At 67.4% G+C, this 46641-nt stretch carries 41 protein-coding genes (1 of these 41 cut by a window edge); 20 read left to right on the top strand and 21 right to left on the bottom strand.

Translation table 11 applies throughout. The annotated features are described in order from the left end of the window. The first annotated feature begins 320 nt into the window (after nt 1–320). The 10 genes from C998_RS0106920 (at nt 321) to pmbA (ending at nt 13269) form a co-directional block, all read left to right on the top strand. Nucleotides 321–1229 (top strand): LysR family transcriptional regulator, encoded by a 909-nt coding sequence (locus C998_RS0106920; protein ID WP_018870131.1) that lies wholly within the window; start codon nt 321–323, stop codon nt 1227–1229. A gap of 12 nt (nt 1230–1241) precedes the next feature. Beyond that, nucleotides 1242–1988, top strand: coding sequence for a type 1 glutamine amidotransferase (locus C998_RS0106915; RefSeq protein WP_018870130.1), 747 nt, complete (start codon nt 1242–1244; stop codon nt 1986–1988). Beyond that, nucleotides 1985–2509, top strand: a complete 525-nt coding sequence (locus tag C998_RS0106910) for a hypothetical protein (RefSeq protein ID WP_018870129.1) — start codon at nt 1985–1987, stop codon at nt 2507–2509. The genes C998_RS0106915 and C998_RS0106910 overlap by 4 nt, the downstream gene beginning before the upstream one ends. Next, complete coding sequence (locus C998_RS0106905) at nt 2506–3639, top strand: AI-2E family transporter (protein ID WP_018870128.1); 1134 nt, start codon at nt 2506–2508, stop codon at nt 3637–3639. The genes C998_RS0106910 and C998_RS0106905 overlap by 4 nt, the downstream gene beginning before the upstream one ends. A 46-nt stretch (nt 3640–3685) precedes the next feature. Further along, a complete protein-coding gene (gene rng, locus C998_RS0106900) occupies nt 3686–5149 on the top strand; it encodes a ribonuclease G (RefSeq protein ID WP_018870127.1) in 1464 nt (487 codons plus the stop codon). Between the two features lie 72 nt (nt 5150–5221). Then, nucleotides 5222–9064: a YhdP family protein gene (locus tag C998_RS0106895; protein ID WP_018870126.1), complete on the top strand. Its 3843-nt coding sequence runs from the start codon at nt 5222–5224 to the stop codon at nt 9062–9064. A 35-nt stretch (nt 9065–9099) separates the two neighbouring features. After that, nucleotides 9100–9930: a carbon-nitrogen hydrolase family protein gene (locus C998_RS0106890; protein WP_018870125.1), complete on the top strand. Its 831-nt coding sequence runs from the start codon at nt 9100–9102 to the stop codon at nt 9928–9930. Between the two features lie 109 nt (nt 9931–10039). Next, nucleotides 10040–11479 carry a metalloprotease TldD gene (gene tldD, locus C998_RS0106885; RefSeq protein WP_018870124.1) on the top strand — a complete coding sequence of 480 codons (1440 nt, stop codon included), beginning with the start codon at nt 10040–10042 and terminating at the stop codon, nt 11477–11479. A gap of 59 nt (nt 11480–11538) precedes the next feature. Further along, on the top strand, nt 11539–11799 hold the full coding sequence (locus tag C998_RS0106880; RefSeq protein ID WP_018870123.1) for a hypothetical protein: 261 nt from the start codon (nt 11539–11541) through the stop codon (nt 11797–11799). A gap of 96 nt (nt 11800–11895) precedes the next feature. After that, nucleotides 11896–13269: a metalloprotease PmbA gene (pmbA, locus tag C998_RS0106875; protein WP_018870122.1), complete on the top strand. Its 1374-nt coding sequence runs from the start codon at nt 11896–11898 to the stop codon at nt 13267–13269. On the opposite strand, the gene C998_RS0106870 is transcribed toward pmbA, so the two are convergent. Both C998_RS0106870 and C998_RS0106865 read right to left on the bottom strand, forming a co-directional pair. Next, nucleotides 13270–14193, bottom strand: coding sequence for a diguanylate cyclase (locus C998_RS0106870; RefSeq protein WP_018870121.1), 924 nt, complete (start codon nt 14191–14193; stop codon nt 13270–13272). Then, nucleotides 14190–19268 (bottom strand): PAS domain S-box protein, encoded by a 5079-nt coding sequence (locus C998_RS0106865; protein WP_196799380.1) that lies wholly within the window; start codon nt 19266–19268, stop codon nt 14190–14192. The genes C998_RS0106870 and C998_RS0106865 overlap by 4 nt, the downstream gene beginning before the upstream one ends. Before the next feature lie 214 nt (nt 19269–19482). Here C998_RS0106865 and C998_RS0106860 point away from each other — a divergent pair, with 214 nt between their 5' ends. After that, nucleotides 19483–20805, top strand: a complete 1323-nt coding sequence (locus C998_RS0106860) for a hypothetical protein (RefSeq protein WP_018870119.1) — start codon at nt 19483–19485, stop codon at nt 20803–20805. 51 nt (nt 20806–20856) lie between these two features. On the opposite strand, the gene C998_RS0106855 is transcribed toward C998_RS0106860, so the two are convergent. Genes C998_RS0106855 through purM form a run of 4 tightly spaced genes read right to left on the bottom strand, consistent with a single transcriptional unit; the run spans nt 20857 to nt 24833 of the window. Continuing rightward, nucleotides 20857–22263 carry an NAD(P)/FAD-dependent oxidoreductase gene (locus C998_RS0106855; protein WP_018870118.1) on the bottom strand — a complete coding sequence of 469 codons (1407 nt, stop codon included), beginning with the start codon at nt 22261–22263 and terminating at the stop codon, nt 20857–20859. Between the two features lie 8 nt (nt 22264–22271). Beyond that, complete coding sequence (locus C998_RS0106850) at nt 22272–23111, bottom strand: DUF3108 domain-containing protein (protein WP_019589237.1); 840 nt, start codon at nt 23109–23111, stop codon at nt 22272–22274. Continuing rightward, entirely contained in the window at nt 23089–23766 is a 678-nt protein-coding gene (gene purN / locus C998_RS0106845; RefSeq protein ID WP_018870116.1) for a phosphoribosylglycinamide formyltransferase, read from the bottom strand. Before purN ends, C998_RS0106850 begins: the two co-directional genes overlap by 23 nt. A gap of 5 nt (nt 23767–23771) precedes the next feature. Further along, entirely contained in the window at nt 23772–24833 is a 1062-nt protein-coding gene (purM, locus tag C998_RS0106840) for a phosphoribosylformylglycinamidine cyclo-ligase (protein ID WP_018870115.1), read from the bottom strand. Between the two features lie 180 nt (nt 24834–25013). On the opposite strand from purM, the gene C998_RS0106835 reads away from it, so the two are divergent. From C998_RS0106835 to hda, 3 genes are read left to right on the top strand one after another with little or no spacing between them, the layout of a single operon-like run. After that, the gene (locus C998_RS0106835) at nt 25014–26063 is read left to right on the top strand and encodes a DUF2066 domain-containing protein (protein ID WP_018870114.1); all 1050 of its coding nucleotides are present in this window, start codon (nt 25014–25016) and stop codon (nt 26061–26063) included. A gap of 16 nt (nt 26064–26079) precedes the next feature. Continuing rightward, nucleotides 26080–27195, top strand: coding sequence for an AI-2E family transporter (locus C998_RS0106830; protein ID WP_018870113.1), 1116 nt, complete (start codon nt 26080–26082; stop codon nt 27193–27195). Next, nucleotides 27192–27935 (top strand): DnaA regulatory inactivator Hda, encoded by a 744-nt coding sequence (gene hda, locus C998_RS0106825; protein WP_018870112.1) that lies wholly within the window; start codon nt 27192–27194, stop codon nt 27933–27935. Before C998_RS0106830 ends, hda begins: the two co-directional genes overlap by 4 nt. On the opposite strand, the gene C998_RS0106820 is transcribed toward hda, so the two are convergent. From C998_RS0106820 to arsC, 3 genes are read right to left on the bottom strand one after another with little or no spacing between them, the layout of a single operon-like run. Next, entirely contained in the window at nt 27908–28288 is a 381-nt protein-coding gene (locus tag C998_RS0106820; protein ID WP_018870111.1) for a DUF2069 domain-containing protein, read from the bottom strand. The genes hda and C998_RS0106820 overlap by 28 nt on opposite strands. Beyond that, on the bottom strand, nt 28285–28911 hold the full coding sequence (wrbA, locus tag C998_RS0106815; RefSeq protein ID WP_018870110.1) for an NAD(P)H:quinone oxidoreductase: 627 nt from the start codon (nt 28909–28911) through the stop codon (nt 28285–28287). The genes C998_RS0106820 and wrbA overlap by 4 nt, the downstream gene beginning before the upstream one ends. Further along, entirely contained in the window at nt 28908–29270 is a 363-nt protein-coding gene (gene arsC / locus C998_RS0106810; protein WP_018870109.1) for an arsenate reductase (glutaredoxin), read from the bottom strand. The genes wrbA and arsC overlap by 4 nt, the downstream gene beginning before the upstream one ends. Nucleotides 29271–29296: 26 nt before the next feature. On the opposite strand from arsC, the gene C998_RS0106805 reads away from it, so the two are divergent. The 4 genes from C998_RS0106805 to C998_RS0106790 all read left to right on the top strand — a co-directional run bounded on the left by C998_RS0106805 (nt 29297) and on the right by C998_RS0106790 (nt 31345). Continuing rightward, nucleotides 29297–29587: an acylphosphatase gene (locus tag C998_RS0106805; RefSeq protein ID WP_018870108.1), complete on the top strand. Its 291-nt coding sequence runs from the start codon at nt 29297–29299 to the stop codon at nt 29585–29587. Nucleotides 29588–29659: 72 nt separating this feature from the next. Continuing rightward, nucleotides 29660–30286: a TetR/AcrR family transcriptional regulator gene (locus C998_RS0106800; protein WP_018870107.1), complete on the top strand. Its 627-nt coding sequence runs from the start codon at nt 29660–29662 to the stop codon at nt 30284–30286. Nucleotides 30287–30288: 2 nt separating this feature from the next. Then, nucleotides 30289–30795 (top strand): DsrE family protein, encoded by a 507-nt coding sequence (locus C998_RS0106795; protein ID WP_026279510.1) that lies wholly within the window; start codon nt 30289–30291, stop codon nt 30793–30795. Between the two features lie 43 nt (nt 30796–30838). Continuing rightward, on the top strand, nt 30839–31345 hold the full coding sequence (locus tag C998_RS0106790) for a DsrE family protein (RefSeq protein ID WP_018870105.1): 507 nt from the start codon (nt 30839–30841) through the stop codon (nt 31343–31345). A 97-nt stretch (nt 31346–31442) separates the two neighbouring features. Here C998_RS0106790 and C998_RS0106785 read toward each other — a convergent pair whose 3' ends face one another. The 6 genes from C998_RS0106785 to pyk all read right to left on the bottom strand — a co-directional run bounded on the left by C998_RS0106785 (nt 31443) and on the right by pyk (nt 38439). Further along, nucleotides 31443–32210, bottom strand: a complete 768-nt coding sequence (locus tag C998_RS0106785) for an ABC transporter permease (protein WP_018870104.1) — start codon at nt 32208–32210, stop codon at nt 31443–31445. Then, on the bottom strand, nt 32207–33187 hold the full coding sequence (locus C998_RS0106780) for a daunorubicin resistance protein DrrA family ABC transporter ATP-binding protein (protein ID WP_018870103.1): 981 nt from the start codon (nt 33185–33187) through the stop codon (nt 32207–32209). The genes C998_RS0106785 and C998_RS0106780 overlap by 4 nt, the downstream gene beginning before the upstream one ends. 22 nt (nt 33188–33209) lie before the next feature. Continuing rightward, complete coding sequence (locus C998_RS0106775; protein ID WP_018870102.1) at nt 33210–33506, bottom strand: DUF3817 domain-containing protein; 297 nt, start codon at nt 33504–33506, stop codon at nt 33210–33212. A gap of 72 nt (nt 33507–33578) precedes the next feature. After that, nucleotides 33579–34448 carry a universal stress protein gene (locus tag C998_RS0106770; protein WP_018870101.1) on the bottom strand — a complete coding sequence of 290 codons (870 nt, stop codon included), beginning with the start codon at nt 34446–34448 and terminating at the stop codon, nt 33579–33581. Beyond that, nucleotides 34441–36894 carry a Lon protease family protein gene (locus C998_RS0106765; protein ID WP_018870100.1) on the bottom strand — a complete coding sequence of 818 codons (2454 nt, stop codon included), beginning with the start codon at nt 36892–36894 and terminating at the stop codon, nt 34441–34443. Before C998_RS0106765 ends, C998_RS0106770 begins: the two co-directional genes overlap by 8 nt. A gap of 102 nt (nt 36895–36996) precedes the next feature. Next, a complete protein-coding gene (gene pyk / locus C998_RS0106760; protein WP_018870099.1) occupies nt 36997–38439 on the bottom strand; it encodes a pyruvate kinase in 1443 nt (480 codons plus the stop codon). Between the two features lie 226 nt (nt 38440–38665). Between pyk and C998_RS0106755 the strand changes: the two genes are divergently transcribed. After that, complete coding sequence (locus C998_RS0106755) at nt 38666–39178, top strand: DsbC family protein (RefSeq protein ID WP_018870098.1); 513 nt, start codon at nt 38666–38668, stop codon at nt 39176–39178. A 39-nt stretch (nt 39179–39217) separates the two neighbouring features. Here the strand turns inward: C998_RS0106755 and C998_RS14455 are convergent, their stop codons facing one another. The 6 genes from C998_RS14455 to modA all read right to left on the bottom strand — a co-directional run bounded on the left by C998_RS14455 (nt 39218) and on the right by modA (nt 46332). Continuing rightward, the gene (locus tag C998_RS14455) at nt 39218–39541 is read right to left on the bottom strand and encodes a type II toxin-antitoxin system RelE/ParE family toxin (protein WP_081617420.1); all 324 of its coding nucleotides are present in this window, start codon (nt 39539–39541) and stop codon (nt 39218–39220) included. Between the two features lie 656 nt (nt 39542–40197). After that, nucleotides 40198–41919 carry an RNA-directed DNA polymerase gene (locus C998_RS14450; protein WP_196799379.1) on the bottom strand — a complete coding sequence of 574 codons (1722 nt, stop codon included), beginning with the start codon at nt 41917–41919 and terminating at the stop codon, nt 40198–40200. 427 nt (nt 41920–42346) lie between these two features. Next, complete coding sequence (gene drt3a / locus C998_RS14810; RefSeq protein ID WP_156001269.1) at nt 42347–43573, bottom strand: antiviral reverse transcriptase Drt3a; 1227 nt, start codon at nt 43571–43573, stop codon at nt 42347–42349. A 156-nt stretch (nt 43574–43729) separates the two neighbouring features. After that, nucleotides 43730–44836, bottom strand: a complete 1107-nt coding sequence (modC, locus tag C998_RS0106750; RefSeq protein ID WP_026279509.1) for a molybdenum ABC transporter ATP-binding protein — start codon at nt 44834–44836, stop codon at nt 43730–43732. Next, nucleotides 44833–45525 (bottom strand): molybdate ABC transporter permease subunit, encoded by a 693-nt coding sequence (modB, locus tag C998_RS0106745; protein WP_018870096.1) that lies wholly within the window; start codon nt 45523–45525, stop codon nt 44833–44835. The genes modC and modB overlap by 4 nt, the downstream gene beginning before the upstream one ends. Before the next feature lie 6 nt (nt 45526–45531). Next, nucleotides 45532–46332 carry a molybdate ABC transporter substrate-binding protein gene (modA, locus tag C998_RS0106740; protein WP_026279508.1) on the bottom strand — a complete coding sequence of 267 codons (801 nt, stop codon included), beginning with the start codon at nt 46330–46332 and terminating at the stop codon, nt 45532–45534. A 301-nt stretch (nt 46333–46633) separates the two neighbouring features. Between modA and C998_RS0106735 the strand changes: the two genes are divergently transcribed. Then, nucleotides 46634–46641 carry the 5' portion of a rhodanese-like domain-containing protein gene (locus C998_RS0106735; protein WP_018870094.1) on the top strand. It continues 427 nt past the right edge of the window, so 8 of the gene's 435 nt are visible here — the first part of the coding sequence; its start codon is at nt 46634–46636; its stop codon lies beyond the right edge, outside the window.

The raw sequence follows: 46641 nt of genomic DNA, 5'->3' as shown, positions 1-46641 counted from the left end.
GAACAAGGCGCGGCGACCGCCGTGCAGTCATTCTGCACAAGGGAGCCGCAACGCCGTGCGCGCGCAAAAGCGGCCGAGCCCCTGCATTCAATAAATTGTGGGGGTTGGCACCCCGGGTTCCCCGATCCTGCGTTGCGGCCCTTGCCGGTAGAACCACTACCGGCTGCGCACCGCGCCTTGTCTCGCGGAACCCGGGGTGCCAACGCGAGCGTGTACATGGATCAGTGTTTCCCAAGCGGGATCCCTCGCCGGCATGTGCCGCGCGGGCAGTGGCACTGGTAGCATGCCGGTTTCCGGCGCGACAGGGGTGAACGGGGCCGATGGCCGATCGACGCTTGCAGGTGTTTCTGACGGTGGCGCGGCAGCTGTCCTTTACCCGCGCCGCGGAGATCCTCCACATGACCCAGCCGGCGGTCACCTTTCAGGTCCGCCAGCTGGAAGAGCAGCTGGACGCGCGGCTGTTCGATCGCAACCACAACCGGGTGGCCCTGACCGAAGCCGGGGAACTGGTGCGGCGTTACGCCGAGCGGATCTTCGATACCTACGGCGAGATGGAGGCCGCCCTGCGCGAGCTGAAGGGGGCCGCCGGGGCCCTGGTGATCGGCGCCAGCACCACGGTGGCCGAATACATGCTGCCGTCGCTGCTGGGGGCGTTCCGCCGTGCGCATCCGGAGATCGGCATCCGCCTGCGGGTGGGCAACACCGGCATGGTGGTGGGCATGGTCGAGGAAGGCAGCGTGGACCTGGGTATCGTCGAGGCGCCGGTGACCCATCGCAGCCTGGAGGTGCAGGCCTGTTTCAGTGACCGTCTGCAGCTGGTCGTACCGCCCGACCATCCGCTCGCCGGACACGACAGTGTCGGGGTGGAGGCCTTCATCGACGCCCCATTCATATGCCGTGAGGAGGGTTCCGGGACCCGCGAGGTCATCATGGAGTACCTTGGGCAGGCCGGGTACGACCGCAACGCCCTGCGCGGCTGCATGGAACTGGGCAGCCCCGAGGCCATCAAGGGGGCCGTGGCCGCCGGTATGGGGGTCTCGGTGCTGTCCGAGGCCGTGGTGGCCAAGGAACTGGCCCTGGGCGAACTGGCGGCGATCCCGCTCGATCCCGCGCTGGAACGGCCCATCTCGCTGGTCCATGCGCGACAGAAATTCCGGGTGCCGACGCTGGAGGTGCTCAAGCAGTTCCTGCAGGACTACTGCCGGCCCGGCCCCGACATGCCCAAATAAGGACAAAGTGCGATGAAGAACTACTGCGTAGTACAGCACACCTATTCCGAGTTCCTGGCCCTGATCGAGGCTCAGCTCGAAAAGCGCGACATCGGATTCTCCTACTACCGCCCCTTCGTCGGGCAGGACCTGCCCGGGTCGGCGGCCCAGTTCGACGGCCTGTGGCTGCTGGGCGGGGCCTGGCCCACGGCGGACCGCGAGAACAACCCGCAGGTCCCGGACGAACTGTCCCTGATCGACATCTTCCGCCGCTCGCAGCGCCCGGTGGTCGGTCTTGGCATGGGCGGACTGCTGGTGGCCGAGCAGGCCGGAGGTACGGCCAGCGAGGAGCCGCCCTACGTGGCGCGCTTCACCACCGCCCACAAGACCGCGGCCGGCGAGGGTGACCCGGTGGCCGAGGCGGTGGACGGCCACCGCGTGCTGCAGCTGCACCACGGCTCGGTGGAGCTGCCCGAAGGGCTGGAACCGATCATGGTGGATGACGATGGCCAGTGGCTGATGGTGCGGCCCGACGAGCTGACCTATGGCATGCTGTTCCGTCCGGAGGCCAAACCCGGGATGCTCGAGGATATCCTGATGGAGGGCGACCACAATCCGCCGCCGAACATGGGCGAACTGCTCGGCGAGGCGCGCATGGAATGGAACCAGATGCAGCAGGTCACCGACGAACTGCTCGTTGCTCTGGTCAAGCAGCTGTCGCTGATGCAGGAGCGGCGCAAGATGCCCGTGTTCAGTCTGCAGATCGAGGGTGATGGATGATCCCGCCGAAGGGCTCGACGGGCGCCGGCCTGCCCGGGGACCTCGGGCAGGTCCTGGCCGGAGGCCAGGGTGGGCGGCGGCGTGATGCGACCACCGAGGCGATCGCCGAGGTGGCCGCGCGCCTGTCCGAGGCGGATCGGGCGAGCCTGCTGAAGTTCGCGCGTTTTCTCGAGGCCCAGGGTGACGGTGCCGGTGATGGTGCCGGGGCGGGCGAGGAGGGCGTTGACCCTGCCGCTGCCTCCGAACCCGCCGGCGTGCCGGAACCCGAGCCCATCCCGCGGCCGGAGGGCGAGTCGGTGATCAAGGCGATGCGTCGACTGACCGCCACCTACTACATGCTGGATCGCGGCAAGCTGCTCAACGAGGCCTCTTCGCTGATGGCCCAGCACGTGATGCAGGGTCGCGAGGCCGACGAGGTCATCGACGAACTGGAAGAGGTATTCTGGTCGCACTATCAGGCCAGGGTGCAGGCCGAGGACCCGCATCGCGGCGGCAACAACAAGGACAGCCCGACGTCATGATCGACATGCTCCGCCAGTGGTACCGGCGGCACTTCACGGATCCGCAGGTGGTGATCCTGGCCATGCTGTTGCTGGTCGGGCTGCTGATCATCGTGTTCGCCGGGCGCATCCTGGCGCCGCTGCTGGCCAGCGTGATCATTGCCTACCTGCTGGAGGGAGCGGTATCCAAGCTGCAGCGTCTGCATGTGCCGCGCATCATCGCGGTGGTGCTGGTGCTGCTGGGCGCGTTGCTGGCGACCGTGGCCGCGCTGTTCAGCGTGGTGCCGCTGATGTCGCAGCAGGTGACCCAGCTGGTGCGAGAACTGCCGGGCATGATCTCCGAGGGGCAGAAACTGCTGCTGCAGCTGCCGGAGCGCTACCCCCAGCTGATCACCGACGAGCAGGTGTTCGAGCTGATGGGCGCGATCCGCGCCGAGGCCACCCAGCTGGGACAGCAGGTGGTGACGTTCTCGCTGGCCTCCGCGCGCCATCTGGTGGATGTGGTGATCTACCTGATCGTGGTCCCGCTGATGGTGTTCTTCATGCTCAAGGACCGCGACCAGATCCTCGGCTGGATCCGGGGGTTCATGCCGCGCGACACGCATCTGGCCAGCGAGGTCTGGGGCGAGGTGAACGTGAAGATCGCCAGCTACGTGCGCGGCAAGTTCATCGAGATCCTGATCGTCTGGGTGGTCAGCTTCGCCACCTTCAACTGGTTCCAGCTGGAATACGCGGTGCTGCTGTCGTTCATGGTCGGCATCTCCGTGATCATCCCCTACATCGGTGCCGCGGTCGTGACCATCCCCGTGGCGGCGGTGGCATATTTCCAGTTCGGCCTCAGTTCCGAGTTCGCCTGGGTGCTGGTGGCCTATGGCGTGATCCAGTTCCTCGACGGCAACGTGCTGGTGCCGCTGCTGTTCTCCGAGGTGGTCAACCTGCATCCGGTGGCAATCATCGCCTCGGTGTTCATCTTCGGCGGGATCTGGGGCCTGTGGGGCGTGTTCTTCGCCATCCCGCTGGCCACCCTGGTGCATGCGGTGATCAAGTCCTGGCCGCGGTCCCTGCCACCCGGATCGCCGCCGGGCGATCCGCCGCCGTCCGACGGGGACGCGGATCCTGCCGCAGCGACCCCCGCGCGCGACTCCGCCTGAGGCGGAGCCGCGTTCCTTTTTCGTACACGCCGACCAAAGATCCCGCATGACCGGAACCGAACTGCTGATGAACGTCACGCCCCAGGAGAGCCGTGTAGCCCTGGTCGAGAACGGCGTGCTGACCGAACTGCACATCGAGCGCGCGCGTCAGCGGGGCATCGTCGGCAACATCTACAAGGGGCGCGTGGTGCGCGTGCTGCCGGGGATGGATGCCGCGTTCGTCGAGATCGGTCGCGACCGCACCGCCTTTCTGCATGCCTCGGACGTCATCTCGCGCAACGAGGACGAGGGGCGGGGAAGCGAAGGGATCCGCGATCTGCTGCACGAAGGGCAGGAGCTGCTGGTGCAGGTGACCAAGGACCCGATGGGTTCCAAGGGCGCGCGCCTGACGACCTACATCACCGTGCCGGCCCGTCACCTGGTGTTGATGCCCAACCAGAACAACGTCGGGGTCAGCACGCGGATCGAGGACGATGCCATGCGTGCCCGCCTGCGCGAACAGGTGGAGGCCCTGCGCGACGAGCTGGCCCCGCAGCACGGCTTCATTGTGCGCACCGCAGCGGAGCTGGCGGACCACGAGGCCCTCCGCACCGATACCGCGTTCCTGAAGAAGATCTGGGACAGCCTGCAGGAAGCCGCGCGCAGCGCGCCGGCCGGGACCGAGGTGTACGCCGACCTGCCGCTGGTGCAGCGCATCCTGCGTGACATGGTCGGGGTGGATCTGGAACGGGTCCGCATCGACTCGCGCGAGACCTACCAGAAGATCGTCGATTTCTCCCGGCGCTATCTGCCGGAGCTGACCGAACGCATCGAGCACTACCCCGGCGAGCGGCCGATCTTCGATCTGTTCAACATCGACGAGGAGATCCAGCGCGCGCTGGAGCGCAAGGTCGAGCTGAAATCCGGCGGCTACCTGATCTTCGACCAGACCGAAGCGATGACCACGGTGGACATCAACACCGGCGGCTTCGTCGGCCACCGCAAGCTTGAGGAGACCATCTTCAAGACCAACCTGGAGGCGGCCCAGGCCATCGGTCGCCAGCTGCGCCTGCGCAATCTCGGCGGGATCATCATCATCGATTTCATCGACATGCAGGATGACGAGCACAAGCGCCAGGTGATCCGCGCGCTGGAGAAGGCCCTGGAACGCGACCACGTGAAGACCCAGATCTGCGACGTGTCGCCGCTGGGGCTGGTGGAGATGACCCGCAAGCGCACCCGCGACAGCCTTGAACACCAGTTGTGTGAGCCCTGTCCCACCTGTGGTGGCCGGGGCTATCTCAAGACGGCCGAAACCGTGTGTTACGAACTGTTTCGCGAGATCCTGCGGGAGGTGCGCCAGTACGATGCCCGCGAGCTGCGGGTGCTGGCCTCGCAGAGCGTGATCGACCTGCTGCTGGACGAGGAGTCGGCGAGCCTGGCGGAGCTGCAGAGCTTCGTCGGCATCCCCATCCGTTTCCAGGTCGAAACCCTCTATACCCAGGAGCAGTTCGACGTGGTGTTTGTCTGAGGGAGGTCGTCCAGCGTGAATGCAGCGGAGCGAACCGGGTACGCCCGGAACAGGCTGCGCACGATCGCTCGGGTGCTGGTGCCTGCGCTGCTGGTCGTGATCCTGCTGCTGATGCTCGTGCTGCTGGGCCTGCGGCTGTTCCTGCCGCACTGGGACGGGTTGCACGAACGCCTGGAAACGGCCGCTTCCGAAACCTCCGGCATGCAGGTGCGGGCCGAGTCGGTGGAGCTGGGCTGGCGCGGCTGGACCCCCGAGCTGGTGGTGCGCGGGGTGCAGATGGTCGACGGCGATGCCGAGCCCCTGGAGGTCGAACGGGTCGGGGCCACCCTGGATCCGGTGGCGTCGTTGCGCGCGTGGGCGCCCCGCCTGCGGCTGCAGGTCATCGGCATGGAGGCCCGTCTGGTCCGCCAGGCGGACGGGCGGGTCACCTTCCATGGCCACACCATGGGTACCGGCGAGGGCGCGGTGCTGGAACATGCGCTGGAGGCCTGGCCGGAGTTCGATGGCGAGGCGATCTCGCTGGTGTGGGACGATCGTGTTGCCGGTATTACGTCGGCCGCCCGGCTGGAACGTCTGAGTTTTCGCAGCGCCGCGGATGGCGACGGTCTGCTGCGGCTGGCGGGCGCCCTGGACCCGGAGGCCGCCGGAAGCTTCGAACTGGGCGTGCGGATCCCGGCGTCCGCCGCCCGCGATGCCCGGTTCTTCCTCGAGGGCCAGAGCCTGGAGATCGCTCACTGGGCACCCTGGCTGGCGTATCTCGGCCTGCCGGCGATCGACGGCACCAGCGGGGCGCGGATCTGGGGTGACCTGGAAGACGGTCGCCTCACCCGCCTGCGCGGATTCCATACCACCCGGCTGAACGGCGACGAGGACGCGCGCGAGCGCGAACTCGGACACCGCTTCGACTGGCACGTGGACGATGCCTGGCACCGCTCCGCCTGGACCGGCACGCGGCCCGGCTCCGGCGACCTGCGCATGCGCTATCGCCTGGAGACGGGGGCGCACGGCGCCGTGGTGGACCGACTGGAGCTGGCCGCGCGCGGGCTGGATGCCGAGGTCTATGCCCCGTTCAAGCCCCTGCTGGATCATGCGGCGCCCGCCCTGGCGGACCCTGTGGCGCGCCTGCGTCCGCGCGGCCGCCTGGCGGAGGGCACGCTGGTGGCGCGGCGCGACGACGACCGTCTGCGGATCCGCGAAGCGGAGCTCGATCTGCGCTCGTTCAGTCTGCGCACCGATGGCGACTGGCCGGGGGTGCGCGGCCTGGATCTGCGTGCATGGTGGGACGCGGAGACCGACGAGGCCGGCGCCACGTTCGATGGCGAACACCTGCGTGCGGAGTTCCCGCGCGTGCTGGGGGACGAGATCCTGTGGCTGGACCGCCTGCGCGGCGAGCTGCATGCACGACGGCATGCGCCGGACGACTGGACCGTGGCCGGGGAGGGGCTGGAGGTCCGGGCCGAGCAGGGGGCGGCTTCGCTGCGCGGAGAACTGCGCCTGGATGGTCACGAACAGGGGCCGCTGCTGGCCATGGCGATGGACATTCATCATGCCGACGGGGCCTACGCCGCTCGCTATCTGCCCGAGCGCTATCTCCCGGCGACCACTTATCAATGGCTGGCGCGCAGCATCGTCGACGGTCGGGGGACCGGCGGGGGCATGGCCTACCGGGGGCGCCCGCTCGAATTCCCGTTTGCGGACCACCAGGGGGTGTTCGATCTGTGGGCCGACATTGAGGACGGAGTGCTGGACTATCAGGAGGACTGGCCGCCGGCGGAGGAACTGGCGGGGCGTCTGTGGTTTCGCAACGAGGCCTTCCGCACCGAGGGTGCGCGGGGCCGTATCCTCGACACCCGCATCACGCGCGGCGATGTCACCGTGACTGACATGACCGGCGAGCCCGATCTCGAACTGGATGCGTCGGCCGACAGCAATGCGGCCGATCTGCTCGCATACCTGCGCCGGGCCGGGCTGGGCGACGAGCTGGCGGAGCTGCGCGACGGGGCCGAGGCCGCCGGCCCGGCGGGCCTGGACCTGCAGCTCCTGCTGCCGCTGGACAGCGATCGCATGGATGACCTGCGGGTGGCCGGGCGGCTGCGGCCGCAGGGGCTGGACCTGAACGTGCCGCAATGGCCGGTCGCACTGGACGGACTGCGCGGCGAGATCCGTTTCGATACCGCGGACCGGGTGCATGCCGAGGGGCTGGAGGCAGGGGTGCACGGCGAACGGGTGGCCCTGGACATCGACTGGCCGCTGGACGGCGAACGCGCCCGGCTGGGGCTGCGTGGTCCGCAGCCGCTCGAGCCCTGGCTGGAGGGGATCCCGGAACTGGCGGCCCATGCCAGTGGCCGCGCCCACTGGGACGCGGAACTGAGCCTGGGGGGCGGGATGGACGGGATGCGCCTGGATCTGCGTTCGGATCTGCAGGGCGTGGCCATCGACTGGCCCGACCCGCTGGGCAAGGTGGAGGATCAGCGACGCGATCTGACCGTCTCGCTGCCGCTGGACAACCGGCGGCCGGCGGTGGGGGAGCTGAGTCTGGGCGATGTCCTGCACGCGCGGCTGCGCCTGCTGCCGCAGGACGAACAGCGGCCGGCGCTGCAGGCGCTGGCGCTGGGCCTGGGGCGAGCCGCCGGCGATCCGCCCGGCCTGCCCTCGCAGGGCGCCGTGGTCGAAGGGCATTTTGCCGAGCTCGACGCGGAGGCCTGGGCGCGGGCCCTGCAGGCGGCGCCCTGGACGGGCAACGTGCAGGTGGCCGGCCCCGGCACCGACGCCCCGGAGGAAGCGGTCACCGGCGTGCCGCTGAATCGCGTGGTCCTGCGTGTGGACGAGGCCCTGCACTGGGATGACCTGAGTGTGCCCGCGACCCGACTGCGCGCGGTACGCGACCCCGGTGGCTGGCAGGTGGAAAGTCGCTCCGACTGGCTCGCGGGGACCCTGGGCTGGCGCCACGGCCCGAGCGACCGGCGGGATCACCTGCAGCTGGAGCTGGAACAGGTGCACCTGCCCGAGCTGGAACCGGGCGGACCGGACGCCGATTCGCCCCCCGAAGAGACTCCGGCAGCGGAGGGGGTGAGCGATCCGCGCAACTGGCCGTCGGTGCGGCTTGCCCTCGACAGTCTGCGTCTGGGCGATTACCGTTTTGCCGACATCCGTGGTGACCTGATCCCCGATACCGACGGTCTGGCCCTGCGGGACCTGGTGCTGCGCAGTCCCGAGCCCGGAATCCGTGCGGCCGGCCGCGGCGGCTGGCATGTGGATGCCGGGGGGCGAGGCCGGAGTCGCCTGGAGCTCGATCTGGAGGGCGATGACTGGGGGCAGGGGCTGGATTCCAGCGGGCTGACCCGCGCCCTGCGTGGCGGCGAGGGGACCGCCGAGGTGCAGCTGGAATGGCCCGGCGCTCTGTTCCGGCCGAGCCTGGCGCGCCTGCAGGGAACCATGGAACTGACCCTGAGCGATGGCGAGCTCGCCGATGTCGAGCCCGGCGCCGGGCGGCTGCTGGGTCTGGTGAGCCTCGACCTGCTGCCGCAGCGGCTGCGTCTGGACTTCCGCGACCTGTTCGTCGAGGGCCTGGCCTTCAGCGAACTGCAGGGCAATGCCCGGCTGGCGGATGGCGTGCTGCATGTGCCGGAGCTCGGTCTGGAGACCGCCTCCGCGGCGATCCGGGTGCGGGGTGACACCAACCTCGTGGCACGCGAATACGACCAGGAAATCGTGGTCGTACCGCGACTGCGTACGGCACTGCCGATCGCGGGGGCCCTGCTGGGCGGCCCGGTAACCGGAGCCGCAGTGCTGCTGCTCGAACGCGTGCTGGGTATCGGCGATCAAATGGAAGAGGCGGCCCGGGTGGAGTATCGCGTGACCGGGCCGTGGGAGCGGCCGCGGGTGGAAACCCGGGTGGAACCGGCAGAGGACTGAACACTGATGAATCGAAATCCCGACAAGGAGCGCGCATGACACCGGTGGCCGCCATTCAGATGGCATCCGGGACCCAGCCGCAGGCCAATCTGGCGGATGCCCGCCGGCGCATGGCCGAGGCGGCGGAGCAGGGCGCCCGCGTGCTGGTGCTGCCGGAGAACTTTGCCTTCATGGGGATGCAGGAGACCGATGTCCTCGACATCGCCGAGGCCCCCGACGGTCAGGGCCCGCTGCAGCGTTTCCTGGCCGAACAGTCGCGCGCCCTGGGGGTCTGGATCGTCGGGGGCACGCTGCCGCTGCGGGCCCCGGACGGCAGGCGCGTGCGCTCGGCGTGCCTGGTCTGTGACGATCGCGGCGAGGTGGTGGCGCGCTACGACAAGATCCACCTGTTCGACGTGCACCTGCCCGACAACAACGAGGCCTACACCGAGTCGCGGGTGTATCAGCCCGGCGACGAGGTGGTGACCGTGGACACCCCGGCGGGGCGTCTGGGGCTGGCGATCTGCTACGACCTGCGCTTCCCCGAGCTGTTCCGTGCGCTGCTGGACCAGGGTGCGGAATGGGTCGCGCTGCCGTCGGCGTTCACCGCGCAGACCGGCCAGGCCCACTGGGAGGTGCTGCTGCGGGCCCGCGCAGTGGAAAACCAGATGTACGTGGTGGCCGCGGCCCAGGGCGGTTTCCACGTGAACGGTCGCGAGACCTGGGGCCACAGTGCGGTGATCGACCCCTGGGGCCGCGTACTGGGGGAGCTGGGGCGCAACCCCGGGGTGCTGCTGGGGGAGATCGACGGCCGCGAGGTGGAACGCATGCGGACCGTGTTCCCGACCGTCTCGCATCGGCGTCTGGGCTGTGCCATTCCGGAGTGAGCCTGCCGGAGCGCGTGCGGGGTGCGAGAGCCCCCGCGGCTCGCGGGCTTGAAAGCGTTGCCCGGGCCCCAAGCATCATACTGACGAAAACGACCCAATCGAGGGATGCATGATCGACAACCTGGCCCGACAGACCCTGCTGGATCCCGCCGGTCTCGGCGAGTCCGAACTCTCCCGCCTGGTCGGAACGACCTTCGGCCAGGGCATCGACGGCGGTGACTGCTATTTCCAGTTCGCCTGCCAGGAGGGCTGGTCGCTGGAGGACGGGATCGTCAAGTCGGCGAGCTTCAACATCGAGCGCGGCGCCGGCATTCGCGTAGTGCGCGGCGAACAGACGGGCTTCGCGTATTCCGACGATCTCGCGATGCCCGCCCTGCTGGAGGCGGCGGGCACCGCGCGCAGCATCGCCCGAGCGGGCCAGAGCGGCGGCATGGCGGTGCAGGGGCGCACGCCCTCGCGCGAGCTTTACGTGCCCGACAACCCCATCGACTCCCTGGACGAGCAGGAGAAGATCGACCTGCTCAAGGAGGTTGACGCCGAGGCCCGCGCCGCCGATCCGCGCGTGACCCAGGTGATGTGCTCGCTGGCCGGCTCGCGCGAGGTGGTGATGGTGCTCAACGCGCGCGGCGAGCTGACCACCGACGTGCGCCCGCTGGTGCGTCTGAACGTCCAGGTAATCGTCGAGCAGGGCGGACGCCGCGAATCGGGCAGCTCCGGCGGCGGCGGCCGCTTCGGTTATCGCCAGTTGATCGAGAACGGTCAGGCCGCTGCGCATGCGCGCGAGGCGGTGCGTCAGGCGCTGGTGAACCTCGAGGCGGTGGATGCCCCGGCCGGCAGCATGAAAGTGGTCCTCGGTCCGGGCTGGCCCGGCGTGCTGCTGCACGAGGCGATCGGCCACGGCCTGGAAGGCGACTTCAACCGCAAGGGCACCTCCGCCTTCGCCGGACGCATTGGCGAACGGGTCGCGGCCGAGGGCATCACCATCGTCGACGACGGCACGCTGGCCGGGCGCCGCGGCTCGCTCAATGTCGATGACGAGGGCAATCCGACCGAGGAAACCGTGCTGATCGAGGACGGCATCCTGCGCGGCTACATGCAGGACGAGCTCAACGCGCGCCTGAGCGGCACGCAGACCACCGGCAACGGTCGGCGCGAGTCCTACGCCCATCTGCCCATGCCGCGCATGACCAACACCTACATGCTGGGCGGTTCCGCCGATCCCGAGGAGATCATCGGTTCGGTGGAAGACGGCCTGTATGCGGTCAATTTCGGCGGCGGTCAGGTGGACATCACCTCCGGGAAGTTTGTGTTTTCGGCTTCGGAGGCCTATCTCATAGAGAACGGAAAGGTGACGCGGCCGGTGAAGGGTGCGACCCTGATCGGTAACGGTCCGGATGTCCTGACCCGCGTGTCGATGGTCGGCAACGACATGCAGCTCGACCCCGGCGTGGGTACCTGCGGCAAGGAGGGGCAGGGCGTGCCGGTGGGCGTGGGCCAGCCCACGCTGCGCATCGACGGCATGACCGTCGGGGGCACCCAGGCAGCATGACCCGGCAGCGTCCGGGGCGTCACCGGACCGGATCTGGCGAGCAAGAAAAGGAGAGCCGCATGAATACCGATTTTCTGGAACAGGAACGCTCCCTCCCGGAAGGCCACGGCCACGACAAGGTGGTGCAGTGGCACGTGTTCCGGGCCCGCGACAAGGCCGAGGAATTCGCCCGCCACGTCAATCTGGGCGAGGGCCAGGAGCTGATCGGCGGCTGGACCCGCGACAGCGTGGGCATGCTGTACTGGGTCGGCGTGCACGTGGATGACCTCGAACGCTGGGGCAACGTGGGCGCGGTCCACAAGCACGGCGCGCGCGTCTAGTCCGTCCTCGACACGGGGTCCGTGCCCGCCCCTGGTGGGGCGGGTGCGGACCCGTGGTTTTTTGTCTCCCCCATCGAACAACCGACCGGAATCCGCATGAGTCAACGTCCCGCAGTCGAGACCCCCGAAGCCGCCGCCCAGGCGCTGTCGCACAGCCCCGAATCCCTGCGCGCCCGCGTGCAGCAGGCGCTGGAGGAGGCAAAGAAGCAGGGGGCCACCGATGCCCAGGTGGTCGTCAGCCACAGCGTGGGTCTGGACCTGGGGGTGCGCAAGGGCGAGATCGAGACCCTGGAGCACGAACGCGACCAGAACCTGTCGCTGATCGCGCATTTCGGCCAGTCCAAGGGCGCGGCATCGACCACCGATTTCAGCGAGCAGGCCCTGCTCGACACCGTCGAGGCGGCCTGCCGCATCGCCCGCTATACCGAGCCGGATCCGTATGCCGGCATGCCGTCGATCGCCTTCAAGGCAGTGGACTGGGAAGATCTGGACCTGGATCACCCCTGGGAGCTGTCCATCGCGCAGGCCACCGAGCTGGCGCAGCGCACCGAACAGGCCGGGTTCGACGCCGAGTCGCGCATCGAGAACTCCGAAGGCGCCTCGGTGAATACCCGCCGCGCGATGGCGTTCCTCGGCGACACCCAGGGCTTCATGGGCGGCTATCGCAGCACCCGCCATTCGCTGTCCTGCGCCCTGGTGGCGCGCGGCGATGACGGCATGCAGCGCGATTATGCCTACAGCGTCAGCCGCCGCGCCGCCGATCTGGGCATCCCCGAGGACATCGGACGCGAGGCGGCGGAGCGCACCGTGCGCCGGCTGGGCGGGGAAAAGCTCTCCACCCGCAGCTGCCCGGTGCTGTTCGCCCCGGAGATGGCGCGCACCCTGATCGGCAGCTTCACCCGCGCGATCTCCGGCCCGGCCCAGTTCCGCGAGAGCTCGTTCCTGCTGAATGCCCTGGACGAACGCATCTTCCCCGAATGGATGCGCATCGAGGAGCGCCCGCTGACCCCGCGCGGGCTGGGCAGCGCGCCGTTCGACGGCGAGGGCGTGCAGACCCGCAACCGGCCGCTGGTGGACCGCGGCGTGCTGCGCAGCTACACCCTCGACAGCTACGCCGCCCGGCGCCTCGGCCGCGAGACCACCGGCAACGCCGGCGGCGCGCGCAACGTGACGGTGCGTCCGGGGACGCTGGACGCCCCGGGCATGCTGCGCGAGATGGGCACCGGACTGCTGGTGACCGAGCTGATCGGTCAGGGCGTGAATCCGGTGACCGGCGACTACTCGCGCGGCGCGGCCGGGTTCTGGGTGGAAAACGGCGAGATCGTCCATCCGGTGGAGGAGATCACCATCGCCGGCAACCTAAAGGACATGTTCCGCGCCATCGTCGCCACCGGTTCCGACGTCGACTATCGCGGGAACATCCGCACCGGCTCCATCCTGATCGAGTCGATGACCGTCGCCGGGGAATAATCAGCCCCCGCAGCAGCGGTTGCGTCCGGCTTTCTTGGCCTGGTACAGAGCGTCGTCCGCCCGCGCGAGCACCGACTGCGCGTCGGCTCCGGGTTCTCCGACGGGGTCGAGGGTCGCGGCCCCCAGGCTCACGGTCACCACCGGGCTCGCAGCGGAATATCCATGCGGAAAGGCCAGCTCCTCAACCGCGTTTCTCAGTTTCTCGGTGACCTCCAGCGCACCGGATGTCGGCGTCCCGGGGAGCATGGCCACGAATTCCTCGCCGCCATAACGGCACAGGGTGTCCCCGGGCCGGTTCAGCGTCCGCGCAAGTGTTTCAGCGACTTTCTGCAGGCAGCGATCCCCGGCCCCGTGCCCGTAATGGTCGTTGAAGGCCTTGAAGTGGTCGATGTCGAGCATGATCAGTGACAGGGGTTCCCCGTCGCGCTGACTGCGGCGGGTCTCCCGGTCCAGGTGCTCGTCGAAATAGCGACGATTGGGAACGCCGGTGAGGCCGTCGAGCATTGCGTACTGTTCCAGCAGGTCGGTCCTGCGCTTGAGTTTCACGTGCGTGTTGACTCGGGCGCGGACGATCGCCGGGCTGAACGGCCGGGCGATGTAGTCCACGGCGCCCAGGTTCAGTCCGTGCTCTTCGTCGCGCGCGTCGTCGAGTGCCGAGACGAAGATGACGGCGATGTTGCTGGTGTGCGGGTCTTCCTTCAGGCGTCGACAGACCTCGTAGCCGTCGATGCCGGGCATCTGGATGTCCAGCAGGATCAGGTCGGGGCGCTCCGGGGCACCCTCTGCGGCCAGCGCCAGGGCCTTCTCGCCGTTGTTCGCAACCCGAATGCGGTAATCGTCCTTCAGAAGGTGTCCCAGCGCCTGGATGTTGGTCGGTTCGTCGTCGACCAGCAGCAGGGTCGGCTTCGGTTCATCGTGGTTCATGTAATGTTTCCTTGATCAGGCCCCTGTCCGGGTGTCAGCTCGTCGAGGGTTTGCAGGGCCTCATCGAATGCCATGCGTTGTACCTGCGCTTCCAGTCTCTCGCAGTCCAGACCGCGACCCCGCAGCCATGCCAGGGCCTCGCGCAGGGTTTCCTCTTCGATCAGTTCGCTGGCTTCCAGTTGCTGGCGCAGGGTGGCGACCGCGTGCACTGAACCAGCCGCATTGTCTTGTGCAATGTCGGGAAGGTTTGCGAGCGATTGTGAGGCTTCCCGGAATGCGGTTTCCAGACGATGTATGAGCCCGGCGGACACGGGGTCGCCGTCCTTGATCAGGCGGTCGATCTGTTCGGCCAGGGACTGCAGGGTCGTGGCGGCGAGGGTTCCGGCGACCCCCTTCAGGTTGTGTGCGAGCCGGTGCGCGTCGTCGTCCCGCGAGGCGTGCAGGTGGCCGATCAGCGGCTCGTAATCAGAGACCAGTCGGTCCCTGAAGTTGTGCAGCTGTCGGGAGTAAAGGGCCGCATCGCCGCCGAAATGCCGCAGGCCCCTTGCCGGGTCGAAGCCCGGCAGCGTGGCGGGAAGAGCGGGGGTGGAAGAGTCTTCCTCTTCTTTGCCGGGCGTGGGCTCCGTTGTGGAGGCGTCGAGATGGCTCGCGAGTGCGGCGTAGAGTTCGGTGCTGTCGACGGGTTTGCCGAGGTGTCCGTTGACCCCGGCATCCCGCGCGCGTTGGCGGTCTTCTTCCATGACTGCCGCCGAGAGGGCCAGAACGGGGCCCGTGTAGCCATCGGCCCGCAGGTTCCGGGTTGCATCGAAACCGTCCATTACGGGCATCTGCAGATCCATCAGTACCAGATCGGGCTTCTCCGCGCGCACGGCCTCGACCGCCTCGGCGCCGTTGTCGGCTGTGGTTACGCGGGCGCCGGTTTTTTCAAGAAGCTCCCTGCCTACTTCCTGGTTGATCTCGTTATCTTCCACCAGCAGCACACGATGGCCGCCCAGCTTCGGCACCCGGGCTGCCTGCGGAGCACGATCAGGGGGGCCGCCACCTTCTGCCCGCACCAGGGCATCGTAGAGTGATGAGGCGGTGATCGGCTTGGCCAGGTAGTCGGTGGTCAGCCCTTCAGGCAGGGTGATTTCATCCCGGGCGTAGGCGCTGACCATCAGGATCGGGGGCCGCGTCCGCTTCAGTTCGCCGCGCTGGCGCAGGCACTCGAGGGCTTCGCAGGTCTCGCTGCCATTCATGCCGCCCGGCATCATCCAGTCCATCAGGATGAAGTCGAACGGCTCGCCGCGGCGTTCCGCCGCCACCACCTGCTCGACGGCGGCCTCGCCACTGTCGGCCTCCTCGGTGAAGTAATGGCAGTGGTGCAGGAGTTCGCGCATGATCTTCCGGGCACTGGCCTGGTCGTCGACGATCAGCACCCGGCGGCCCGTGGTCTCGGGGCACTCGACAATCGCCTGTCGGTCCTGGCCCAGCGGCAGGGTCAGGTTGAAGGCGAAGGTGCTGCCCTCGTCGGGGACCGACTCCACCTCCAGTTTGCCGCCCATGGCCTCCACCAGGCGTCGGCTGATCACCAGCCCCAGGCCGGTGCCTCCGTACTTGCGGGTGGTAGAGGTGTCGGCCTGGCTGAAGGGGCGGAACAGCCGGGCGAGCTGCTCCTCGCTCATGCCAATACCGGTGTCGCGTACAAAAAAGCGCAGGGTGGCCTGGCCATCCGTCACCGGCCCGGTCGCGCGGATCCCGAGCTCCACCGTCCCGCCGCGCTCGGTGAACTTGGTCGCATTGGCGAGCAGGTTGCCGAGCACCTGAGACAGGCGCAGGTCGTCGCCAACCAGGGCGCGCGGCAGGTCGGGCTGGACGTCGTAGAGCAGTTCCAGTCCCCCGGCGTGGGCCTTCTCGCCGAACAGCGTCGCCATCTGCTCGACCACCTCGTCGAGTCTGAAGTCGCGCGCTTCCAGCTCCAGCTGGCCGGCCTCGATCTTGGAGAAGTCGAGGATGTCGTTGATGAGGCCGAGCAGCATCCGCGAGGATTGCTGGATCTTGTGCACCTGATCGCGCTGCTTCGCGTCCAGCTCGGTCTGTTCCAGCAGCTGGCTCAGGCCGATGACCGCGTTCATCGGCGTGCGGATCTCGTGGCTCATGTTGGCCAGGAACTCGCTCTTGGCGCGGCTGGCCCGCTCCGCCTGCTCGCGTGCCTGCTCGGACTGCTGCTGGGCCTGCTTGATCTCGGTGAGGTCGTCGTAGACCGCGACGATCTCGCCGGAGGAGAGGCGGAAGATCCGGTTCTCGCGCCAGCCGGCGATGCGGTTATCGTGGTACTGGGAGATCGGCAGTTGTTCCGGTTCCCCGGTCCGGGCCACCCACTGTAAGGCCTGCAACAGCCCCATCTCGCGGACACCGGGGAAGCATTCGGTGAGCCGATGTCCGATGACCGCGTCGCGGGTGGTCCGGTCCATCTGTGCCGCTGCCGGGTTGTAGTCGATGAACACGAAGTCCTCGCCGTCGTCCACCGGGCGGTAGACCGCCACCCCGCTGCCGGTCTGCTCGAATATGCCGGCGAAGCGCTCCCTGGATTCGCGCAGGGCCTGTTCCGCATTCCGGCGGTCGGTGACGTCGCGGATCAGACAGGCGAAACGTCCGGGCTCCGGCTGGAAGGCCGTGGTGGAAAAGTACCGCCCAAGCTCGGCGGCATAATCCTCGATGGTGCAGTTCTCCCCGGTCAGTGCGACGCGTCCGAAGTTTTCGATCCAGTGTGATTCGACCCCGGGAAGGATTTCGCGCACACGCCGGCCGACCGTCGTTTCGGCTTTCAGTCCGGTGAGTTGCTCGAATGCGGGGTTGACCGCGAGATAACGGTAATCCACCGGGTTCCCGTCGTCGTCGCAGATGATCTCGTGCAGAGCGAAGCCGTCCTGCAGCTCGCGGAACAGGACCTCGTACTGTTCTTGCGCATGCTGCTGTTCTTCCAGCAGGCGGATCTTGTTCCGGGCCAGTTCGACCAGACCGGCAACCGAGGCGAGAAAACCGAGTTGCTGCTCGTCCGGTTCCGGCTGACGGTCCAGCCAGTTGAGGACCAGCAGATGGAAACCGCTCTGGCGAAAACCGAACGGATACCACAGCAGGGTTCCGATACCCATTTCGTCGTGCAGGATGCCGGTCGCGCCGTCCGCAACCAGGCTCGGGTGGGGCGCGTCTGCATGACTGTTCATCCAGCCCTGGCGGTTACGCATCTCGCGCAAGCCGTTGCCGAATACTGCCAGCGGGTAGGTGCCGATCGACGGCGTGATGGCAGGCCGTTCGGGATTGAGCCATTCCTCCCGGCCGGTGACCAGCTCGCGTTCGAAATCGATGTCGTAGACCAGCGCCCGGTCGGCACCCAGGGCCTCGCCCAGACTGCGGCAGGTGGTCTCCAGGATCGCCCCGACATCGTCCTCCGCGGCAATGGTATGGGCGATGGCGTCCACGGCCGTCCGGTGCCGACGCGTTGTCGACTCGATCTCGGCGGCGCGGGCCTCGGCCTGCTTCTGTTCGGTGATGTCGAGGATGAAACCGTCCAGCCAGGCGACCCCGCCCTGTTCGTCACGCACGGCGATGCCCCGTTCCTGGGCCCAGCGAATGGAGCCGTCGCGATGCCGGATCCGGTACAGGGTCTCCCACGGCCGGTCGTCGGCGATCGCCTCCGCGATGGTCTGCGCGACCCGGTCGGCATCGTCGGGGTGGATCAGCTGTGCGTACGAGACGACGGTGTTATTGATCAGCTCCGCTGCGTCATAACCCGTCAGCGGGTCGGCCGCCCGGCTCATGAAGAGCATGGTCCAGGCGTCATCGTACAGGCAGCGGAAGGTGATCCCGGGGATGTTCTCCACCAGCGAGGCAAACTGGTTGCGTGCATCTTCCAGTTCCTGGCGGGTCCGTTCGATATCGGAGATGTCCTGGATGATCGACCAGATCACCTCGCGCCCGTCCGGCGTCGTGGTCCTGAAGCCGTGGAGCAGGACCGGATAGCGTGAACCGTCCTTGCGGATGTACTCCTTCTGGAACGGCCCGTAGCGGCCGGTGCGCTGCATCGATTCGAGCATGGCCTGTTCGTCGGCCATGTATTCTTCGGGAGTAACCTCGAAGTAACTCAGCTGCAGGAATTCTTCGCGCGTATAGCCGGCGGGCTCATTAATGGCGGCATTGAAATCGAGGAATTCACCGGTGGCGAAGTCGTTCATGGCGATGCCGACCGGCGAGAGCTCGAACAGGCCACGGAATTTCGCTTCCTCGGCGGCGAGCCGCTGGCGGTTGGCCTCCTCCTCGCTGATGTCGCGGTTGACGCCCACGACCCGCATGGCCCGGCCGGCACTGTCCCGGATGACCTGGGCCTGACCGTGCAGGGTGCGTATGGTCCCGTCATCGGCGCGGCGAATGGTGATCCGGAGGTCGAATGGTGCGTCGGATTCAACGGCGGCCCGGAAGGCGGCCACAGCCGTATCCCGGGAATCCGGGGTCAGTGTCCCGGCCCAGTCCTCGAAGGCATTCCCGAACTCGGCGGGGTCGATGCCGTAGAGGCGGAACATGCCGTCGTCCCATTCCAGGTGGCCGCTGGCCATGTCGTAGTCCCAGATCCCCAGGCCGGCCGACTCCGTGGCCAGGGCCAGGCGCTCGCGGCTGCGCTCCAGCGCCCGACCGTCCTCCTTCACCCGGGAGATGTCGCGGAAGACCGCGAGGAACAGGGGCTTCTCCTCCTGTGTCAGCAGCACCACCGAGACCCGTACGTCGATGATCCGGCCGTCCTTGCGGCGGTGTCGGGTCTCGAAGTCATCCCGTCCCTGCACAAGGATCCGTTCGATGTGTTCGGCGATTTCTTCCGGGGTCTTCTGCGCGTCGAAATCGGTGATGCGCAGGCGATGGAACTCCTCGGCGGTGTAACCGAGCTGCTCGTGGGCCAGCCGGTTGAATTCGGTCGGCCGACTGGTTTCTGGATCGATCAGCACCGTGGCGTCGGGATACAGCTCGAACAGCGTGCGGAAACGCTCCTCGCCTGCGATCGGGGTCTGCGGAGCATCGCCGTCACCGATGGGGGGAGTCGTCATGCCCTGGTTCACGCGCCTGGCTGAGTGTGATGAAAGTCTCGCGCATTCCGGGGGCGGGTGCGAGAACCCGTTCGCAGCGGTCGGTTCCTCTCCGCTCATGGGGGGCGTCGGCGATACGGTTCCGGCAGTATGAACCGGCATCACCTGAAGGGAGGGGAGAAACATGCAGGATTCAACCCGGAGACAGCGCGGACCCGTACGGCACGCGGGGATCGTGGCCGCGTTCGTCGGGCTGGCGGCGGGGGGCGCGGTGGCCGCACCGCCGCAGGACATGGGCGAGGCTGCACGTGATTTCGTCGCAGCGGAAGGGTATTGCCGGGTCGAGAGCGGAGAGATACCGGAACTGTTGCGCGAGCGTCTGCCGCCCGAGCAGCGCGAATCGGTGCGGCCGTTCGAACGGGCCGGGCCGTGGACCGTGCCCATCCTGTTGCTGGAAGGCCTCGAGGGTCCGGCGGAACCGGCGCGTTACCGGATGCAGGCGGGCTTCGAGTGGATGGAGGGCAGTCCGCCCGGGCGGATGCGGGATCTGCATTTCGTGCAGATCGACCGTTTTGAACCTTCGGACGAGGAGGCCGGCGACGGTAACGACGGCGGGGCGTGGGACGGGGTCTCCTGGCGCATGGTGATGAGCCCGATCCAGGGGTTCCCGGGTCACGTGGTCGCGGCCTCGCGCCGGAGCCTGGACGCATCGGCCATCGAACAGGCCCGCTGCCTCGAGCAGGCCTGTACCGATCCCGAACCGCTGGGTGACCGGGTCACGCAGTGGCGTGACAACGGCGAGGAGCTGTGGGATTTCGTCCCGCCATCGCTGCCCTCAACGCCGGAAGGTGGTCCGGACCCGGCATTCCTGCTGGGGTCCCTGCTGGAGACCCGGCCGGGACAGCTGGAGGCCCGCGAGAGCGTCGGCTTCGCCGAGCCGTTCGCCGAAGCGGTGGTGGAGGTCGGGCTGGAGGAGCCGGGCGGCGTGGAGGTCCTGCTGCGCGACGGCGACCTGATGGACCACGAGCTGGAGGCGATCTGGCAGCGCCTGAGCGTCGGGCCGGACGCACAGGTCCGCACCGCCTGGGCGGTGGACCGGCGCCCGCCGCCGCCATGGCTGGAGGAAGATGACGCCCAGGATGCCACCCCGGATGACCCGGACGACGCCGGGAAGGACGCCCGGGATGCCGAGTACGGCAAGGGTGGCCAGCCCGCCGGTGCGCTGCAGGGTTCGTGGCGTGCGGCGCTGGTCGAGGGTGACGTGCCGCTGGCGTATTTCAGCGTGTTTCACGGCCGTGGCGAGACCCGCGCGCAGGGCGATTTCCTGATGGGCAATGCCCGCGGGCCCGGGCTGGACGGCGCCAGCGGTGATCTGGATTCGGTGGCGCTTGCCGCAGACGGGGACCGCGTGGAACTGGTGTGGAACCCGACCCCGGACCAGCAGGAGAGCTATCACCTGGAGCTCGAACGCATGGATGCGGACACCTGGGAGGGCCGCTTCCATGCGGCGCGCTATCCGCACGAACATGCGGTGCGGATGACGCGGCGCGGGGATTGAGACAGGCGGCCGGCGACGAGCGCCGGCCGGCGACGAGCGCCGGCCGGCGGGTCACAGGTCGAAGATCTCGGCCTTCAGGCCCCACTTGGAGGCCAGGGTCTCGGTGGCGTTGAGGAACTCCTCGGCGCGGGCCGGGTGGTTCCACTGGCCCCTGGCGATCCAGTTGAGCGCGGTGTCGCGATCGGGGGCCAGCGACAGGATGTGGATCAGCTCGCCGGCGTCACCGCCGATGACCTCCCCGCCCAGCAGGCCGCCGGTGTCCATGTCGCCGATCAGGCGGACGAAGCCCTCGGGCTCGTCCTGCCCCAGGGCGCGTGGCGAGGTCTCGAACGCGGCGAAGCCGACCGCGGGTTCCAGCTCTTCGTCCTCGGCATCGTCCTCGTCCATGCCCAGGCGCGCCATCTCCACCGCCGAATAGATGGCGATCGGCACGTAGCGTTCGTCCTGCTCGCGGGTGTTGCCGGTCTGGATGTTCTCCACCGCGATGGTGGCATCGGCCAGCGCGTGGTTGGCGGTCTGCCATTCGCTGGCGACGTCGCCGATGGCATAGATGTGGTCGACGTCGGTCTGCAGCGTGGCGCGCCGCTGCACGAAACCGCGCGCGTCCGTCTGCACGCCGACGCCTTCCAGGTTCAGGTCCGCGGTATGCGGCGTGCGGCCGGTACCCAGCAGGACCCAGTCGACCTCGTGGCGCCCGCCGTCCTGATCGGTGATGACGACGCCGTTATCGGTGGTCTCCACGCTCTCGTAGCCCTTCACCCGGATCGGCTCGACGCCGTTCTCACCCAGCTTGTCCTTCAGCGTCGACAGGGCCTGGGGGCTGAACTTCTGGCCGTTCAGGGGTTTCGAGCGGGTCAGCCAGGTCACTTCCTTGCCAAGCATGGAGAAGATGAAGGCGAATTCGGTGGCCACCACGCCGGAGCCGATGATCGCCACCCGGCGGCCCTGCGGCGGACGCTCGTCGAACAGCATGTCGGTGGTGATCACCCGCCCGGGGACGGCCTCGAACGGGGCGGGTACGGTGGCGGTGGCGCCGGTGGCGATGATGGTGTGCTTCGCCTCCAGGGTCTCGCTGCCGTCGGCGCCCGTGACCTCCAGGGTACTGGCGTCGCGAAAGCGGGCGGTGCCCTCGCGGTACTGGATCTTCAGGTGCTTCATGTATTCCAGGTAGGAGTCGCGCACCGAGGTCACGACCTCCTTCTGGTGGTCCCAGGCCGGATCCATCTCCGCGCTCAGCGAGCCCCGGATGCCGCGGCCCTCGAAGTGGCGCTGGGCAGCCACGGTGCGCGCGGTGTGGTACCAGTCCTTCTTGGGCACGCAGCCGCGGTTGAGGCAGCAGCCGCCCCAGGTGTCCTTCTCGATGATGACGACGGAGAGTCCGCGCAGGGCGCCGAGGACGGCGGCGCGATAACCGCCGGGGCCGCTGCCGATGATGGCCAGGTCGAAGGTTTCGCTCATGGATGTGCTCACGGATTGGGGTCTTCGGTCAGGTCGATGATGGGTTCGTGCCATTCCAGCGCGGTCAGTTCGAGTTCGAACACGCGCCCCCCGGCCTCGTAGTCGAAGCGCACGGGGATGTGGTTCAGGTCCGGGGCGAACCAGGCGGCGAGTTCGACATCGCCGTTGTCGCTGCGGCGGACCACGCGCACGGTGTCCAGCGAGCCGATGCCGGAGTCCACGGTCTCCTCGCCGTCGCGGCGGAATTCGTATTCGCGCAGGCGGTCGCGCTCCAGGGTGCGGATGCGGACGGTGTCGCCGGTGACGCCCAGTTCGCCGGTTTCCAGCTGCTGCATCATCATGTACAACGAGCCAAGGAAGTCGAGGGTGCCTTCGGGCACGTCGAGCGTGAACCGCTCGCTGTCGATGTGGCCGATGGCCTGCTGTTCCTCGTGGTCCAGGCGGGTTTCGACTTTGCGCTCGTCGCGCGGGGTGACCTGGTGGGAGCGCGACGAGATCAGGTGCAGGCCGGAACCATTGGTGTTCAGCAGCGATTCGCGGCTGAGTTCGAAACGCCCGAGTACGCGCAGGAATCCGGTCACGTGGGCATCCATCGCCATCCGCGTGCGGAGGTCTTCGTGGTTGAGGCTCATGGAGGCATTCAGCGTGCTGGCCATGGCCGTGGCTTCGAAGCTGGCGGTGAACGGCGGGATCCGCGACGCGTCCGCCGGGTCCGCGTTGCTGTCGGCGGCAGGGGCGGCGGTCGGGAACGCCGTTGCGAGGATCGCGGCCAGCGCCAGGACGAGACCGGTCAGCAACCGCGCCGTGAAACGCCGTCGGGCGGCGTCAGGACGATTCACCTGGGGCATGGGAAGTCACCTCGTGATCGAGCTGCAGGGGCGCCTCCAGCGGGGCGCCATCGTACCGGATCGTGGGTTCCGACCACTGAATCCGCCCTGAACACACCAGCCCGGCTGCTGCGGGGTAGAGGCGGTGCTCGGCCTGCTGCACGCGCGCACTCAGGGAGGCTTCGGTGTCGTCGGCCAGAACCGGGACCCGTGCCTGCATGATAACCGGTCCCCCGTCCAGTTCCGGCGTGACGAAGTGCACGCTGGCGCCGTGTTCGGTCTCGCCGTCAGCCAGGGCGCGGGCATGGGTGTCCAGTCCGCGGTACTTCGGCAACAGCGACGGGTGAATGTTCAGCAACCGTCCGGTAAAGCGTTCCACGAATCCCGGGGTCAGGATGCGCATGAACCCGGCCAGCAGGACCAGGTCCGGCTCGAACGCCTCGATGGCCTCGGCCAGCGCCGCATCGAACGGTTCGCGCCCTTCGTAGTCGCGGTGGTTGAGGACCTGCTCCGGGATGCCGCGGGCGCGCGCGAACTCGAGCCCGCCGGCCTCGGGGCGGTTGCTGATCACGCCGACCACGCGGGCGTTGATCTCGCCGCGTTCACAGGCGTCGATCAGGGCCTTGAGGTTGCTGCCGCGCCCGGAGATCAGCACGACCAGGCGTTGCGGGGCCATGCCTGTCATCCCGCGGTGTACACCACGCCGGGTTCGTGTTCCGCGCACTCGGCGACCACGCCGATCGGCCAGGCCGGGACGCCGGCGGCGGCCAGTTCCGAAGACACCGCCTCCACGCTGGCCTCCGGCAGGATCAGCGTCATGCCGATGCCGCAGTTGAAGGTCAGCAGCATCTCCTCGTCGGCGATGCCGCCCTGTTGCTGCAGCCAGCGGAACACCGCCGGCCACTGCCAGGCGTTCGTGTCGATGCGCGCATGCAGGGTCTCCGAGAGCAGCACGCGCGGCAGGTTCTCGGTCAGGCCGCCGCCGGTGATGTGGGCCGCTGCGTGCACCGGGTGGCGTGCCATGACCTCCAGCAGCGGCCGGGCATAGATGCGGGTGGGCGCCATCAGGGCCGCGCCCAGGGTCTCGCCGTCGCCGCCGGGCAGCGGCGCGTCGAGGTCCGCCTGCACGTGTTCCAGGACCCGCCGGATCAGCGAGTAGCCGTTGGAATGCGGACCGCTGGACGCCAGCCCGAGGATCACGTCGCCCGCGGCCACCTGGCTGCCGTCCAGCAGCTGATCCTTCTCCGCGATGCCGACCGCGAAGCCGGCGACGTCGTAGTCCTCGCCCTGGTACATGCCGGGCATCTCGGCGGTTTCGCCGCCGATCAGCGCGCAGCCGGCCTGCTCGCAGCCCTCGGCGATGCCGGTGATGACATCGCCGGCGATGTCGATGTCGAGGTGGCCGGTGGCGTAATAGTCGAGAAAGAACAGCGGCTCGGCGCGCTGAACGATGATGTCGTTCACGCACATCGCCACCAGATCGATGCCGATCGAGTCGTGACGATCGGTCTGCTGGGCAAGGCGCAGCTTGGTGCCGACCCCGTCGGTGCCGGACACCAGCACCGGCTGGCGGTAGCGATCCACGGGCAGTTCGAACAGCGCGCCGAAACCGCCCAGGCCCGCCAGGACCTCGGGGCGCAGGGTGCGCTGCGCGTGCGGCTTGATGCGTTCGACGAGTTCCGACCCGGCGGCGATGTCGACGCCGGCCTCGCGATAGGTCAGACCGGAAGAGGATTCGGACATGGGCAACGTTCCCGGAAAAGGGCCTTCTGGCGGGCCGCGACGCTGCCCGCGGGCAGGCGCGCATTGAACCCGGGCATGTTAGCCGCCCGTGCCGGGGCGTGCAAAGCGCGGGCGGCGCGCCGGCGGCGGGCGCTGTGCTATGTTGAGCGGCGTGTTGCCTGCCTGCTGCCCGTGAGTCCCATGCCTGCCGTGTCGCGTTCCATTTCCGCTGTCGCCCTGTTCCTGTCCCTGTGGCTGATCGCTTTGCTGCCACAGGCCGCGGGGGCGGGGACGCTGGTCGTTCAGAGCGATGCGGAAGAGCGCGAAGCGGCGCTGGCGGAAGGGCTCCACGCGGCGCTGGTGCGGGTGGCGGGGCTGGATTCCGACGCGGTGCGGGCGCTCGCCGACGAGCTGCGCGAGACCCCGGACGATGACGAACTGCCGGCGGCGCTGGAGCGCCAGCAGGCGCGCGACGCGGGCGGCTATCGCCTGGAGTTCGACCGGACTGCCCTGCGCCGGTCGCTGCGCGACGCCGCCGTTCCGATGATCGTCGGCTCGCGTCCGTCCCTGCTGGTGTGGGCGGTGGAGGAGGCCGACGGCCGGCGTGACCTGCTGGGCACCGCGTCCGTCGGGGAGGACTCCGGCGTGCTGGCCGCACTGGAGACCCTGGCCGGCGAGCGGGACATGCCGCTGCTGTTGCCGCTGGGGGATCTGCAGGACCGGCGCGAGGCGCGCATCAGCGACATCGTCGGACGCGTGACCGAACCGCTGTTCGAGGCCGCTCGGCGCTACGGTCCGGACGGCCTGATCCTGCTGCACCTGCGACCGGCGGAAGGCGAGACCCGCGCGCGGGCCCTGCTGGTGCACCGGGACCGCGAATACCGTGCCGAGGCCACCGGCGCGGATGCCCCGGCGGCCGCGCGTCGGGCGACCGCCACGGCGCTGGACCGGATGGGCGCTGACCTGGCGCGGGTGCCGGACGACCCCGAGTGGATCACGGTGGGCTTTACCGGGGTGGCGGGTTTCGACGGTTTTCGCCAGTTGCGTGCCCGGCTGGGCGGCATGGAGGCGATCGAACGCGTGCAGCTGGACTCGCTGGGCGGGGCCGCCCTGACCCTGCGGTTGCGCACCGGTCTGGATGCCGAGGCCCTGGACGAAGTGCTGCAGGACGCGGGTTTCCCCGCGGCCGGGGAGGAGGAACGGGAAGAGGCCGGGCTCCCCGACGCCGCACTGTGGCTGGGTGTGCGTTGATCCGGGGGAGGATCCGATGAGCGCAGAAACCCTGCCCCCCGGTGGCCCGGCCCCGGGGAACGTATCCGCCGCCACCGTGGCCGCGCTGCTGGGGCTGCTGGTCGTGGCCGGCGCGCTGTATCTGCTGGCACCCATTCTCATGCCGTTTCTGGTCGCGCTGCTGGTGGGCTACCTGTTCAACCCGCTGGTGACCCGCCTGGGGGTGCGCCTGAACACCTCGCGTACGGTGGCCACGCTGGTCATCTTCCTGCTGGTGATGCTGCTGCTGGCGGCGGTGGTGCTGATCCTGATTCCGCTGGTTGCCGCCCAGCTGGAGCGGTTGTTCCTGTTCCTGCCGGAGATCATGGCGTGGTTCGACCAGCAGGCACGGCCATGGCTGGAGCGGCATTTCGGCGACGGCATTCCGGTGCTGGATCCGCAGGCGGTGCAGGACATGGTGGCGCGCCACTGGCAGGAGGCGGGCGGCTTGGCCGGCGGCGCGCTGCACTGGATCGGCAGTTCCACCACCGCGCTGGTGATGGGCGTGCTCAACCTGGTGCTGATCCCGGTGGTGAGCTTCTATCTGCTGCGCGACTGGCCGCGCCTGATCGACGGCCTGCATGACCTGCTGCCGCTGGGCTGGCGGCCCCCGGTGGAGACCTTCGCGCGCGAATCCGACGAAGTGCTGGGTGCGTTCCTGCGCGGGCAGCTGCTGGTGATGGTTTCGCTGGGCCTGTTCTATGCGGTGGCCCTGTCGCTGGTGGGCGTGGAGCTGGGGCTGGCCATCGGCGTGATCGCGGGTGTGGTGAGTTTCATCCCGTATGTGGGCGTGATCGTTGGTATTACCCTGGCCAGCGCTGCAGTGCTGTTCGCCGGCGACGGCTGGGTCCTGCTGCTGGTGGTGTGGGCGATCTTCGCGGTGGCGCAGGTCCTCGAATCGGTCTGGCTGACGCCGTGGCTGGTGGGGGACCGCACCGGGCTGCACCCGGTGGCGGTGATCTTCGCCGTGCTGGCCGGGGGGCAGCTGTTCGGGTTCGTGGGGGTGCTGCTGGCCCTGCCGGTGGCGGCGGTGCTGGCCGTTGCGGTGCGCCACGCGCTGGCGCATTATCGCGCGCTCAATCAGCCCGCCCCCGGAGGGGATGCCGACCCGTGACCCGAGATCCCGCCAGCGCCGACACCGACGTGGCCCAGCTCCCGCTGGACCTGCGGCTGCGCGATGCCTCGCGCTTTGCGGAATACCACGCCGAGGCCAACCGGATCGCGCGCGACACCGTGGAGAGCCTGGGGCGCAACGCCGGGCTGAGTCAGCCGCAGGTCTATCTGCACGGGCCGGGCGCGACCGGCAAGACCCATCTGCTGCAGGCCGCCTGCCACGTGGCGCACGAGCGCGGCGACCGGGCCGCCTACCTGCCGCTGGCCGAACTGGCCACGGCGCCGCCCGCGGCGGTGCTGGACGGGCTGGAGCGTTCAGGGCTGGTGGCGCTGGATGACCTCGCGGCGGTGGTCGGCTCGCCGGCCTGGGACGAGGCGCTGTTCGGCCTGCTCAACCGTCTGCGCGATGCCGGTTGTCGGGTGTTGCTGGCGGCGCCGGAACCGCCGGACGGCATGGGCGCCACCCTGCCGGATCTGAGCTCCCGTCTGGGCTGGGGGCCGGTATTCCGCCTGGAGCCCCCGGAGGAAGAGGACCTCCGGCGCATCCTGGTGGACCGCGCCCGGCGGCGCGGCCTGGAGATGCCGGATGCGGTCGCCAACTACGTACTGCGCCACCAGCGGCGGGACGTGGCCGCGCTGCTGGTCCTGCTGGAACGCCTCGATCTGGCGGCGCTGGCCGAACAGCGCCGCCTGACCATCCCCTTCGTGCGCGATCAGCTGGCGCGTTCGGCCGCCGACTGAGCCGCGCGGGCGCGGCGCGCGTCAAGCTTCACGAACAGCAGGCAGCCGGCGAACCAGGCCAGGCTGAAGCCCGTGACCAGCGCACCGTAGAGACGGTCGCTGGCGACCGATGCCAGTGTGATCCCGAGGGTGATGTAGGCCAGCGCCAGCAGGCTGGCCCAGGCATGGGTGTAGCGGCGCGCATGCAGGATCCCGCGCAGCGGGAACAGCAGCGGCACCAGCAGGATGGCCAGCGCGAGGGCGCGCGGCAGGGCCTCCGGCGGCTGCAGCCAGCCGGTGAACGCCAGCAGGGTGGCGAACAGGCCGAACCACCCGATCAGGGTCATCCAGCGGAACAGGGCCACGAGGTTCATGCCTTGCCGCCTCCCTGGCCCTCTGCGGCCTGCAGCCGCTGCGCCAGCCGTCCCACGCGTTCGCCCAGCGCGCCGGCGATGCGCTGTTCCTCGCGCGAGACCGGCGCCTCGCCGCGTTCTCCGGCCACGTGGCTGGCGCCGTAGGGCGTGCCGCCGGTGGTGGTCGCGGAGAGCTCCGGCACGGTGTACGGCACGCCGGCCCACAGCATGCCCTGATGGATCAGCGGCAGGGCCATGGTCAGCAGGGTGGTCTCCTGGCCGCCGTGCTGGCTGGCGGTGCTGGTGAACACCCCGAACGGGCGATCCACCAGGCCACCGCTGGCCCACAGCCCGCTGGTGCCGTCGAGGAAGTGTTTCAGCGGCGCGGCCATGTTGCCGAAGCGGGTCGGCGAGCCCAGCACCAGCCCGGCGCATTCTTCCAGATCGCGGGTCTCGGCCCACGGCGGGCCGCTGTCGGGCACCGCCGGGATGTCGCCCGGGGTGCCGGTGGTCACCGTCGGGACCGTGCGCACCCGGGCGGTGGCCCCGGACTGCTCCACGCCGGTGGCCACGTGGCGAGCCAGTTCGGCAGTGGCCCCGTAGCGGCTGTAGTACAGCACCAGGACTTCCACGGCGGCGCTCATGGCAGGATCTCCAGGATCTGTTCGGGCGGCCGGCCGATGCGGGCGGCGTCGCCGTGGACGAGGATCGGGCGCTCGATCAGTTTCGGGTGTTCGACCATGGTCCGGATCAGCGCCTCGTCGTCCAGCTCGGCGTCCTTCAGGCCCAGTTCGCGGTATTCGGCCTCGCCGGTGCGCAGGACATCCCGCGGGCCCAGGCCCAGGCGGGCGAGGATTGCACGCAGGGTGTCGGCATCCGGCGGGGTCTTCAGGTATTCGACGATCTCCGGCTCGATGTCGCGTTCACGCAGCAGGGCCAGCGCGGCGCGGGACTTGCTGCAGCGCGGGTTGTGGTACAGCGTAGGGCGTGGCGATTCGGACATGCACGGACTCCGGAGGTGAAGGATTCATGACTGAAGCCAATGATAACCGGGCCCGCCGCTGGCGTGTCAGCGGCCGGGTGCAGGGCGTGTTCTTCCGCGCCTCGACGCAGAAGCAGGCGCGCCCGCTGGGCCTGACCGGCCATGCCCGCAACCTCCCCGACGGCAGCGTGGAGGTGCTGGCGGTGGGCTCGCCCGAGGCCCTCGACCGGCTCGGGACGTGGCTGCGCGAAGGCCCCCGTCAGGCCCGGGTGGACGACCTGCAGGCCGAGGACGTTCCGATCCCGCAGCCGCCGCCGGAGCGCTTCACCACCGGCTGAGCCGGGGCAGGTCTTCCCCCAGATGCATTGCGGGTGTAGATTAGAACGAACGTTCGTTTTAGTGAGACGTCGATGACCGCCAGTCCCGGAAAGGCCGTACGCGGGGAGACCCTGCGCAAGCTGGTGCTGGACACCGCACTGGAGCGCTTCAGCACCGACGGCTATTTCAATACCTCCATCCACGACATCCGCCGCCAGGCCGGGGTGTCCATCGGTTCGATCTATCACCACTTCGGCAACAAGGAGGCCCTGGCCAAGGCGCTGTACGACGACCTGCTGCAGCGCATGGATGCCGGGCTGCAGCAGGTGATGGAGGAGAGTCAGGACTGCCGCACGCGCTGCGACGGGATCATCGCCTTTCTGTTCGAGACCACCGCACAGGCCCCGCAGACCATGCGCTTCGTGCTGGAGTCCCGCCACCGGGAGTTCCTGCCGGATGAACCGCCGGTGTGTTCGTCGCAGCCGTTCCAGCGCATGCGCGAATGCATCGAGCAGGGCATGGCGGCCGGCGAGCTGCGGCCGATGGAGGTGCCGGTGGCGGCCACCGTGGCCTTCGGTGGAGCCATCCGCCTGCTGCACCTGTACCTCGACGGCGTGCTGGACCGTCCCCTGTCCGACTTTTTGCCCGACATGCAGGAGGCGGCATGGCGGGCGATTGCGATGGATCCGCCTCGCAACACCACCCGGGAGAACGCATGATGATGAAAAGAATGGCCGTACTGCCGTTGCTGCTGGCGCTGGCCGCATGGCCAATGCTGGCGGTGTCCGCCGCCGAAGCCGGCGCCGAACCCACCGACGCGAAGGCGCTGGAGGGCGTCGAGACCGGGCGCGTGGTGTTCGATCTCAACAACAGCGACCCCGAGGGGCTGGCGCTGTACCTGATGGTGATCCGCGAGACCCACGAGGACTTCACCGACCAGGGCGTGGAGCCGGACATGATCCTCGCCTTCCGCGGGCTGGCGGTGACCATGGTCAGCGAGGACCGCGAGCGGTTCGAACTGACGCAGTTCGAGCATCTGGACGCGATCGAGGAGCACATCGCCGCGCTGCGCGAGAAGGGCGTGCGGATGGAGGCCTGTTCGGTGGCCACGCGCCTGTTTGGCGTGGAGAACCACGACCTTCTGCCGGGTATTGATCCCGTACGCAATACCTTCGTGTCGCTGACCGGGTATCAGGCGCAGGGCTATGCGGTGATCCCGATCTACTGACCCCGGGAAGAGAACCGGAAAACCACCAGGAGGAGGAAACTACATGAGAAAAACGATACTGAGCATCTTTTTCGCCTGCGTCCTGCCGCTCGGTCTGGCCGTGCCGGCGGTCGCCGACGACGAGGGCCTGGATAACCGCGAGGCGACCCAGGGCATCGAGACCATGCGGGCGGTCTACGACATGCGCAAGTCCGATCCGGACGTAATGCTGGCGTACCTGCGCGGCATCGCCACCAACCACGAGAACCTGCTCAAGGAGGGCGTGGAGCCCGACCTGCGCATGGTGTTCATCGCCGAGGCGGTCAAGTTCATCACCACCGATCCGGAGCCGGAGGTCGACATCGACCACGCGGAGACCCTGGAGGAGATCGCGAAGGCAGTGGACCGGCTGGATGAACTGGGCGTGCAGATGGAAGTCTGCTCGGCCGCCACCCGCGCCTACGGCGTGGACAACGACACCATCCTGGAGCCGATCAAGCCGGTTCGCAGCGGATTCATCGCGGTGATGGGCTACCAGAACCAGGGTTACGCGCTGGTGCCGGTCTACTGAACCCGCACACCCCATCACACGGGGCCTTTGGGCCGTTGCATCCGTGCAGCGGCCTTTTTTCTGTCCGGCCACCTGCGGGCGTAGCGCCCGCCGGGGCTCAGCCGCGCGCCAGCCGGCGGTTGAGCACCCACACCGACAACGGCGCGAACACCGCCGCGATCCCCGCCGCCCAGGCCAGCGATGCGAGCGCCGGGGCCGCGACCGCTCCGTCGGCGTTCATCAGCCCGCGCGCGGCGTCGGTCAGGAGCGATACCGGATTGGCCTGGACGAAGCCCTGCAGCCACGCGGGCATGGTCTCCACCGGGACAAACGCCGAGCTGACGAACGTGACCGGGAACAGCGCGGTGAAGCCGAACAGCTGCACGTGTTCCGGGTCGCGCGCGAGCACGCCGACCAGCACCATCACCCAGGAGAACGCCACCGCGAAGGTCAGCACCAGCAGTACCATGACCAGCAGATGGCCGAAGGAGGTGGCCAGGCGGAAGCCCAGCAGGTAGCCCACGATCAGCAGCAGGGCGATGCACAGCACCTGCTTCACTACGTCCGCGAGGATGCGGCCGGCCAGCGGCGCCCAGCGCGGGATGGGCAGGGCGCGGAAGCGGTCGAACACCCCGCGGGTCAGGTCGGTGTTGAGGCCGTGGCCGACATACACCGTGACGAACAGCATGTTCATCACGATCACGCCTGGCAGCACGAAGGCGAGGTAGTCATCCGGCGAGCCGGCGATGGCCCCGCCGAACACGAACAGGAACAGCACCAGGAACAGGATCGGCTGGATGGAGTAGTCCCCCAGCTCCCACGGATTGCGGCGCACCTGCACCAGGCTGCGCCAGGCCAGCGCGAGGGTCTGGTCGAGGGCGTTCATGCGGCATCCTCCCCGCTGTGCCCGGCGGAATCGGCCAGCGCGTCGGCGCTGCCGGTCTGCCCGGTGAGTGACAGGAATACGTCGTCCAGGCTGGCGCTGCGCAGGCCCAGCTCCGCGACCTCGATCCCGGCGGCATCCAGCTCGCGCAGCACCGCCGGCAGCAGCGAGGCCTCGGCCACCGGTGCGCTGACGGTCTCGCCTTCTACATGCGGTTCGCTGCCGGTGAGCGCGGCCACCTGGCGGGCGGCCGCATCGGCCTGGTCTGCCTGCGCCAGGCGCAGGAACAGCGTGCGCGTGCCGACCCGGGCCTTCAGCTCCGCGGCCGTGCCCTCGGCGATCACGCGGCCCTGATCCAGCACCACGATGGAATCGGCCAGCGCATCCGCCTCCTCGAGGTACTGAGTGGTCAGCAGCACCGTGGTGCCGGCGTCCTGCAGCCGGCGTACCCGCGCCCACAGGTCGCGGCGGGCACGTGGGTCCAGTCCGGTGGAAGGTTCGTCGAGGAACAGGATGCGCGGGCGGCCGACCAGGCTGGCGGCCAGATCCAGCCGCCGGCGCATCCCGCCGGAATAGGTCTGCACCGGGCGGTTCCCGGCCTCCTGCAGGGAGAAGTCGGCCAGCAGCTCGTCGGCGCGGGCTCGGGCGGCGGCGCGCTTCATGCCCAGCAGACGGGCGATCAGGATCAGGTTCTCGCGTCCGGTCAGCTTCTCGTCCACCGAGGCGTACTGGCCGGTCAGGCCGATGATCTCGCGCACCCGCGCCGCCTCGTCGACCACATCGAGGCCACCGACCCGCGCGCGACCGGCGGTGGGGGACAGCAGGGTCGCCAGCATGCGCACCGTGGTGGTCTTGCCGGCGCCGTTCGGGCCCAGCAGCCCGAGCACATGGCCGGCCGGGACCTGCAGGCTGACCCCGTCCACCGCACGGGTGCCGGCGAAATCCCGGACCAGGCCTTCCACCTCGATGGTGTTGTCCACGCTTGCCTCCGTTTGCGGACGGTCAGGCGTGCTGCAGCTCGCGCGTCAGCTCGCGTCGGATCATCCAGTCCACGTACAGGAACCCGAAGGGCACCACGCCCATTGCCAGGACCACCAGCCATTTGAACACCGACCAGCCGCGCAGGTGGCTGGCCACCACGGTGGCGGCCGCATAGATCAGAAACAGGATGCCATGGATCCAGCCGACCCAGGTGACCGCCATGTGCATGTCCGCATAGGTGCGCAGCGGCATGGCGACAAACAGCAGGGTGATCAGGGAGATGCCCTCGATCACGCTGATCGCGCGAAAGTATTTCATGGCCTTCCGGTATCGCTGGTGAAACGGTCGCGAAGGGTAGCACGCGAGCGTGTACATGGATCAGTGTTTCCCTTAGGGGGTGATGGTGACCGAGGGCTCGAGAGCGCCGAGCAGGGCGTCGCCCTGCGGGCCGGCCAGCAGCGGGCTCTCGCGGCCGAGCACCACTTCGGCCGCCGGCTGACGTTCCAGTGCGCGGAGCAGCTCGCGGGGAGCGCTCGAGCGCAGCGACTGAACCCGCACCGGAGGGTCGTCGGTCGCCGCCCATTCGCTCAGGGCCCGGTCCCGCTCCCGCACGGCGTCGGGGTCGTCCAGCGGGACGAGCAGCACGATCAGGGGGCGCCGTTGCTGGCGGGCCCGGGCGCGGGCGAAGGCGAGGGCTTCGTGCGCGGTCTCCGGGGCATCGGCCACCACCAGGACCGGGCTGTCGGGACGTGTCGGCCGGGTGCCGGTGAGGTGGACCCGTCCCGGGGCTTCATGGATCAGGCGGCGCGCGGTGGAGCCCAGGCGGTTGCCGGTCGCGGCCGACCAGCCGATCTTGCCCAGCACGAGGAAATCATCGGGGGTGGTCAGCGCGAGCACCTCGCGGTGCACCGAGCCGCGGCGGACCTCGAGCGAGCAGCGGATCTTTGCACGCGCGGCGGCCTGTTCGGCCGCACGGCGGAGGTGGGTGGCCCGGCGCCGCAGGCGGGTCTCCAGCGGCCCGGTTTCCAGCGGCCGCGGCTGCCCGGAGAGCGAACCGATCTCGCGGGTGAAGGGAAAGGCGGCGCTGCGCAGCAGATCGGCCTCCTCGACAAAGATCGCCTGCAGTTCGCCCTGCAGCGTGGAGGCCAGCGTCGCCGCGGCCTCGAGCGCGGCCTGGCTGGCGCGCGAGGCGTCGAGCAGGACCAGGATGCGCCCGGCCTCCGTCGACGGGGGCGGCTGCGTGCCCGCGGGGTCAGTCATCGTCCTCGTCCCGAGGAACGGGTTCGGCGTCCTCGGCGCCCGCGTCGTCGTGCCGGCGATGCCGCGCAAGGCGGGCGAAGGTCGCCAGCCGGTCGGCGACCGCGCGGTTGAAGCTCTCCGCCGGGAACTCGCCATCGGCGTCCGCTTCCCCCGGGGGCATGTCGGCGAGCAGGGCAACGGCGTCGTCCACCGTGCGCAGCGGGTACACGTGGAAGCGGCCGGCGGCCACGGCCTCGCGCACGTCGCGGCGCAGCATCAGGTGCTCGACGTTGCTGGCCGGGATGAGCACGCCGTGGCCGTTCATCTCGCCCGCTTCCCGACAGACATCGAAGAACCCCTCGATCTTTTCGTTGACCCCGCCGACGGCCTGGACCTCGCCGTGCTGGTTGACCGAGCCGGTCACCGCCAGCGCCTGCTTCAGCGGGATCCGCGCGATGGCCGACAGCAGGGCACAGATCTCGGCGACCGACGCGGAATCGCCCTCGATCCCGCCGTAGGACTGTTCGAAGGCGAGACTGGCCGACAGCGACAGCTCCGCATCCCCGGTGTAACGGCTGGCGAGAAAGCGTGAAAGGATCATCACGCTCTTGCTGTGGATCGGCCCGGCCAGTCTGGCCTCCCGCTCGATGTCGATGACCTGGCCCTTGCCCGGCCGCGCGGTCGCGGTGATGCGCATGGGGCGTCCGAACAGGTGGCTGCCCAGCTGCATCACGGACAGGCCATTGACCTGGGCCGTCTGCCTGCCTTCCGTGGCGATCATCACCGTGCCGCGGCGGATCTGCTCCAGGCTGCGCCGTTGCACGCGTGCCGAGCGCTCGATGCGTTCCTCGATCGCGCGTTCGATGTGGGCGGCGCCGATGGTTCCGGCCTCTGCCTGGCGCGCCCAGTGGTCGGCCTCCATCAGCAGGTCGCGCAGGGTGCGGTCATGGGCGGTGAGCCTGGTCTGGTCCCCGGCCAGACGGCTGGCGTGTTCGATGGTGCGGGCCACGGCGCCGCGGTCCAGCGGGCGCAGCTCGTCGCGCCGCGCCATGCTGGCGAGCATGCGCGCGTACAGGGCGTAACCGGCCTCGTCGCGCTCGAGGTCGTCCTCGAAGTCGGCCTCGACCTTGAACAGCTCGGCGAAGTCCGGGTCGTAATGCGACAGCAGGTAGTACAGCAGGCGGTCGCCCACCAGCACCACCTTGGGCGAGACCGGGACCGGTTCGGGTTCCAGGCTGACAGTGCTGACCAGGCCGTAGAGCCGCTCCAGCGACTCGATGCGGATCTCGCCGGAGAACAGCACGCGCTTCAGGCTGTCCCACGCCATCGGCTGCATCAGCACCCGCCGGGCGTCGAGGATCAGATAGCCGCCGCTGGCGTGGTGCAGCGCACCGGCGCGGATCAGCGAGAAGTCGGTGTACAGCGCGCCGTTGTGCACGTGGTGTTCAATCTGGCCGGTCAGATGCTGGTGATTGGGCAGGTCCTCGTAGATCACCGGCGCCCCTTCGGTTTCCGCATGGTCCACCAGCAGATTGGCGCGGAAACGGGCCAGCAGCGCTTCCGGGGGCGCGTGATCCTGCCCGCTCTGCCCATCCTGCCCGCCCTGTTCGTCGTGGCCGCCGCGGAAGGCCTCGGCGTGTTCCACCACGTGCCCGTGGATGGCGTCGAGCTGTTCCGCCACCCGCGGCAGGTGCGCCCACTTCTCCTTCAGTTCGCGGATCGGGCCGCCGAGGGTCAGCTGCACCATCTCCTCGTTCAGCGAGTGGACCTTCTCCCGCAGCTCCTTGCGCAGGCGGGGCACCTGCTGGATGGCCTGCTGCAGCTGTTTCTGCAGTTCCTCGGCCTTCTGCTCGATGCGCTCGCGTTCTTCCTCCGGCAGCTTTTCGTATTCCTCCGGGTCCAGGACCTCGCCGTCACGCACGGGCGCGAAGGTGAAGCCGCTGGGGGTGCTGACCAGCTCGATGTCGTGCTTGTTGGCCTCTTCCTGGACCTCGCGGACGCCTTCGTTCTGGCGTTCGGACATCTCCTCCTGCAGTTCCCGCAGCCGCCCCTGGTATTCGTCGCTCTCGAAGGCGGCGGGGATGCTGGTGCGCATCTCCTCGACCAGATTCTCGAGATCATCGCGCAGCTGACGTCCCTCGCCGGCCGGCAGGCGAATCGCGTGGGGGCGTTCCGGCCGGTCGAAGTTGAACATGTGGCACCAGTCCGGCGGAACCTCTTCGCTGGCCGCGCGACGGGCGAGAAAACGCCGCACCAGATCGTGCCGGTCGCTGCCCTCGGGGCCGAGCACGAACAGATTGAACCCCGCGCTGCGCATGCCCGCCCCGAATTCCAGCGCGCGCAGCAGCCGCTCCTGGCCGCAGGGGAGTTCCAGTTCTTCCAGCTCTTCGGTGGTGTCGAATTCGAGCTGCTCCGGCGGGCAGCGATGGTAGGTCCGTTCCGCGTCCAGGGGTTTCGGTCGGGTCATGCCAGCTCTCCTTGATCCGTACCCCGGACCATAGCCGGATACCTGCCCCGGCGACAAAGGCCTGCACCCCGGGGTTGCCGGGCCGCGCTCCCGCAGCCGGGATCAGCTCTGTGTGTGGACCGAGTCCAGTTCCAGCAGCTCCAGGCGGTGATTGCCCGAGGGGTGCGGCTCGGAGGGGCCCTGGACGAGCAGGGCCAGGCCTTCGTTGATGCCGTTCTCCGCGAGCCACTGGTGCGCGAAGTCGTTCCAGTCGCTGCGGTCCTCGGCCACGGCCTCCGGCCGGACACCGTAGGAAAACTGCAGGCCCTGAGCGGTTTCAGGGTGCGGCGTAAAGGCCGCGATCCAGCAGGGCAGGCCCAGGCCGGCGATGCGTCGGGCGGTGGCGCCGCTGAGCGTGGGTACCAGCGTGACCTGCGGTCGGCTTCGGTGCGCGGTGTGGAATACGCTGCGCGCGATCAGGTCGGCGGCGCGCTCCTGCCCGGGCAGGTCGGGTTCGTCGGGGTGGTCGGTGCCCGCGGCGGCGTCGCGTTCCGGTTCGATCGAACGGGCGATGGCCGCCAGCATCGCCACGGATTCCACCGGATAGCGCCCCATCGCGGACTCGCCGGAGAGCATCACGCAGTCGGTGCCGCCGAGGATGGCATTCGCCACGTCGGTGGCCTCGGCGCGCGTGGGCCGGCGTGAGTTCACCATCGACTCCAGCATCTGCGTGGCGGTGATCACCGGGCGGTTGTGCCGGTTGGCACGGCGAGTGATGCGGCGCTGGGCCAGCGCGATGCTCGCGATCGGGATCTCCACCCCCAGATCCCCGCGCGCCACCATGATGCCGTCGGCCGTCTCGAGGATGCTGTCGAGCTGCTCCAGCGCGTCGGCGCGCTCGATCTTCGCGATGATGAAGGGGTTGTAGCCCAGATCCTCCGCGGCCTTGCGCACCGCCAGGATGTCCTCGCCGTCGACCACGAAACTCTGGCTGACCGCGTCCACCCCGTGCTGCGCCGCAAACCGCAGCCATGCGTGATCGTCCAGCGTGAAGGCGCGGATGCCCAGATCGATGCCCGGCAGGTTCAGCCCCTTGCGCGAGCGCAGCTCCCCGCCGGTCTGCACGCGGCAGCTGACGTCGGGCCCGGCGACCGACTCCACCTCCAGCTCGATGTAGCCGTCGTTCAAAAACAGCGCATCGCCCGGCTGCACCGCCTCCGGCAACCCGGAGAACGACACGCTGACCCGCGAGGCGTCCCCGATGCACTCCCGGGTGGTCAGCGTGATGCCCTGACCCGGCTCCAGCTCGATCGGCTCCTCGGCCAGCTCGCCGATGCGCATCTTCGGCCCCGGCAGATCCCCGAGGATGGCCACACGGGTCCCGGTTTCCTGCGCCGCTTCGCGGATCCGCGCGATCAGGCCGGCGTGACAGGCGGGATCGCCATGCGAGAAGTTCAGCCGCACCACGTTCAGCCCGGCCTGCATCATCCGCCGCAGCGTCTCCGGTGAATCGGACGCCGGCCCGATGGTGGCCACGATCTTCGTCTTCTGTGCGGGAAACGGCATGACAGACCCTTGCTCGATCAATGCCATCGAGAGTAAACCGTCCGCGAAAGTCTGTCGCCACCGAGCCTGGCGGGCGTCCTCCATCCGGAACCCGGATACCTCTCAATGGTCCATGGGTATGTGTTTCGGGGCAGGGGATCGCCAGGCCGACAAACCACGGCTGTCAACATATCAAGCCGGAAGGGTGGTGCACGTGATACGGACGAACGGGATCTGCACATGGCCCATGGTCCTGGTGGCCGTGGCGCTTCTGGTGTTCGGCCTGAGCGGCAACGCGGCCGCCGGGGAACGGCAGGCCGAGATCGTGCAACTGGTGGAGGGCCTGGACGAGGACGAGCTCATCGTCTTTGAGCCGGAGGACCCCCGGTACACCGTGACGGTCTTTACCGACGTCAACTGCCCCTATTGCCGCGAGTTCCACCAGCAAATCGACGACTACCTCCTGTGGGACATCCGCATTCGCTATGCGGCGTTTCCCGTCATCGGCAACGCCTTCGAGCAGATGGAGGCGGTGTGGTGCAGTGACGACCGGCAGGATGCCATCACGCGGGCCAAGCTGGGCGGGACCGAAGTAAAGGCGGAAGGTTGCCCGAATCCCGTGGCCGATCATCTGGCCATCGCCCGGGAGCACCGTTTCCTGGGTACCCCCACCATCATCACCCCCAAGGGGCAGATCAGGTACGGCCTGGTCCCCGCTGCCGAACTCGCAGACATGCTGGAAGCCGAGGCGGCCCGGTAAGCAGCGTATTCTCCATGCGCTGGAGGCCCCCTCTGGTTCTTAGCGATATCGGTGGATGCCTGGACGCTGACCCGGCCGGAGGCAGCCACCTTGCCCGTCGCGCACCTGCTTGCCGGGCTTCGCGCCTGGTTGTTCGTTGGTCAGATGCCAGTTGCCGCTGACCCGGATGCTCCAGCGTCCCTTTGCAGTGCCCTTCAGTCGGTGCAGGTGGCACCCGGGAATATCCATGTCTTCGACCGTGGCCGCCGTATCCAGCGCTGCCAGCAGTATTCTCGGACGTCCTGCATGTCGAGGCTGTATCCCTGTCACGCTGCCTGACTCGTAGAAGCGGCGCAGTCCCTTGTGCCGAAACGACTCGATCATGTTCCTAGGGGTGGGTGTTGCGCAATACGCGACACCCGGGCCGAGTGGTCAAGACCCGCGTGAAGCCGCGACGGCTCAAAGCAGGTTCGTCCTTCAGTGTTGAGGAGGCCGTCGCGGAGGGTGGGGAGTGTCCCGTTGTCCAGCTCTCGACCGCACCACCAAACGGCGTCATCGCGAGGCGCGCAGCGCCGTGGCGATCTCGGTGGATGACCCGGTGCTGATCGAGGTGGTCGTCAGGGGTAGCGTGTGGAGTTGGCCACGGCCCCTGGCGGGACCTCGCCATCACGGGCCAGGGGGGCAGTGGAAGGCCGCTTGCCCCTGGAAACCTCTGACCGCCCTTTTCTGCCCGAGAATTGGCCGAATAAGACCCTATGAAGCCCTTCGGCCGGACACTGGCTCGTTGTTTTCAGCCTGTTATCAAGGTCCGGCCCAGTAATGGGCTCGCCTGTGTTGCTCGCACATCAAAGTTGGAAAGTGCTGAGACGATAGGCTGCTATGGTGTGTGTTCAACCAAGTCGTCGGGCGATCGCGAACTCGACGAGTATTAGCTGAACTTCCCATGCGACCCGCCAAGAGGCGAATGCCCAAGGGATAGGTTCCGGCCAAACCAGCCGTCGTGCAGCCTCCGCCCCAGCAACCGATATGGTACTAGAATCCTAATAGATCTGTCGAACTGCGCGGCGCCGTACTCTTCGCCATAGTCCCACCCGGCCTTCCCAGTCAACGAACCAAGGATGTTCCTCGAATTGGCGACAAATTTCGTCTTTCCCGGCGTTGGTCTTTATATACACCTTCGGTGCCTCAGCGGCATTCGTGAGTCTTTCGAGTAATAAATAGCGAGCGGTCCGTGGGATTCCTTTGCAACTCATTATATCTAGAGCGAGGTGCAATACGCCTGTATTAACAACCCCTTCCCGTTCTAGAAGCTCCCCAGCGCGGTTGCAGATCGCGATTCCGAACGGTATCTCTCCATTTCTTTTGTTAAAGTAAAACAAAAACCCGATCACGTTAAGATAATCTCTGGCGGTGAAGTAATTCGGATCGATCCCAAGGTATGAGAGTGTCTCATCAGGCTCCAAGCTAAATGGAGTAGGGAAATGGGACAGTGTTGCAAGTAGGTTAACGATAATAGGCGTGCTGTTGTCTGGCGGTCCGATGGTATCGCTACTGGCGTCCGTATTGAACTCTCTGTGAGGCTTTAGAGAGTTCAATACCTCAACCACACGATTGAAAATGCGTTCATGATGCCAAAGGATCGACGGATCGGAATCTTCCCCGTTGAGTATCTCTTGCCAACACAAGATTGCCGTAGAAAGCGCAATCCCTGTGCTATCTGTAGGGCGAATCGAGGCGAAGTATGCTGCTATATCTATATAAATCCATATCAAGCTTCTACGGATGCTAGCGGGAAGAGCGGGATGACCTTCCGCCAGCCTCAGGGCTCGCATGCGTATCACACCCGGGACACGCGCGGCCGCATTAGATAGGCCACCGCTTTGTGCGCAAGAAAGCCGAATGTCTTGAAGGAACTTACGTTGCCATCGGTGAAGCTCCTTGGTGGTGGACTCTATCGTGTCCGACTCTCCCTTGAGCGTCCCCTTCGCTGTGTCACAACGTGCTTGAATGAGTTCGTCTAGCGCCTGAACTGCCGCGCCGATGGTTCTCCCGATTGTCTGGGATTGAACCCCGTGCAAGTCGAGAAATGGACGCGAAAGAACGTTGGTTTTATGTTGGTTCAAACGTAGATTGTATTCGCTGAGCCTTGCCTCGATTATGCTAATCGCATGCTTGGCATCGGCGTCGGTTGAGCAGAACACGTAGTAGTTGTCTACGTACCTATAAATTAGGAAAGAAGGGCACGTTTCCGGCTCGACAGACATCTCGGATCTGTCGTCTAAATCGGAGAGGATGTTCAAGTCGATCTGTTGGAATATTATCTCAGCAAATATTCGGCTTATCTCAGGGCCAACGATAATGCCGTGGGTCTCGTTCCAGTTAGCGCGTTGCATTACATAGTCAAAATAGGGCCCAAAGGGCTGAACTCGACCGGACCTTTTATGCTGCCTTCCCTTTACAGGTTCTATATTCTCCTTGGTGTGTAATTTTCCACGTATGGCCCAAGCTATGGAATGTGTGTAGATGCTCGGGAAAGCTGCTTGAACGTCTAGGCTCGCGAGTATCGGATATTGTTCTTCGTTGGAAAGAAAACTCTTTGAGCCAAAGAATTTATATAGCCTACGGTAGCCGCGATAGAGAAAGAACTGGCGGGGTTGCATTTCCTCGGATGTCTCAACCAGCGAGCTTTTGGTATCCGAGTTATCCAGTTGAGGTTTTGGGCGTCTGTGTGTCACGGCGGTTTCTAGCTTTACTCGATCCACGCCGATTCCGCAGGGGGCTCGTAGTGTTAAGGGGGATCGTGAGGTTGCCTGTAAGATTCGATCAGATTCTTCATGAAGAAAAAACGCGAAGCGGATTTGGCTTTTACAGTGAGGAAGAGCGATATGTCTCGATTTGCCTTCAGATGTTCGTGAAATAAAATGCAAGGGGATTTCGTGCGTCCCTTGGATAGGGTCCATTAGTTTCGCTATGAAGCTGGCGAGCCACGCGGACTCGTTGGGGTGGTGGGTGGCTGTCCGTGCTTCCGTGAAGCGTTGACAGTTGGTTAGTGAAAGGCGCTGGAGATTGTGATGCAACCCGTAGTTGTCAAGGAAAAGAGGGAGTTCTTCCGGATGAGTGTCACTCCAGAGTGCACGGAGTGTGTCGGATCGCAAGAAGGCTCGCTCATCTTGGGTACGGAACTTGCGGTTATGTGCCATGCGACCAACCTTCAATCAGCCGGCGAGCGCGCGAGGGCGAGACTCTGTGGAACAGCCGTAGTTTATGACCCGCTGTGAATGATATCGAAAGCAACTGACGCCGTTGTTCCGGCGACAGGTGGGCACGGAGGCCTCGGGATAGTGGCGTTTTGGTTCCATATAGGATCGAGCGAAGGAATGCGTCGATAGAGGGTAAGGCTCCGGCGTCATAGCAGTCAGGGGTTAGGTGTGGGTAATTGTAGTAGATCCCCGTAAGCATGGCTTGCGATTTGACCCCGCGCCTGACGAGCGCGGTATTGGATGCGAGAAGTTTTAGGGAGTCTTTAAGGGTGGTGAAGTTTTGGTGCCTTTTGAACTCCATGAAGCACCGGATGATTTTAGACTTTATTCTTTTAGTTTTTGCCGGGCTTATATCGACCGAAACCGAGTGGTCTGATCTGCAACTAAATATGTAGCCTAAGTAGGTGAATGGCTCGCGCATCGGGCATTCGGTCTTGTTGACGTCTATGGCTCGGTGTTTTTCGGGGTTCTTGTTTATCTGTAGGTCACCAGGTACGCGGTCTAGTAACGTTTGCAGTGTTTCATTGATGGGGTGGCTGTATTTGTTTTTTGCGCGAATTATTATGATGTCGTCGACGAACCGGCCGTAGAAGTACGTTTCGTGGTCACGAAGAAAGTAGAGGTCAATGTCTTGCATTGCGTATTCGGTGAGCGCGGAGCTCATCCCGATGCCGCGAGCGATGCCTGGTATGCCGTTTGCGTCGCACGTTCGATTGTAACGAGAGAGTGACCGCTTTACGGGGCCGCTTGCCCGCAGTCGGCGATTGACTTGGTCTACGAGGGTGGGTCTGTCGAAGGATTCGAAAAAGGCGGATACGTCAAATCGATAGAGGGTCGCGGGTCCAAGCTCTCGTAGTGAGTAGATGAGTTGCCCGATTTGTTGGTGTCTAGGGGTTGTGGCTATTGTTAGTTCGTGTCGAAGTATTTGGGTGGTCGCAAAGTCGACAATCTTTTCGTGTGGGTTGGTAAGTTGCAATCCCGGCTTCTTATTGAATGATGCACGTTTGGCTTCGAACGGGCCTCGGTTTGGGTCGGTGGCGGATAAGGTATCTGCCTGATGTTTGGCGATCACCTCTTCAATTCTTCCGGATTTGTAGTGGTCGGAGGTGATCAGAGTGTCATGGATAGAACGTCGGATGAGTTGGGTCCAGTACATTGTGAGTCTCCGGCAAACGTTAAAAAAGTGTTGCGCGAAGGGTGGATCTTGGTGGTTTTGTGCGGATGGGTCAATTCAAGAAAGGGATGCGTGTGTTGGGTTAGGAATGTGGGTTCGTGTTGATGGGGTCTGTCGATGCGGTGGGCGTGGAACAAGCTAGTCGAGAAAGGCGACGGCTTTGACGAGGGCGTGGGCGCGGGTGCCGGGTTGGAGGCGCAGGCGTTCGGCGGAGAGGCGGGTGAGTTCGGCCATCAGGGTCTGGCCGTCGTGCTGGCGGCAGACGGCGAGGATGCGCGCGGGACCGTGGTGGCCGGGGGCCTCGTCGAGGGACTCGATGGTGACGGGGACGATGTTGAGGACGGAGACGTCGTCGGGCGCGGAGAGGGCGAGGGCAACGTCGCGGGCGTCGATGCGCAGGCGGGCCGGGCGCCCGGCGCCGTTGGTGGCGCCCGGGGTGGACGGTACGCGGTAGCGGGCCTCGGGCGGGCCGAAGGGGTGCAGGCCGTGTTCGTCGGGCGGGCCCAGTTCGCCCTGAAGGACGGAGACGGCGCCCTGTTCGCGGAACAGGGGGGAGTCGGCGCGGGCGAGCGCCTCGCGCAGGGGTTCCAGGCGTTCCAGGCGGCCCTGGTGCATGAAGGCGACGCGGTGGGCGAGGCGTTCGACCTCGTCCGGGGCGTGGGTGACGAGCAGGGTGGGGATGCCGGTCTCCTCGGACAGCCGCGCGAGGAAGGGCATGATCTCGCGCCGGGTCTGGGTGTCCAGGGCGTTCAGGGGTTCGTCGAGCAGCAGCAGGTCGGGGCTGGTGAGCAGGGCGCGGCCGAGGGCGACGCGCTGGCGCTGGCCGCCGGAGAGCTGGTCGGCGCGGCGCTCCAGGAGCTCGTCGATGCCGAGCAGGTCGGCGACCTCGTCCATGTGCAGGCGGCGCAGGGGCTCCGGTGTGCGCTTGTAGCCGTAGAGCAGGTTGCCGCGCACCGACAGGTGCGGCAGCAGGGTGGATTCCTGGAACACCAGGCCGACGCGGCGGCGGTGCAGCGGGACGAAGGTCTTGCCGGATTGCCAGGGGGTGGCGCCGAAGTGCACCTCGGCGCCGGGCGCGTGCTCCAGCCCCGCGATAATGCGCAGCAGTGTGGTCTTGCCGCAGCCGGAGCGGCCGAACAGGGCGGTGACGCCCTGCAGCGGGAAGGCGGTGTCCACGTCCAGGGTGAAGCCTGCGCGCTCCAGCCGCGCCTTGATCCGCAGGGTCTCGGTCATGGGGCCGGTCACGGGCGCACCGTGTCGAAGCGGCGGTTGATCGCGTAGACCACGAACAGCACCGCGAAGGCGAAGATCAGCAGGCCCAGCGACAGGCGGTGGGCGGCCTCGAAGTCCATGGCCTCGGCGTGGTCGTAGATCAGGATGGACAGCACCTGGGTCTCGCCGGGGATCGCGCCGCCCAGCATCAGGATCACGCCGAACTCGCCGAGGGTGTGGGCGAAGGCGAGGGTGGCGGCGACGATGAAGCCGCCGCGGGTCATCGGCAGGATGACGGTGAAGAAACGGTCGATGCGCCCGGCGCCCAGCGAGCCGGCGATCTCCACCGGGCGGCGGCCGAGGTTGGCGAAGGCCTGCTGCAGCGGCTGCACCGCGAACGGCAGGGAGTAGATCACCGAGGCGATCAGGATGCCCTGGAAGGTGAAGGCCAGGTGGTTCAGGCCCCAGTTCTCCAGCGTGCTGCCGACCGGGCCGGCCGGGCCCAGCAGGACCAATAGATAGAAGCCCAACACGGTGGGCGGCAGCACCAGCGGCAGGGCGACCAGCGCCTGCACCGCGGTGCGCAGCCCGCCGGGGGCACGGCCGTTGGCCAGCCACCAGGCGATGGGCGTGGCGATCACCAGCAGGATCAGCGTGGTGTAGAGCGCGAGCTTGAGGGTGACCTCGATCGCCATCCAGTCCGTGGGGCTCAGGTCGAACATGGGCGCTTACGGGGCGGCCGTGGCGGCTTCGGCGGAGCGGTTTTCGGCGAGGTCGTCGCCGGGCATCACGAAGCCGTAGCGGCGCATGATGTCGCGGGCGGTGTCGCCGTGCATGTAGTCGGCGAAGCGGCGCGCGGCCTCGTTGTGTTCGCCGCGTCGGGTGATGATGAAGCCCTGGGTCAGGGGTTCGTGCAGGGCGTCGTCGATCAGGTGGTGCGGGTGCTCGGCCAGGTCCGGGAACTCGGCCAGCGACAGGGCGATGACGCCGATCTCGGCACCGCCGGCCTGGACCATGCGCGCGGTCTGGGCGATGTTGTCGCCGTTGACGATCTTCGGCTGCAGCGCGTCCCAGACACCCGCGGACTTGAGCGCTTCCATCGCGCGCACGCCGTAGGGCGCGTGGGTGGGCGAGGCGATGGCGACGCGGCGGATGTCGTCGCGCGTCAGGTCTTCCAGTGTCATCGTGGAGGCATCCATGCGGTTGCTCCACAGCACGATGCGGCCGATGGCGTACACCTCCGGTTCGGTCAACGCATGGCCCTCGGCGCGCAGCTTCTGCGGGTAGGCGATATCGGCGGAGAAGAAGACGTCGTACGGCGCGCCGTTCATGATCTGCGTGGTCATGCGCCCGGAAGAGCCGTAGGTCACGCGCACCGCGTCGTCCGGGTGTTCGCGCTCGTATTCCTCGATGATCTCGTCCAGCGCGAAGCGCAGGTCGGAGGCGGCGGCGATGGTCAGCGGGTCGTTGGCGGCCACCAGGCCGGGCAGCAACAGGAACAGGGTCAGGAGCAGGGTGCGCAGGTGCATCATCGGGCGTCCTTTTCTTCCGGCCGAGTGCCCCGGGGGAACGCCTTGTCGGTTCGTTCTTTCCCGCACGGGGGTGCTCGTGCTTTTTGCACGGGATCGGGCCACGGGTGGAGGATCCGGGTGTCGGGTCGGCGGGGATTTTTGCATTCGCGTTATGTTTAATGAAACATAACGGGCTCGATGAACCCGGTCAAGCATCGGGCGGTCGGGCCCGGTGGCCGCAGGGGCCGGGGGACCGCCGGCCGGCCGTGCATTCCGGATCCGGGATGCCTCGATTCAGCGCCTTTTTGAAGGAGTGCGCATGAGTAA

It is taken from the genome of Thioalkalivibrio sp. ALgr3, assembly GCF_000377325.1.
GTDB lineage: Bacteria > Pseudomonadota > Gammaproteobacteria > Ectothiorhodospirales > Ectothiorhodospiraceae > Thioalkalivibrio.
This window is presented reverse-complemented; position numbering and strand designations above follow the sequence as displayed.

Coding starts and splice junctions, on each gene's coding strand:
- C998_RS0106820 (WP_018870111.1), bottom strand. CDS start 28,288: ATGAACCTCGTGGCCCTGTTCCGCTGGATGACCCTGATCGGGTGGTTC.
- C998_RS0106880 (WP_018870123.1), top strand. CDS start 11,539: ATGAATACCGATTTTCTGGAACAGGAACGCTCCCTCCCGGAAGGCCAC.
- C998_RS0106790 (WP_018870105.1), top strand. CDS start 30,839: ATGAGAAAAACGATACTGAGCATCTTTTTCGCCTGCGTCCTGCCGCTC.
- C998_RS0106890 (WP_018870125.1), top strand. CDS start 9,100: ATGACACCGGTGGCCGCCATTCAGATGGCATCCGGGACCCAGCCGCAG.
- rng (WP_018870127.1), top strand. CDS start 3,686: ATGACCGGAACCGAACTGCTGATGAACGTCACGCCCCAGGAGAGCCGT.
- C998_RS0106765 (WP_018870100.1), bottom strand. CDS start 36,894: ATGACCCGACCGAAACCCCTGGACGCGGAACGGACCTACCATCGCTGC.
- purM (WP_018870115.1), bottom strand. CDS start 24,833: ATGTCCGAATCCTCTTCCGGTCTGACCTATCGCGAGGCCGGCGTCGAC.
- C998_RS0106905 (WP_018870128.1), top strand. CDS start 2,506: ATGATCGACATGCTCCGCCAGTGGTACCGGCGGCACTTCACGGATCCG.
- C998_RS0106910 (WP_018870129.1), top strand. CDS start 1,985: ATGATCCCGCCGAAGGGCTCGACGGGCGCCGGCCTGCCCGGGGACCTC.
- C998_RS0106835 (WP_018870114.1), top strand. CDS start 25,014: ATGCCTGCCGTGTCGCGTTCCATTTCCGCTGTCGCCCTGTTCCTGTCC.
- tldD (WP_018870124.1), top strand. CDS start 10,040: ATGATCGACAACCTGGCCCGACAGACCCTGCTGGATCCCGCCGGTCTC.
- modA (WP_026279508.1), bottom strand. CDS start 46,332: ATGCACCTGCGCACCCTGCTCCTGACCCTGTTCCTGTTGCTGCCCGGC.
- C998_RS0106915 (WP_018870130.1), top strand. CDS start 1,242: ATGAAGAACTACTGCGTAGTACAGCACACCTATTCCGAGTTCCTGGCC.
- C998_RS0106850 (WP_019589237.1), bottom strand. CDS start 23,111: ATGCCCCAGGTGAATCGTCCTGACGCCGCCCGACGGCGTTTCACGGCG.
- C998_RS0106795 (WP_026279510.1), top strand. CDS start 30,289: ATGAAAAGAATGGCCGTACTGCCGTTGCTGCTGGCGCTGGCCGCATGG.
- wrbA (WP_018870110.1), bottom strand. CDS start 28,911: ATGAGCGCCGCCGTGGAAGTCCTGGTGCTGTACTACAGCCGCTACGGG.
- C998_RS0106800 (WP_018870107.1), top strand. CDS start 29,660: ATGACCGCCAGTCCCGGAAAGGCCGTACGCGGGGAGACCCTGCGCAAG.
- pmbA (WP_018870122.1), top strand. CDS start 11,896: ATGAGTCAACGTCCCGCAGTCGAGACCCCCGAAGCCGCCGCCCAGGCG.
- pyk (WP_018870099.1), bottom strand. CDS start 38,439: ATGCCGTTTCCCGCACAGAAGACGAAGATCGTGGCCACCATCGGGCCG.
- C998_RS0106775 (WP_018870102.1), bottom strand. CDS start 33,506: ATGAAATACTTTCGCGCGATCAGCGTGATCGAGGGCATCTCCCTGATC.
- arsC (WP_018870109.1), bottom strand. CDS start 29,270: ATGTCCGAATCGCCACGCCCTACGCTGTACCACAACCCGCGCTGCAGC.
- modB (WP_018870096.1), bottom strand. CDS start 45,525: ATGTTCGACCTGAGCCCCACGGACTGGATGGCGATCGAGGTCACCCTC.
- C998_RS0106830 (WP_018870113.1), top strand. CDS start 26,080: ATGAGCGCAGAAACCCTGCCCCCCGGTGGCCCGGCCCCGGGGAACGTA.
- C998_RS0106855 (WP_018870118.1), bottom strand. CDS start 22,263: ATGAGCGAAACCTTCGACCTGGCCATCATCGGCAGCGGCCCCGGCGGT.
- purN (WP_018870116.1), bottom strand. CDS start 23,766: ATGGCCCCGCAACGCCTGGTCGTGCTGATCTCCGGGCGCGGCAGCAAC.
- drt3a (WP_156001269.1), bottom strand. CDS start 43,573: ATGTACTGGACCCAACTCATCCGACGTTCTATCCATGACACTCTGATC.
- C998_RS0106770 (WP_018870101.1), bottom strand. CDS start 34,448: ATGACTGACCCCGCGGGCACGCAGCCGCCCCCGTCGACGGAGGCCGGG.
- C998_RS0106920 (WP_018870131.1), top strand. CDS start 321: ATGGCCGATCGACGCTTGCAGGTGTTTCTGACGGTGGCGCGGCAGCTG.
- C998_RS14455 (WP_081617420.1), bottom strand. CDS start 39,541: ATGATCGAGTCGTTTCGGCACAAGGGACTGCGCCGCTTCTACGAGTCA.
- C998_RS0106865 (WP_196799380.1), bottom strand. CDS start 19,268: ATGACGACTCCCCCCATCGGTGACGGCGATGCTCCGCAGACCCCGATC.
- C998_RS0106805 (WP_018870108.1), top strand. CDS start 29,297: ATGACTGAAGCCAATGATAACCGGGCCCGCCGCTGGCGTGTCAGCGGC.
- C998_RS0106755 (WP_018870098.1), top strand. CDS start 38,666: ATGGTCCTGGTGGCCGTGGCGCTTCTGGTGTTCGGCCTGAGCGGCAAC.
- C998_RS0106870 (WP_018870121.1), bottom strand. CDS start 14,193: ATGAACCACGATGAACCGAAGCCGACCCTGCTGCTGGTCGACGACGAA.
- C998_RS0106785 (WP_018870104.1), bottom strand. CDS start 32,210: ATGAACGCCCTCGACCAGACCCTCGCGCTGGCCTGGCGCAGCCTGGTG.